Source organism: Bacillus sp. SIMBA_074, assembly GCF_046534555.1.
Taxonomy (GTDB): Bacteria; Bacillota; Bacilli; order Bacillales; family Bacillaceae_G; genus Bacillus_A; species Bacillus_A mycoides.
In genome coordinates, this window is the sequence record NZ_JAWRYM010000006.1 from 115344 (window position 1) to 173014 (window position 57671).

General features: G+C 37.6%; 57 protein-coding genes (2 of these 57 cut by a window edge). 52 read left to right on the forward strand and 5 right to left on the reverse strand.

Annotation, left to right across the window (positions count from 1 at the left end; translation table 11 throughout):
- From ileS2 to pyrE, 14 genes are all read left to right on the forward strand, one after another.
- On the forward strand, positions 1 to 519 hold the final stretch of the coding sequence (gene ileS2 / locus SB773_RS09965; protein WP_410589727.1) for an isoleucine--tRNA ligase. Its footprint begins 2247 nt before the window's first position; only the last 519 of its 2766 coding nucleotides appear in the window; the start codon falls outside the window, past its left edge; the stop codon is at positions 517 to 519.
- Positions 520 to 677: 158 nt separating this feature from the next.
- Complete coding sequence (locus SB773_RS09970; RefSeq protein ID WP_044442869.1) at positions 678 to 1007, forward strand: TraR/DksA C4-type zinc finger protein; 330 nt, start codon at positions 678 to 680, stop codon at positions 1005 to 1007.
- Between the two features lie 124 nt (positions 1008 to 1131).
- Positions 1132 to 1590 (forward strand): lipoprotein signal peptidase LspA, encoded by a 459-nt coding sequence (lspA, locus tag SB773_RS09975; protein WP_002128849.1) that lies wholly within the window; start codon positions 1132 to 1134, stop codon positions 1588 to 1590.
- Between the two features lie 4 nt (positions 1591 to 1594).
- On the forward strand, positions 1595 to 2503 hold the full coding sequence (locus SB773_RS09980) for an RluA family pseudouridine synthase (protein ID WP_410589730.1): 909 nt from the start codon (positions 1595 to 1597) through the stop codon (positions 2501 to 2503).
- Between the two features lie 203 nt (positions 2504 to 2706).
- The gene (gene pyrR / locus SB773_RS09985; protein ID WP_001156489.1) at positions 2707 to 3249 is read left to right on the forward strand and encodes a bifunctional pyrimidine operon transcriptional regulator/uracil phosphoribosyltransferase; all 543 of its coding nucleotides are present in this window, start codon (positions 2707 to 2709) and stop codon (positions 3247 to 3249) included.
- Positions 3250 to 3395: 146 nt separating this feature from the next.
- Positions 3396 to 4688 carry a uracil permease gene (gene uraA, locus SB773_RS09990; protein ID WP_002014712.1) on the forward strand — a complete coding sequence of 431 codons (1293 nt, stop codon included), beginning with the start codon at positions 3396 to 3398 and terminating at the stop codon, positions 4686 to 4688.
- A 147-nt stretch (positions 4689 to 4835) separates the two neighbouring features.
- Positions 4836 to 5750, forward strand: coding sequence for an aspartate carbamoyltransferase (pyrB, locus tag SB773_RS09995; protein WP_002128846.1), 915 nt, complete (start codon positions 4836 to 4838; stop codon positions 5748 to 5750).
- Positions 5734 to 7020, forward strand: a complete 1287-nt coding sequence (gene pyrC / locus SB773_RS10000) for a dihydroorotase (RefSeq protein WP_002165153.1) — start codon at positions 5734 to 5736, stop codon at positions 7018 to 7020. The genes pyrB and pyrC overlap by 17 nt, the downstream gene beginning before the upstream one ends.
- Complete coding sequence (locus tag SB773_RS10005; protein ID WP_002111416.1) at positions 7017 to 8114, forward strand: carbamoyl phosphate synthase small subunit; 1098 nt, start codon at positions 7017 to 7019, stop codon at positions 8112 to 8114. Before pyrC ends, SB773_RS10005 begins: the two co-directional genes overlap by 4 nt.
- Positions 8099 to 11317, forward strand: coding sequence for a carbamoyl-phosphate synthase large subunit (gene carB, locus SB773_RS10010; RefSeq protein WP_410589734.1), 3219 nt, complete (start codon positions 8099 to 8101; stop codon positions 11315 to 11317). Before SB773_RS10005 ends, carB begins: the two co-directional genes overlap by 16 nt.
- Positions 11314 to 12093 (forward strand): dihydroorotate oxidase B electron transfer subunit, encoded by a 780-nt coding sequence (gene pyrK, locus SB773_RS10015; protein ID WP_002088239.1) that lies wholly within the window; start codon positions 11314 to 11316, stop codon positions 12091 to 12093. The genes carB and pyrK overlap by 4 nt, the downstream gene beginning before the upstream one ends.
- On the forward strand, positions 12090 to 13019 hold the full coding sequence (pyrD, locus tag SB773_RS10020) for a dihydroorotate oxidase B catalytic subunit (protein ID WP_410589737.1): 930 nt from the start codon (positions 12090 to 12092) through the stop codon (positions 13017 to 13019). The genes pyrK and pyrD overlap by 4 nt, the downstream gene beginning before the upstream one ends.
- Complete coding sequence (gene pyrF, locus SB773_RS10025) at positions 13004 to 13720, forward strand: orotidine-5'-phosphate decarboxylase (RefSeq protein WP_000083510.1); 717 nt, start codon at positions 13004 to 13006, stop codon at positions 13718 to 13720. The genes pyrD and pyrF overlap by 16 nt, the downstream gene beginning before the upstream one ends.
- Complete coding sequence (pyrE, locus tag SB773_RS10030; protein ID WP_410589739.1) at positions 13717 to 14349, forward strand: orotate phosphoribosyltransferase; 633 nt, start codon at positions 13717 to 13719, stop codon at positions 14347 to 14349. Before pyrF ends, pyrE begins: the two co-directional genes overlap by 4 nt.
- A gap of 116 nt (positions 14350 to 14465) precedes the next feature.
- Here the strand turns inward: pyrE and SB773_RS10035 are convergent, their stop codons facing one another.
- Complete coding sequence (locus SB773_RS10035) at positions 14466 to 14720, reverse strand: YbeF family protein (protein ID WP_002033769.1); 255 nt, start codon at positions 14718 to 14720, stop codon at positions 14466 to 14468.
- 166 nt (positions 14721 to 14886) lie between these two features.
- Entirely contained in the window at positions 14887 to 16272 is a 1386-nt protein-coding gene (locus SB773_RS10040; RefSeq protein WP_410589741.1) for a hypothetical protein, read from the reverse strand.
- Positions 16273 to 16373: 101 nt separating this feature from the next.
- On the opposite strand from SB773_RS10040, the gene SB773_RS10045 reads away from it, so the two are divergent.
- Positions 16374 to 16805, forward strand: coding sequence for a YoqO family protein (locus SB773_RS10045; protein ID WP_410589743.1), 432 nt, complete (start codon positions 16374 to 16376; stop codon positions 16803 to 16805).
- A gap of 15 nt (positions 16806 to 16820) precedes the next feature.
- Entirely contained in the window at positions 16821 to 17189 is a 369-nt protein-coding gene (locus tag SB773_RS10050) for a YoqO family protein (protein WP_410589745.1), read from the forward strand.
- A gap of 164 nt (positions 17190 to 17353) precedes the next feature.
- Here SB773_RS10050 and SB773_RS10055 read toward each other — a convergent pair whose 3' ends face one another.
- Entirely contained in the window at positions 17354 to 18424 is a 1071-nt protein-coding gene (locus SB773_RS10055; protein ID WP_410589747.1) for a M24 family metallopeptidase, read from the reverse strand.
- Between the two features lie 367 nt (positions 18425 to 18791).
- A complete protein-coding gene (locus SB773_RS10060; RefSeq protein WP_410589749.1) occupies positions 18792 to 20501 on the reverse strand; it encodes an Rqc2 family fibronectin-binding protein in 1710 nt (569 codons plus the stop codon).
- A 105-nt stretch (positions 20502 to 20606) separates the two neighbouring features.
- Here SB773_RS10060 and SB773_RS10065 point away from each other — a divergent pair, with 105 nt between their 5' ends.
- From SB773_RS10065 to spoVM, 17 genes are all read left to right on the forward strand, one after another.
- Positions 20607 to 23330, forward strand: a complete 2724-nt coding sequence (locus tag SB773_RS10065) for a calcium-translocating P-type ATPase, SERCA-type (protein ID WP_002033778.1) — start codon at positions 20607 to 20609, stop codon at positions 23328 to 23330.
- A gap of 99 nt (positions 23331 to 23429) precedes the next feature.
- Positions 23430 to 24305, forward strand: coding sequence for a YicC/YloC family endoribonuclease (locus SB773_RS10070; RefSeq protein WP_410589751.1), 876 nt, complete (start codon positions 23430 to 23432; stop codon positions 24303 to 24305).
- A 67-nt stretch (positions 24306 to 24372) separates the two neighbouring features.
- Positions 24373 to 24636: an extracellular matrix/biofilm regulator RemA gene (gene remA / locus SB773_RS10075; RefSeq protein ID WP_001251456.1), complete on the forward strand. Its 264-nt coding sequence runs from the start codon at positions 24373 to 24375 to the stop codon at positions 24634 to 24636.
- 13 nt (positions 24637 to 24649) lie between these two features.
- A complete protein-coding gene (gene gmk / locus SB773_RS10080) occupies positions 24650 to 25267 on the forward strand; it encodes a guanylate kinase (protein WP_002014492.1) in 618 nt (205 codons plus the stop codon).
- Positions 25268 to 25269: 2 nt separating this feature from the next.
- The gene (gene rpoZ / locus SB773_RS10085; protein ID WP_002014493.1) at positions 25270 to 25482 is read left to right on the forward strand and encodes a DNA-directed RNA polymerase subunit omega; all 213 of its coding nucleotides are present in this window, start codon (positions 25270 to 25272) and stop codon (positions 25480 to 25482) included.
- A 197-nt stretch (positions 25483 to 25679) separates the two neighbouring features.
- Positions 25680 to 26885, forward strand: a complete 1206-nt coding sequence (gene coaBC / locus SB773_RS10090; RefSeq protein ID WP_410589755.1) for a bifunctional phosphopantothenoylcysteine decarboxylase/phosphopantothenate--cysteine ligase CoaBC — start codon at positions 25680 to 25682, stop codon at positions 26883 to 26885.
- Entirely contained in the window at positions 26882 to 29287 is a 2406-nt protein-coding gene (gene priA / locus SB773_RS10095; RefSeq protein ID WP_410589757.1) for a primosomal protein N', read from the forward strand. The genes coaBC and priA overlap by 4 nt, the downstream gene beginning before the upstream one ends.
- A gap of 11 nt (positions 29288 to 29298) precedes the next feature.
- Complete coding sequence (def, locus tag SB773_RS10100) at positions 29299 to 29769, forward strand: peptide deformylase (protein WP_002014496.1); 471 nt, start codon at positions 29299 to 29301, stop codon at positions 29767 to 29769.
- A 22-nt stretch (positions 29770 to 29791) separates the two neighbouring features.
- The gene (gene fmt, locus SB773_RS10105) at positions 29792 to 30736 is read left to right on the forward strand and encodes a methionyl-tRNA formyltransferase (RefSeq protein WP_002066779.1); all 945 of its coding nucleotides are present in this window, start codon (positions 29792 to 29794) and stop codon (positions 30734 to 30736) included.
- On the forward strand, positions 30733 to 32067 hold the full coding sequence (rsmB, locus tag SB773_RS10110; RefSeq protein ID WP_002128834.1) for a 16S rRNA (cytosine(967)-C(5))-methyltransferase RsmB: 1335 nt from the start codon (positions 30733 to 30735) through the stop codon (positions 32065 to 32067). The genes fmt and rsmB overlap by 4 nt, the downstream gene beginning before the upstream one ends.
- 4 nt (positions 32068 to 32071) lie before the next feature.
- Positions 32072 to 33160, forward strand: coding sequence for a dual-specificity RNA methyltransferase RlmN (rlmN, locus tag SB773_RS10115; RefSeq protein WP_002014500.1), 1089 nt, complete (start codon positions 32072 to 32074; stop codon positions 33158 to 33160).
- 4 nt (positions 33161 to 33164) lie between these two features.
- Positions 33165 to 33917, forward strand: a complete 753-nt coding sequence (locus SB773_RS10120; RefSeq protein ID WP_002066780.1) for a Stp1/IreP family PP2C-type Ser/Thr phosphatase — start codon at positions 33165 to 33167, stop codon at positions 33915 to 33917.
- Positions 33918 to 33925: 8 nt separating this feature from the next.
- Complete coding sequence (pknB, locus tag SB773_RS10125; RefSeq protein ID WP_044442886.1) at positions 33926 to 35899, forward strand: Stk1 family PASTA domain-containing Ser/Thr kinase; 1974 nt, start codon at positions 33926 to 33928, stop codon at positions 35897 to 35899.
- Between the two features lie 270 nt (positions 35900 to 36169).
- Positions 36170 to 37051, forward strand: coding sequence for a ribosome small subunit-dependent GTPase A (rsgA, locus tag SB773_RS10130; RefSeq protein WP_002014503.1), 882 nt, complete (start codon positions 36170 to 36172; stop codon positions 37049 to 37051).
- A 2-nt stretch (positions 37052 to 37053) separates the two neighbouring features.
- On the forward strand, positions 37054 to 37698 hold the full coding sequence (gene rpe, locus SB773_RS10135; protein WP_002014505.1) for a ribulose-phosphate 3-epimerase: 645 nt from the start codon (positions 37054 to 37056) through the stop codon (positions 37696 to 37698).
- 100 nt (positions 37699 to 37798) lie between these two features.
- Complete coding sequence (locus SB773_RS10140; RefSeq protein WP_410589762.1) at positions 37799 to 38479, forward strand: thiamine diphosphokinase; 681 nt, start codon at positions 37799 to 37801, stop codon at positions 38477 to 38479.
- A 66-nt stretch (positions 38480 to 38545) separates the two neighbouring features.
- Complete coding sequence (spoVM, locus tag SB773_RS10145) at positions 38546 to 38626, forward strand: stage V sporulation protein SpoVM (RefSeq protein WP_001213599.1); 81 nt, start codon at positions 38546 to 38548, stop codon at positions 38624 to 38626.
- A 73-nt stretch (positions 38627 to 38699) separates the two neighbouring features.
- Here the strand turns inward: spoVM and rpmB are convergent, their stop codons facing one another.
- Complete coding sequence (gene rpmB, locus SB773_RS10150; protein WP_000124776.1) at positions 38700 to 38888, reverse strand: 50S ribosomal protein L28; 189 nt, start codon at positions 38886 to 38888, stop codon at positions 38700 to 38702.
- A 378-nt stretch (positions 38889 to 39266) separates the two neighbouring features.
- On the opposite strand from rpmB, the gene SB773_RS10155 reads away from it, so the two are divergent.
- From SB773_RS10155 to lepB, 19 genes are all read left to right on the forward strand, one after another.
- A complete protein-coding gene (locus SB773_RS10155) occupies positions 39267 to 39629 on the forward strand; it encodes an Asp23/Gls24 family envelope stress response protein (protein ID WP_002014507.1) in 363 nt (120 codons plus the stop codon).
- Between the two features lie 22 nt (positions 39630 to 39651).
- On the forward strand, positions 39652 to 41328 hold the full coding sequence (locus SB773_RS10160) for a DAK2 domain-containing protein (protein WP_002066784.1): 1677 nt from the start codon (positions 39652 to 39654) through the stop codon (positions 41326 to 41328).
- Positions 41329 to 41752: 424 nt separating this feature from the next.
- The gene (gene recG, locus SB773_RS10165) at positions 41753 to 43801 is read left to right on the forward strand and encodes an ATP-dependent DNA helicase RecG (protein ID WP_410589765.1); all 2049 of its coding nucleotides are present in this window, start codon (positions 41753 to 41755) and stop codon (positions 43799 to 43801) included.
- Between the two features lie 88 nt (positions 43802 to 43889).
- Entirely contained in the window at positions 43890 to 44483 is a 594-nt protein-coding gene (gene fapR, locus SB773_RS10170; RefSeq protein ID WP_000747354.1) for a transcription factor FapR, read from the forward strand.
- A complete protein-coding gene (gene plsX, locus SB773_RS10175; protein WP_002128828.1) occupies positions 44480 to 45472 on the forward strand; it encodes a phosphate acyltransferase PlsX in 993 nt (330 codons plus the stop codon). Before fapR ends, plsX begins: the two co-directional genes overlap by 4 nt.
- A 14-nt stretch (positions 45473 to 45486) precedes the next feature.
- Entirely contained in the window at positions 45487 to 46431 is a 945-nt protein-coding gene (gene fabD, locus SB773_RS10180) for an ACP S-malonyltransferase (RefSeq protein WP_002128825.1), read from the forward strand.
- A complete protein-coding gene (gene fabG / locus SB773_RS10185; RefSeq protein WP_002014514.1) occupies positions 46431 to 47171 on the forward strand; it encodes a 3-oxoacyl-[acyl-carrier-protein] reductase in 741 nt (246 codons plus the stop codon). The genes fabD and fabG overlap by 1 nt, the downstream gene beginning before the upstream one ends.
- Before the next feature lie 69 nt (positions 47172 to 47240).
- Positions 47241 to 47474: an acyl carrier protein gene (gene acpP / locus SB773_RS10190; protein WP_002014515.1), complete on the forward strand. Its 234-nt coding sequence runs from the start codon at positions 47241 to 47243 to the stop codon at positions 47472 to 47474.
- Positions 47475 to 47532: 58 nt separating this feature from the next.
- Entirely contained in the window at positions 47533 to 48270 is a 738-nt protein-coding gene (gene rncS, locus SB773_RS10195) for a ribonuclease III (protein WP_002033792.1), read from the forward strand.
- A 148-nt stretch (positions 48271 to 48418) separates the two neighbouring features.
- Positions 48419 to 51988 (forward strand): chromosome segregation protein SMC, encoded by a 3570-nt coding sequence (gene smc, locus SB773_RS10200; protein WP_002066789.1) that lies wholly within the window; start codon positions 48419 to 48421, stop codon positions 51986 to 51988.
- 14 nt (positions 51989 to 52002) lie between these two features.
- Positions 52003 to 52992 carry a signal recognition particle-docking protein FtsY gene (gene ftsY, locus SB773_RS10205; protein WP_002088200.1) on the forward strand — a complete coding sequence of 330 codons (990 nt, stop codon included), beginning with the start codon at positions 52003 to 52005 and terminating at the stop codon, positions 52990 to 52992.
- Positions 52993 to 53124: 132 nt separating this feature from the next.
- On the forward strand, positions 53125 to 53457 hold the full coding sequence (locus SB773_RS10210) for a putative DNA-binding protein (RefSeq protein ID WP_000891061.1): 333 nt from the start codon (positions 53125 to 53127) through the stop codon (positions 53455 to 53457).
- A 12-nt stretch (positions 53458 to 53469) separates the two neighbouring features.
- Positions 53470 to 54819 (forward strand): signal recognition particle protein, encoded by a 1350-nt coding sequence (gene ffh / locus SB773_RS10215; RefSeq protein ID WP_002014519.1) that lies wholly within the window; start codon positions 53470 to 53472, stop codon positions 54817 to 54819.
- A 100-nt stretch (positions 54820 to 54919) separates the two neighbouring features.
- Positions 54920 to 55192, forward strand: a complete 273-nt coding sequence (gene rpsP, locus SB773_RS10220; RefSeq protein WP_000268750.1) for a 30S ribosomal protein S16 — start codon at positions 54920 to 54922, stop codon at positions 55190 to 55192.
- 14 nt (positions 55193 to 55206) lie between these two features.
- On the forward strand, positions 55207 to 55434 hold the full coding sequence (locus SB773_RS10225; RefSeq protein WP_002088196.1) for a KH domain-containing protein: 228 nt from the start codon (positions 55207 to 55209) through the stop codon (positions 55432 to 55434).
- 121 nt (positions 55435 to 55555) lie between these two features.
- A complete protein-coding gene (rimM, locus tag SB773_RS10230; RefSeq protein ID WP_002014521.1) occupies positions 55556 to 56071 on the forward strand; it encodes a ribosome maturation factor RimM in 516 nt (171 codons plus the stop codon).
- The gene (trmD, locus tag SB773_RS10235; protein ID WP_002014522.1) at positions 56071 to 56805 is read left to right on the forward strand and encodes a tRNA (guanosine(37)-N1)-methyltransferase TrmD; all 735 of its coding nucleotides are present in this window, start codon (positions 56071 to 56073) and stop codon (positions 56803 to 56805) included. The genes rimM and trmD overlap by 1 nt, the downstream gene beginning before the upstream one ends.
- 146 nt (positions 56806 to 56951) lie before the next feature.
- On the forward strand, positions 56952 to 57296 hold the full coding sequence (gene rplS, locus SB773_RS10240) for a 50S ribosomal protein L19 (protein ID WP_002014524.1): 345 nt from the start codon (positions 56952 to 56954) through the stop codon (positions 57294 to 57296).
- 100 nt (positions 57297 to 57396) lie between these two features.
- A protein-coding gene (gene lepB, locus SB773_RS10245) for a signal peptidase I (RefSeq protein WP_002066791.1) crosses the window boundary here: on the forward strand, positions 57397 to 57671 show its 5' end (the start). 277 nt of this gene lie beyond the right edge of the window; 275 of the gene's 552 nt are visible here — the first part of the coding sequence; it begins with the start codon at positions 57397 to 57399; its stop codon lies beyond the right edge, outside the window.

Genomic DNA, 57671 nt, shown 5'->3' on the forward strand with positions numbered 1-57671 from the left:
TTAACGAAACTTGTAACGCCAATCTTACCTCATACAGCTGATGAAGTATGGCCATATGTTCCTGGTGCAGAAGAAGAAAGCGTACAGTTAACTAATATGCCAGAAGCTACAGAAGTAGAGGGTTCAGAAGCGTTAAGAGCAAAATGGGATGCATTTATGACATTACGTGATGACGTTTTAAAAGCGTTAGAAGTAGCTCGTAATGAGAAAGTAATTGGTAAGTCATTAAATGCGAGCATTACGCTATATCCGACTGCAGAAATGAAGGCTATGTTAGAGTCTATTAGCGAAGACTTAAAGCAATTATTCATCGTCTCTGAGTATAAACTTGGTGGTACAATTGAAGAAGCGCCAACAGAAGCACCAAAGTATGAGCATACAGCTGTAGTTGTAGCACAGGCGACAGGTGAGACGTGTGAACGTTGTTGGGTTGTTTCAGAAACAATTGGTAAAGATGCAGAGCATGAAACATTATGTGAGCGTTGTGCAACGGTTGTTAAAGAAAATTATGTAAAATAATGAAAAAAAGCTGACTGCTCATAATAGCAGTCAGTTTTTTGTTGATGATATATCGAAATAACTTTCACTCTCTTTCCTATGAAGGAAAAATGTGTGTGAGGTAAGCGTGGAAATTTCGGACACACTAATTGTACATTGCAGCTGGGAGGAATGTACACGTGAATGAAATTTATATGGAAATAAAAGAAGAATTGCAATTGATGAGAAAAGAGTTGCAAGATAGATTGGCGAAAGAAGTAATGCACACATACTATATGGAATTTGGGCAAGAACTTGGATACGAAATAAAGGAAGAGACAAAGAAAAAATTGCTATTACATGATATAAAAGAGGATTTAAAAGATGTAGAACGTGCATTGTTTAAAATGGAAATAGATATGTACGGTATTTGTGAAGAAACTGGAAGAGCGATTTCTACAAAACAAATGAAAACAATGCCGACTGCTCGTACTATTCATGAATTTTTCTGTGAAAAGGTAAATGTATGAATACGCACAACGATATTATGTTACCTTTTTTTAATTTATTTTATTCTTCTACAAAGGTTCATTGTGAAAAGGTAGCAGCTATGCTAAAATTTTGAGGTACACTGTCTTTGTGGGGGAAATGAAAATGATATATTATGTAATAGCGTTATTTGTCATTGCCATCGATCAAATATCGAAGTGGCTAATTGTAAAGAACATGGAATTGGGTACGAGCATTCCGATTATCGATAATGTATTATACATAACATCTCATCGAAATAGAGGAGCTGCCTGGGGTATTTTAGAAAATAAAATGTGGTTTTTCTACATTATTACAGTCATTTTCGTAGCATTTATCGTATTTTATATGAAAAAATATGCGAAAACGGACAAGCTTCTAGGTATTTCATTAGGTCTAATTTTAGGCGGAGCAATTGGCAATTTTATTGATCGTGTATTTAGACAAGAAGTAGTGGATTTCATTCACGTGTATATTTTCTCGTACAACTATCCGGTATTCAATATAGCTGACTCAGCATTATGTATTGGAGTTGTATTAATTATTATTCAAACAGTATTAGAAGGAAAGAAAGCGAAGGAGTAATTGAATGAGTGAAGTAGTACAAGTAACAGTTGCAGAAGAACAAAAAAGCGAGCGAATTGATAAATTCGTTGCAGAAATAAACAGTGAATGGTCACGTTCACAAGTGCAGCAATGGATTAAAGATGCTGTTGTGACAGTAAATGGAAAATCAGTTAAAGGGAATTATAAAGTAAAAGGAAATGATGAAATTACAGTAACAATTCCCGAGCCAGAAGAGTTAGATATTCAACCGGAAGATATGAATTTAGAAGTTTATTATGAAGATGCCGATGTACTAGTTGTAAATAAGCCGCGTGGCATGGTAGTACATCCAGCACCAGGGCATACGAAGGGTACGCTTGTAAACGGACTTATGCATCAATGTACAGACCTATCAGGTATTAACGGTGTAATGCGTCCTGGTATAGTACACCGTATTGATAAGGATACATCTGGATTATTAATGGTTGCTAAAAATGATATGGCGCATGAATCACTTGTAAATCAACTTGTAGCAAAAACGGTAACAAGACGTTATAAAGCGATTGTACATGGTGTAATTCCACATGATAAAGGAATAATTGACGCTCCAATTGGTCGTGATAAAAAAGAACGTCAAAGTATGACTGTTGATGAAAATGGTAAGAATGCAGTTACACATTTCCAAGTGTTAGAGCGATTTAAGGATTTCACACTTGTAGAATGCCGCTTAGAAACGGGACGTACACACCAAATTCGTGTTCATATGAAATATATTGGTTATCCACTTGCAGGGGATCCAAAGTATGGTCCGAAGAAAACATTAGATATGAATGGACAAGCACTTCATGCAGGGATTTTAGGTTTCGATCACCCTCGTACTGGTGAATATATTGAGTTTGAGGCACCGATTCCAGAAGTGTTTGAAGAAGCGCTAAATATTTTACGGAAATAGTATTGACAAATCATAAGAAAACTGAGATACTGACAACAGTTAAATAATGATCCTTTAACACAGCCCCGTGAGGTTGAGAAGGTAACGGTTTGAAATACTTAGGGTATGTTGTACCCTTTTTTCAAAAGTCCTCTCGCACACGCTGAGAGGACTTTTTTTATACCATTACTCTCACGCAAGAAAAAAACTTGGAGGTGTAGAGCATGCAAGAGAAAGCTGTCGTTTTAGATGACCAAATGATTCGCCGCGCTTTAACACGAATTAGTCATGAAATCGTGGAACGAAATAAAGGTGTCGATAATTGTGTTCTTGTCGGAATAAAAACACGTGGAATTTTTATTGCACAACGTTTGGCAGAACGAATTGGTCAAATTGAAGGAAAAGAGATGGAAGTAGGAGAGTTAGATATTACGTTGTATCGTGATGATTTAACACTACAATCGAAACATAAAGAACCACTTGTAAAAGGTTCTGATATTCCTGTAGATATTACGAAGAAAAAAGTTATCCTTGTGGATGATGTGTTATATACAGGAAGAACAGTTCGAGCAGCAATGGATGCTCTTATGGATTTAGGTAGACCATCACAAATCCAATTAGCTGTTCTTGTTGATAGAGGTCATCGTGAATTACCAATTCGCGCTGATTATGTAGGAAAGAACATTCCAACATCTAGTGAAGAGCGTATCGAAGTTGATTTGCAAGAGACAGATCAACAAGATCGAGTAAGCATATACGATAAGTAAAGCCCTTTTAAATGTAGTCCTGTGAGGCTGCCAAAGGGTCTTGGCTTTCATATGTCAAATTTGGCATACGAAAGTGTAGGACTCTTTGTGCACAGGCACAAAGAGTTTTTTTATTGCAAAAATCAAAACTGAAGGAGGATGTAACAATGGAGCAAAAGCCAGTGTTAGACATTCATGAAGTACCGAAACCGGGAAAATGGTTATTATTAAGTATACAACATTTGTTCGCGATGTTTGGATCAACAGTGCTTGTTCCGTTTTTAACAGGACTGAATCCATCAGTAGCTTTAATATCAAGTGGATTAGGAACGCTAGCGTTTCTTCTAATAACGAAAGGTCAAGTACCAGCATATTTAGGATCATCATTCGCCTTTATTGCACCAATTATTACAGCAAAAACAGCAGGTGGACCTGGAGCAGCGATGCTTGGAGGAATGCTTGCGGGACTTGTTTACATCTTAATCTCACTCGGAATTAAGAAATCTGGGTCAGAATGGATTATGAAATTACTTCCGCCAATCGTAGTTGGACCAGTCGTAATGGTAATCGGTTTATCTTTAGCACATACAGCAGTGAACATGGCGATGAACGGTGCGGATGGTAAGTATAGCATTACACACTTTTCAGTAGCATTAGTAACATTAGCAATTACAATCATTTGCTCCATATTCGGGAGAGGATTTTTCAGTATCATACCAGTGCTACTTGGAATCATCGGCGGGTATATATTCGCTTACTTCCAAGGGCTAGTAGATTTAAAGCCAGTAGCTGAGGCAAAATGGTTTGTCATACCAGACTTCACAGTACCGTTTGTAACATATACTCCGGAGTTTTCATGGAAAATTGTACTCTTAATGGTGCCAGTTGCACTTGTAACAATTTCAGAACATATCGGACATCAAATTGTACTTGGAAATGTTATTAAAAGAGATTTAATTGAAAAACCAGGTTTACATCGTTCAATCTTCGGTGATGGGATAGCAACATTGATCGCATCACTAATAGGAGGACCACCGAATACAACGTACGGTGAAAACATCGGTGTGCTAGCAATTACGAGAGCATACAGTGTATACTTATTCATCGGTTCAGCAGTGTTCGCAATCATGTTTGGATTTATCGGGAAGATTTCAGCACTGATTCATTCGATTCCAACACCAGTTATGGGTGGTGTATCAATCTTACTCTTCGGTGTAATCGCATCAAGTGGTTTACGTATGATGGTAGACGATAAAACAGACTTAGGTGACAAACGAAACTTAATGATTGCATCAGTTATACTAGTAATCGGTATTGGCGGAGCGGTACTGCACGTAGGTGAATCGTTCCAAGTAGAAGGAATGGCGCTAGCAGCAATTGTAGGTGTACTATTAAATCTACTACTACCAGAGACAAAACAAACAAATAAAACCAAACAATCTAAGCAGATTGCTTCATAAAAATAACCTTTTAATTCAGTCCTGTGAGATAGAAAAGGGTGGCTACTTTAACGCACCCTAGTCTCAAAGACTAGGGTATTTTTATACAGTTATTGTTATATAAATTCAATGGTGTTATCATAAAAAACAGAAAGATGAGGGATGACGATGAGCCATTTGTTAACGATGAGTGAATTATCGGAACAAGAAATTTCAGAAATCCTAAAAGACGCAGAAGATTTCGCGAATGGAAAAGAGAGAAAAACGACAGAGCAAACATTTGTTGCGAACTTGTTCTTTGAGAATAGTACGAGGACGAGATTTAGCTTTGAAGTTGCTGAGAAGAGATTAGGACTTGAAGTATTAGACTTTTCCGCAGATGCATCTAGCGTACAAAAAGGAGAAACTTTATACGATACGATAAGAACACTAGAATCAATCGGAACAAAAGCGGTAGTCATCCGCCATGAGCAAGATCGTTACTTCGATGAATTAAAAGATCAGGTGAATATCCCAATCTTGAACGCTGGAGATGGATGTGGAAATCATCCAACGCAATGTCTACTCGATCTTCTAACAATTAAACAAGAGTTTGGAAGATTTGAAGGTTTGAAGATTGCAATAGTTGGGGATGTTCGTCATAGCCGAGTAGCACGTTCTAATGCAGAAGCATTAACGAAACTGGGCGCGACAATTTACTTTGCAAGCCCAGAAGAGTGGAAAGATGAAGAGAACACATTTGGAACGTACAAGAGTTTAGATGAACTTGTTCCAGAAGTGGATGTGATGATGTTACTTCGTGTACAACATGAGCGTCATGACCATTATGAAACAGACATTATGAAAGAGTATCACGAGCAACATGGGTTAACAGTTGAAAGAGAAAAACGTATGAAAGAAGGAAGCATTATTATGCATCCAGCCCCTGTAAACCGTGATGTTGAAATTGCGAGTGAACTTGTCGAGTGTGAACGCTCACGCATATTCAAGCAAATGGAAAACGGGGTCTACGTAAGAATGGCTGTACTAAAACGCGCATTACCAAATGTATTAGGAGGAATGAAACATGAATTATTTGTTTAAAAATGGTCGTTATATGAATGCAGAAGGAACAATCGTAGCAACAGATCTTCTCGTACAAGACGGTAAAATTGCGAAGGTAGCAGAAAATATTACGGCAGATAATGCTGAAGTAATCGATGTAAATGGAAAGTTAATCGCACCTGGATTAGTAGATGTACACGTTCATCTTCGTGAACCAGGTGGTGAACATAAAGAAACAATTGAAACAGGAACACTTGCAGCAGCAAAAGGTGGATTTACTACAATTTGCGCAATGCCAAACACACGCCCAGTACCAGATTGTAAAGAACATATGGAAGACCTGCAAAAGCGTATTAAAGAAAAAGCACATGTAAATGTATTACCATATGGAGCAATTACAGTACGTCAAGCAGGTTCTGAAATGACCGATTTTGAAACGTTAAAAGAACTTGGAGCGTTTGCTTTCACTGATGATGGCGTAGGCGTGCAAGATGCAAGCATGATGTTAGCTGCAATGAAGCGTGCATCGAAATTAAATATGGCAGTTGTTGCACACTGTGAAGAGAACACACTTATTAATAAAGGATGTGTACATGAAGGGAAGTTTTCTGAGAAACACGGATTAAACGGTATCCCATCAGTATGTGAATCCGTACATATTGCCCGGGACATCTTACTTGCGGAAGCTGCAAATTGTCACTACCACGTATGTCACGTAAGTACAAAAGGATCTGTACGTGTAATCCGTGACGCGAAACGTGCTGGAATTAAGGTGACAGCAGAAGTAACACCGCATCACTTAGTATTATGTGAAGATGATATCCCATCGGCTGATCCTAACTTTAAAATGAATCCACCGCTTCGAGGAAAAGAAGATCATGCAGCGTTAATTGAAGGACTATTAGATGGAACAATTGATATGATCGCAACTGACCATGCACCGCATACTGCAGAAGAGAAAGCGCAAGGGATTGAAAGAGCACCGTTCGGAATTACTGGTTTTGAAACAGCATTCCCGCTTTTATATACAAACCTTGTGAAAAAAGGAATCATTACATTAGAGCAACTGATTCAATTCTTAACAGAAAAACCGGCTGACACATTCGGTTTAGAAGCAGGGCGCCTAACAGAAGGTAGAAAAGCTGATATTACAATTATCGATTTAGAACAAGAAGAAGAAATTGATCCAACAACATTCTTATCAAAAGGAAAAAACACACCATTCGCAGGTTGGAAATGCCAAGGTTGGCCGGTTATGACAATCGTTGGTGGTAAGATCGCATGGCAAAAGGAGAGTGCATTAGTATGAAAAGACAACTTATCTTAGAAGATGGAACAGTATTAATTGGAAAAGGTTTCGGAGGAGAAATAGAAAAGTCAGGTGAGGTTGTATTTACAACTGGGATGACTGGATATCAAGAAACTTTATCTGATCCATCATACTGCGGTCAAATCGTAACATTTACGTATCCATTAATCGGAAACTACGGCATTAACCGTGATGATTTTGAATCAATTCACCCATCTGTAAATGGTTTAATCGTAAACGAAATTTGTGATCACCCATCAAACTTCCGTAATGAAATTTCGCTAAATGATTACTTGAAAGAAAGAAATATCCCAGGATTAGCAGGAATTGATACGAGAAAATTAACAAGAAAAATTCGTCAATATGGAACTTTACGCGGACGTCTTTGCAATATGGATGTGGATGTAGAGGACATCGTTAGCCAATTGAAAGCAACTGTCTTTACAGATCATGTGAAACGCGTATCAACAAAAGATCCATATCCAAGTCCAGGCCGTGGACACCGAGTTGTACTTGTAGACTTCGGAATGAAACATGGTATTTTACGAGAATTAAATAAGCGTGATTGTGATGTAATTGTTGTACCTTACAATACAACAGCAGAAGAAATTCTACGCCTTAGCCCAGATGGAATTATGTTAAGTAATGGACCTGGGGACCCAAAAGATGTACCAGAAGCAATTGAAATGTTAAAAGAAATTATTGGTAAAGTTCCTTTATTCGGGATTTGCCTAGGACATCAATTGTTCGCCCTGGCATCTGGTGCGAATACAAGTAAGTTAAAATTCGGTCACCGTGGTTTAAATCATCCAGTAAAAAATCTTGCAACTGGAAAAGTAGCAATTACATCTCAAAACCATGGTTACGCAGTAGAAGAAGAATCAGTTGGAAATACAGAACTGGAAATTACACATGTTGCTTTAAATGATGGAACAGTAGAAGGTCTTCGTCATACAAAGTTCCCAGCATTTACAGTGCAATACCATCCAGAAGCTTCTGCAGGACCAGAAGATGCAAATGATTTATTCGAAGATTTCTTAGCAATGATTGAAAACTTCAAGAAAGAAGGGGAAGAGTTATGCCAAAACGCCTAGACATTAACACAATTTTAGTAATCGGATCAGGACCAATTGTAATTGGGCAAGCAGCAGAGTTTGATTACTCTGGTACACAAGCTTGTCAATCTCTTAGAGAAGAAGGTTACAAAGTAATCCTTGTTAACTCTAACCCAGCAACAATTATGACAGATACTGCAACAGCAGATAAAGTATATATAGAACCATTAACATTAGAATTCGTAAGCCGTATCATTCGTAAAGAACGTCCAGATGCACTCCTACCAACATTAGGTGGTCAAACAGGCCTAAACATGGCTGTTGAACTTGCGAAATCAGGCATACTTGAAGAGTGCGGAGTTGAAATTTTAGGAACAAAATTATCAGCAATCGAGCAAGCCGAGGATCGTGATTTATTCCGTACATTAATGCAGGAATTAAATGAACCAATTCCATCTAGCACGATTATTCATACGCTGGAAGAAGCACATGAATTTGTAAAAGAAATTGGTTATCCAGTTATTGTTCGCCCAGCATTTACAATGGGGGGAACAGGTGGCGGAATCTGTAATAATGAAGAAGAACTAATTGAAATCGTATCAGGTGGATTAAAACATAGTCCAGTAACACAATGTTTATTAGAAAAGAGTATTGCCGGTTGTAAGGAAATTGAATATGAAGTAATGCGTGATTCGAATGATAACGCGATTGTAGTATGTAACATGGAAAATATCGATCCGGTTGGGGTTCACACAGGTGATTCTATCGTTGTAGCACCGAGCCAAACATTAAGTGACCGTGAGTATCAAATGTTACGAAACACTTCATTAAGAATTATTCGTGCATTAGGAATTGAAGGTGGATGTAACGTTCAGCTTGCACTTGATCCACATAGCTTCCAATACTATGTAATCGAAGTAAACCCGCGTGTGAGTCGTTCGTCTGCACTAGCATCTAAAGCAACTGGATATCCAATTGCGAAGTTAGCGGCGAAAATTGCAGTCGGTTTAACATTAGATGAAATTATAAACCCAGTAACACAAAAAACATATGCTTGCTTCGAGCCAGCATTAGACTATGTTGTTTCAAAAATTCCACGTTGGCCATTTGATAAGTTTGAATCAGCAAACAGAACACTTGGTACACAAATGAAGGCAACTGGTGAAGTTATGTCAATCGGACGTAACTTAGAACAATCATTATTAAAAGCGATTCGTTCTTTAGAGCTTGGCGTTTATCACCTAGAGTTAGACCACTTAAAAGAGCTTGATAAAGCAACGATGAAAAAGCGTATTATAAAAGCTGATGACGAGCGTCTGTTCGTTGTAGCAGAAGCAATCCGTCAAGGTGTAACGAAAGAAGAAATCAACGAATGGTGTGAAATGGACTTCTTCTTCTTACAAAAAATTGAAAATATCGTAAACATGGAACGCGAAGTAAAAGCGAATGTAGGAAATATGGAAGTGTTACAATCTGCTAAAGAAATGGGCTTCAGTGACCATTACATCGCCAATGCTTGGAACAAAACAGAGCGTGAAATTTACGATATGCGTAAAGAAAGCAATATGACTCCTGTTTATAAGATGGTAGATACTTGTGCGGCAGAGTTTGAATCTGCAACACCATACTACTACAGCACATATGGTGACGAGAATGAATCGATTGTAACAGATCGTAAGAGTGTAGTTGTACTAGGATCTGGTCCAATCCGTATTGGTCAAGGTGTTGAGTTTGATTATGCAACAGTTCACTCTGTATGGGCAATAAAAGAAGCTGGATATGAGGCAATCATTGTTAATAACAACCCAGAAACAGTTTCAACAGACTTCAGTATTTCTGACAAATTATACTTTGAACCATTAACAATCGAAGATGTAATGCACATTATCGATTTAGAAAAGCCAGAAGGTGTTATCGTCCAATTCGGTGGACAAACGGCAATTAACTTAGCGGCTAAATTAGAAGCACACGGTGTAAAAATCTTAGGAACATCACTTGAAGATTTAGACCGTGCAGAAGATCGTGATAAGTTTGAAGCAGCTTTAACAAAGCTTGGTATCCCGCAACCAGTTGGTAAAACAGCAACGACTGTAGAGCAAGCAGTAGCGATCGCTGACAAAATTGGTTACCCAGTATTAGTAAGACCATCTTACGTACTAGGTGGACGTGCAATGGAAATCGTATATCGTCAAGAAGAATTACTGCACTACATGAAAAATGCGGTTAAAGTTCACGCAGATCACCCAGTATTAATCGACCGTTATATGGTTGGTAAAGAAATTGAAGTAGATGCAATTTCAGACGGTGAGAATGTATTCATTCCAGGTATTATGGAACATATCGAACGCGCTGGAGTTCACTCTGGGGATTCAATTGGAGTATATCCACCACAGAGCTTATCTGAAAAACTAAAAGAACAAATTATTGAACATACAATTGGGCTTGGAAAAGGTTTAAACATTGTTGGATTACTAAACATTCAGTTTGTAGTATTCAAAGATGAAGTGTATGTAATTGAAGTAAATCCACGTGCGAGCCGTACAGTACCATTCTTAAGTAAAATTACAGGCGTACCGATGGCAAATATCGCAACGAAAGTTATTTTAGGTCAAAACCTTGTAGAACAAGGATATGGAACTGGCTATCACCCAGAAGAGAAGGAAGTGTATGTAAAAGCACCGGTATTCTCATTTGCGAAACTACGCTCAGTTGATACAACATTAGGGCCTGAAATGAAATCAACAGGGGAAGTAATGGGTAAAGATTTAACGCTTGAAAAAGCATTATATAAAGGACTTGTTGCTTCAGGAATTAACATTCCAACGCACGGATCAGTAATCATCACTGTAGCGGATAAAGATAAAGAAGAAGTGCTGGAAATTGCAAAACGCTTCCATGAAATCGGCTATAACTTATTAGCAACAGCAGGAACAGCACAATCGCTAACAGAACAAAACATTCCGGTGCAAGTTGTAAACAAAATTGATTCTGAAGACTACAACTTACTTGATATTATCCGTCAAGGGAAAGCGCAGTTTGTAATCAATACATTAACAAAAGGAAAACAACCAGCGCGTGATGGTTTCCGCATTCGCCGTGAATCAGTAGAAAATGGTGTGGCTTGCTTAACATCACTTGATACAACGAGAGCAATCTTGAGAGTATTAGAATCTATGACATTCTCAGCTCATTCAATGAAAGAAATTACGCAAACGAAGCGTCACGAGGTGGTACATGCATGATGCAAAAGCAAAATATGATCGTCGTTAACCAAAAAGAAATCGCAAAAAACATTTACGAATTAGTGCTTCAAGGGGATTTAGTGCAGCAAATGAACGATCCAGGGCAGTTTGTACACATTAAGGTAGCAGAGGGCATTACGCCCCTTCTGCGCCGCCCAATTAGTATTTGTAATGTCGATCAAGACAAGAACGAATTTACAATGCTATATCGTGCGGAAGGACAAGGGACAAAAACATTAGCGAAAAGAAAACAAGGTGAACTTGTAGATGTGTTAGGACCACTTGGTCATGGATTTCCTGTAGAAGAAGCGGAATCTGGACAAACGGCTCTATTAGTTGGTGGGGGAATTGGTGTACCACCACTATATGAATTGTCACAGCGTCTTGTAGCAAAAGGAGTACGCGTTATTCACATCTTAGGTTTCCAAACGAAAGATGTTGTCTTCTATGAAGAGAAATTCGCAGAACTTGGTGATACGTATGTTGCAACAGTTGATGGTACACATGGTACAAAAGGGTTTGTAACAGATGTAATCGATAGCTATGGAATTGACTTTGACATTCTCTACTCATGTGGACCTTTAGCGATGCTTCGTGCATTAGAAGGACGCTATAAGGAGAGAAAAGCCTACATTTCATTAGAAGAACGTATGGGCTGTGGTATCGGAGCATGTTTCGCATGTGTATGCCATTTGCAAGCAGATCCGAGTGGACATTCTTACAAGAAGGTGTGTAGCGACGGACCAGTATTTCCAATCGGGGAGGTTGTACTATGAACAGATTGCAAGTTGAATTACCAGGGTTATCATTAAAAAATCCAATCATCCCAGCATCTGGTTGCTTCGGATTTGGTCGTGAGTATGCACAGTTCTATGATTTAAGTGTACTTGGATCAATTATGATTAAAGCGACAACAAAACAACCTCGTTATGGAAACCCAACGCCTCGTGTTGCTGAAACACCAGGCGGAATGCTAAATGCAATCGGGCTTCAAAATCCTGGATTAGAAAAGGTAATGAATTCTGAATTACCTTTTCTCGAGCAATTTGATCTTCCGATTATTGCAAACGTTGCGGGTTCACAAGCTGAGGATTACGTAGCGGTTGCGAAGGCGATTTCAAAGGCACCTAATGTTCATGCGCTAGAATTAAATATTTCTTGTCCAAACGTAAAAACGGGTGGTATCGCTTTTGGTACAAATCCTGAAATTGCTGCTGATTTAACGAAGCGAGTAAAAGAGGTTTCTGAAGTACCGGTATATGTGAAATTGTCACCGAACGTGGCAAACATTGTGGAAATTGCAAAAGCAATTGAAAATGCGGGTGCGGACGGTTTAACGATGATTAATACATTGCTTGGTATGCGTCTAGATTTAAAAACTGCAAAACCAATTTTAGCAAACCGTACGGGCGGACTATCAGGGCCTGCGATTAAGCCAGTAGCAATTCGTATGGTACATGAAGTAAGTCAAGCGGTTAACATTCCGATCATCGGAATGGGTGGTATTGAAACAGCGGAAGATGTAATTGAATTCTTCTATGCGGGCGCAAGCGCGGTCGCAGTTGGAACGGCGAACTTTATCGATCCTTTCGTATGTCCAACAATTATTGAAGAATTACCTGCATTACTAGATGAATTAGGATTTGATCATATTTCGGAATGTCAAGGAAGGAGCTGGAAGCAAACATGTCACAGTCGTTAATCGTTGCACTAGATTTTCCAGGGAAACAAGAGGTAGAACAATTCTTACACCACTTTGAAGGGGAAGAGTTATTTGTCAAAGTTGGTATGGAGTTGTTTTACAAAGAAGGTCCTGCAATTATTACGTACTTAAAAGAAAAAGGACATAAAATCTTCCTAGATTTAAAACTTCATGATATTCCGAATACGGTAAAAAGCGCTATGCGTAGCCTAGCTAGTCTAGATGTAGATATGGTAAATGTTCATGCTGCTGGGGGAAGCAGTATGATGAAAGCTGCGATTGAGGGATTAGAGGAAGGTAAGCAAGAAGGAAAAGAGAGACCGATTTGTATTGCAGTTACACAATTAACAAGCACTTCGGAAGCTATGATGAAAAAAGAGATTGGCATTGAGAAAACGTTAGAAGAAGCGGTTGCTCATTATGCAAAATTAACGAAAGAAAGTGGACTTGATGGAGTTGTTTGTTCAACACTTGAAGTACCAAAATTACGTGAAGTATGCGGAAATGAATTTGTAACAGTAACACCGGGGATTCGTCTTGCAAGCGATGATGTAAATGACCAAGTGCGCGTAGCAACACCGAAACGTGCGAGGGAACTTGGTTCAAGCTACATCGTAGTTGGACGTAGTATTACAAAAGCAGAAAATCCGCTTGAAGCGTATAAAACAGTAAAACAACAGTGGGAAGGTGTAACAGTATGAAAAAAGAAATCGCATCGCATTTATTAGAAATTGGAGCAGTATTTTTACAACCGAATGACCCATTTACTTGGTCTTCTGGTATAAAATCACCAATTTATTGTGATAATCGTTTAACTTTATCTTATCCAAAAGTACGCCAAGCGATTGCAGCTGGATTAGAAGAGTTAATTAAAGAGCACTTCTCAACTGTAGAAGTTATTGCAGGAACAGCAACTGCTGGTATTGCGCACGCTGCATGGGTAAGTGATCGTATGGATTTACCAATGTGCTACGTGCGTAGTAAAGCAAAAGGTCACGGTAAAGGGAACCAAATCGAAGGAAAAGCTGAAAAAGGTCAAAAAGTAGTAGTAGTAGAAGACTTAATTTCAACTGGCGGTAGTGCAATTACATGTGTAGAAGTACTTCGCGAAGCTGGCTGTGAAGTATTAGGAATCGTATCAATCTTCACATACGAGCTTGAGTCAGGAAAAGAGAAACTAGAAGCAGCAAACGTAGCATCATATTCTTTAAGTGATTACAGTGCATTAACTGAAGTTGCAGCAGAAAAAGGTATGATCGGACAAGCTGAAACGAAAAAATTACAAGAGTGGCGTAAAAATCCAGCAAATGAAGCTTGGATTACAGCGTAACACGAAAAAAGACGACCGCGGGGGAACGTGGTCGTCTTTTTTATATCATTGCTAAAATTTTATGTAAAGTTCCATCGATATCAAAGAAAATCATAGTACAATCTCCTCACTAATAACTACTTATTGTTTTCTGCAACTTCATATCCTCTCACAAACAATAGAGTCATATAAGAAATAATAAATGAGAAGATACTATACATACCGACCCAAAAGAAAAACTTTGGAGGGAAGGCGATAGCACCTACTATTAAAAAACTAGCAAACGTTACAATTGGCATTACATAGTACGTTCTCGTTCTACGTGTTCCAATAACAGAAACGATAAAGATAAGTAATGGACAAATTAATAAGACAAAAATCAATTCATTCATAGTTATGTCCCCTTTTCTAATTGAAGTAATCTGTTTCTCGTAAACGTTTTGAAATAAATACTCTCCTAATATAACTTCGCTAACATATACATAATCCCTTTTGAAAGTCAGTAATAAATGATTGATTTCACAATGAAAAACGTAAGCAAGAGAATACTCGCTTACGCTATAGAATAAAAATCGCAACGATCGTGGTGACGATTAAGCCAATCACAACTGGTAAAAAGTTTCGGCGCGCAAGTTCAAACGGATCTACTTTGCATATGGCAGCGGCAGGAATAAGCGCCCAAGGAATTAAAGTGCCACCGCCAGTCCAGATTGCTGCAATTTGCCCAAGTGCTGTTAATGTAGCTGTTCCATGCCCAAGTGCTGTTCCGAAAAGATTGGCAATCGAACCAGCAAGTGATATACCGGAAAAGCCAGATCCATCTAAGCCTGTTATGACACCAACGATAGTTAATGTTCCTGCCGATACATATTGGTTTAAAGGAACAATTTGAGATAAGGCGATTCCTAAGTCGTTAATGATTCCATGTGAACCTTTCGGTAAATAGTCCCCGATAATTTTCACAAAGCCGCTATCTCCTAAATAAAAGAGTGCAGCAATTGGGATAACTGGACCAAAGATTTTAAATCCAAATTGGAGCCCTTCTATAAAATAATCGGTCGTTTTATTCAGTCCATTACTTTTGTAGGCGATGAGAGAAATGATGATAATCATAATAACAGTCGTCCCGCCGATAAGTGCAGTTGCATCGCTTCCTTGTAGTTTAAATTGAATCATGCAAAGAATATCTATGGCATATACGATCGGAATACAAATAGCGAGCCATTTTTTTGTCTGAGGAGATAATGAAGTGAGCGTTTTAGAAGACTCAGTTGATGGAATAGATTCTTGTATAGATAAGCCTGTATGAAATTCTTTTCGTAAGAAGAAAAATGCGACGGAAGTTGTCACAATACCCATAACAATAACGAGGGGAACACTGGCTGAAACAACGCTGGAAACAGGAAGACCAGCAGCATCTGCAGTTAATTTCGGTGCACCTTGAATTACGAAGTCACCAGATAGGGCGATGCCGTGTCCGAATAAGTTCATAGCAATGGCAACTCCAATTGGTGGAAGACCGACGCGTACAGCGACAGGTAATAAAATAGCTCCCATTAAGGCGACAGCCGGAGAAGGCCAAAAGAAAAAGGAAATTGTCATCATTAAAAGACCGATAATCCAGTAGGCATGTGCAGGTGTACGAATCATCTTTGTAAATGGTGAAATCATCGTATCATTTATGCCGGTATGAACGAGTAGGTTGCTCATTGATACGATAATGGAGATGATTAATATAGTTGGTAATAGTTCGGTAATGGCGTAAATGAAACTTTGAAAGATACCACTAATGGCAAGAGGGATAGAACTTGTAGCGGTTAATGCTAATAAAAAGATAAAAACGATACAAATGATCGTCGTATCTTTTCTAAAAATAAAAAAGGTAATAATAGTGAGTAAACAAAGAATATAGAGAGCATGTAAAAGCGTTAATTCAACTCCCATAACATTCACATCCTTTAGGCATTCGTGTAGTTCATTGTATGGAAGCTGTGAAAGTATGTGAGTATAGGAAAAAGAAAAAAAGTGAAATTTCATGTACTGTAATGGTAAGAACAATAAATGGATGTTACAATACAATTAATCCTAAAAATGGAATTAAGGGAGGACTTATGCGCAAAGAAATTGGATTTTGGGGATTTATCATATCTTGTAGTCTATTAATCATTTTAAATATGCTTACAAACAATGAATGGATAAGTATCATACCTGTTCTCGGGTTTGTTTTTATACTGTTATATCGTTGGGATGACATGAAACAACATGGTAAGAAAAGTATTAGAATTATGATAGGTATCATTGTTGTTTGTTCATTTGTCGTAGGGGTTATTTTAATAGAGGGCCAAAAGCAAATGGAGAAAATGTCTATTTTTCAAGATTGGATGTCTTCTGCGAAAGGTCTTTATCTTGTAATTGTAGTCGTTATTTTTCTAAGAGTCATGATAAGAATAGCAAGTTACATATTAAAGGAGGAGTAGAATGGGGGAGTACGAATGAGAGAGAAAATAGGGTATTATGGTGTGCTCGGTTGTTTAATATTATCAGTTATTTCGGGGCAATTTCTTAAAAGTGAATGGGTACCAGTAATATTATGTATAGGGGTATTGATTTTTGCTCCTATGTATCGCTGGGATGAATGGAAAGCATATAGTCGAAAAAAGAAAATTGTTTTCAGCATCGAGTTTGTCATTATAATTAGCACGATTCCGTTTTTGTTATTGAAAGGAAATGAGATAATAGATGGAATTGTAATGTTTCAAGGGTGGTTATTTATTGCGAAATTGCTATATTTAATATGCATTTTAATATCGGTAGCGGTAGTCGCTAAAAAAGTATACGAAAAGTTATTCGTTAATGAATAAAAGAAAATGCCACCTTATTCGGTGGCATTTTCTTACTTTACTGAATGAGCTTTTTGCATCTTTTTAATTAAACGAATTTGTCCGCGATGGTTGATCTCATCTTCAAATACGTGAAACCACTTAAAGTAGTTATGAAAAAACTCCTGTTAAAAAGTTCATGATTTTTAACAGGGAATGACAATTAGTTCCCGATTTGCCTTTGTAATAACCTCATAGCCCTCTTTTGTGATGACAATATCATCTTCAATTCTACACCCGCCCCAGTTTGGTATATAAATACCTGGTTCAACTGTAACAACCATACCTTCTTCTAAAGTAGCCTTACTTTCTTGGGATAGACGGAGAGGTTCATGAATTTCTAACCCAAGACCATGACCAGTAGAGTGGCCAAAATATTGACCGTATCCATGTTCTGTAATGTAATCTCTCGTTATATCATCGATACTTTTTGCAGTTTCTCCAGGTTTAATGGCTTTAGTTCCACGCTTTAATGCTTCTAATACAACATTATATATTTTTTTAAATTCTTCTGATGGTTCGCCGATTGCTACAGTACGTGTTAAATCGGAACAATACCCGTTATAAAGTGCACCGAAATCTAATGTAACGATATCGCCATGTTCGATTATTTTATTCGATGCAACCCCATGAGGAAGAGAAGAACGAACGCCAGAAGCTACAATGATTTGAAATGATGAGGATGTAGCTCCTTTTTTTCGCATGAAAAATTCTAATTCATCTCGGACATCGGTCTCACTTATTCCTGGTTTTAAAAATTGAAGAATGTGGTGAAATGCTTCGTCAGCAATATTAGCTGCAATTTTCATTGTTTCTATTTCAGGCGTGTCTTTAATGATACGAATATCTTCAATGATTTCGCACACCTGCACCATTTCCGCATGTATATATTTTTGTAAGTTCTTATATTGTTGCAATGTCATGTTATTTTCTTCAATTCCAAGTTTTTGAATGTTTAATTTTGATACTTGATTTGCGATTTCTTTTTCTAGATTTCCTTTATGCATAATAATTTCAGCTTCTTTTATTTGTGATTTCGCTTGATCTACATAGCGAAAATCCGTTATAAAAACAGCGTTATCCGCAGAGATTAAGACGACGCCAGCACTACCTGTAAAGCCTGTTGCATATTGGCGATTTTCTTTTTTTGTAATAAGTAATCCGTCAATTTCATAGTTTTTTAGTTGATTTTGGATTTTATTAATTCTTAAAGTCATGTTAATTCCCCCTTTTCACAGTATTGAATAAAGCAAGTAGCGTGCCAAAATATATATATTAGGGGAAATCAAAAATTTATCCTGCTATTTGTGGGGGGCGGGCTGCCCGTAAAAGCCTGATTGCTTAAATAATCAGTAGGGAGTGTAAAAAAACTTATACAAATATGAAAATATATTGTCAATTTTTTTTGACAATATATTGTTAAAGAAAGTGACAGATTGCATGGATTAAAGAAAAAGAAAGTAAAGTTAAAGCAATCGCTACTGATGAAAATAATGGAACGATGAGACGTATAGGAGCTTCATACGAAAGATATAAGATAACATAGAAAAATGCGTTGCTTGCTAGCAACGCATTTTTAAGTATTTAAGCTTTTAATTTCATTACGATGTCAGCATCTGGTGTTACATATAATGTTTGTTGATTGTCATATGTAACAAATCCAAGTTTTGCACCGCTCGGTTTTTTGACATGGCGTACCTTTGTGAAATCTACAGGAACAGAACTAGAATCTTTTGCTTTACTGTAATAAGCAGCGATTTTAGCGGCCTCTTGTAAAGTCTCTTCCGTAGGTTCAAGAGAACGAATGACAACGTGGGACCCAGGTATGTCTTTCGTATGTAACCAAATTTCATCACGACGGGAGAATTTCGTTGTTAAATAATCATTTTGCTTATTGTTTTTTCCGACGAAAATTTCTGTGCCATCACTAGCTAAATATTTGTCCAATACTGGTTTTGTCGGTTTTTTCTTTGTGTTTTTCTTCTTACGATTACGTACATAACCTTCTTCGGTCAGTTCTTCACGAATCTCTTCAATATCTTTTGAAGAAGCAACCTCCATTTGTTGAAGTAAGCTATCGAAATAAAGAATTTCTTCATTTGTTTTTACGATTTGTTCTTCTACAATAGCAACTGAATTTTTCGCTTTTTGGTACTTTTGGAAATAGCGTTGTGCATTTTCAGATGGTGTTTTTAAAGGATTTAATGTGATTTTTACAGTCCCACCATTTTCGTCGTAATAGTTAACGACTTCTATCTCTTTATCACCTTTTTTCAAAGCGTACATATTGGCTGTAAGTAGCTCTCCAAATAGTTGATATTTATCTGCTTTTCCGGCATCTTGTAATGTTTTTTCTAGTTTAATTAGCTTCTTTTCGTTTTTTGTTTTTTCATTTTGCATAAAGCGTTCTAAATCGTGAGCTTGTTGTTTTACACGATCGCGCTCTGCTTTACCAAAGAAGAAACGATCTAATAATTCACTAACAGATGAAAATGTTTTTTCGTTTCCTTGTAAGTGAGAAAGAGGGAATAGGTAAAAGAACTCTTTTCCATTTGCTGTTATCATTGCTGGCACGTACTGATGTGTTAGCAAAGGTTTTTGCAAGCTGAAGAAAGCTTCAGATAATGCTTTTTCATTTGCCATACCTGCTTTTTTTACAACTTCTTTTGCAAATAATGGGGAAATTCCCATGAATGCTCCGACAAGTTGTTTGTCCATGTTGCCAGATAAAAAGTCTAGCGGTTTAATAAAATCATCTTCTGTTTCGATAAGAAGCGGATTAACTTTATGTTGTGCCGGTGGGGCAACATATTCAGCTCCAGCATATACAGTACGATGTCGGTTTACCGCTAAAGAAACGTGTTTTAAGCTATCTAAAATAACATTTGTTTTCGTATCTACTAAGATAATATTACTGTGTCGTCCCATTATTTCGATTACTAATGTTTTTACTGATTCGTCACCGATTTCATTGCGACTGCGGACTGTAATTTGAATAATACGTTCTAAGTCAATTTGTTCAATTTTTTCAATAAATCCGCCTTCTAAATGTTTGCGAAGAAGCATACAAAACATCGGCGGTAGCGCTGGTGAATTGTAGTTTTGATTTGTTAAGTGCATACGCGCATATGTAGGGTGAGATGAAAGAATTAGCTTTTGGTTTTTTCCGTTTGCTCGAATATGTAATAAAACTTCATATTTTGAGGGTTGATATATTTTTGAAATTCTTCCTGTTTGAAGAGAATTTGCAATTTCATGTGTAATTGCTCTTGTAAATAATCCATCGAATGCCATGAATGAACACTCCTTTCTAACTAAAAGTTAATTATAGCATTTTTTTGGACGAGGCTGAATAAGCTTTCATTAGAGTATGTCTGGAATCAGGAGGTCGATGGCAGGATGAACTGGTATGAAATGCGAGCACATGAAGTGGAGGAAAGAACGAATACGAATGTGGAGGTAGGTCTTACAGAGCAAGAAGCAGAGGGCCGATTAAAGAAATTTGGTACAAATGAATTGCAAGAAGCAAAGCGGCCTTCTGCGCTTATGGTGTTTTTAGCGCAATTTAAAGATTTTATGGTACTTGTTTTATTTGGTGCTACAATTATTTCAGCTTTTTTAGGAGAGTATATTGATTCGATTGCAATTGTTGCAATTGTTATTATTAATGGTGTCCTCGGTTTCTTCCAAGAGAGGAAAGCTGAAAAATCGTTGGAAGCTTTAAAAGAATTGGCAGCTCCTCAAGTTACTGTACTAAGAAATGGGAAGTGGATAAAAGCGCCATCAAAAGCGCTTGTACTAGGTGATATTATTAAATTTTCTAGTGGTGACCGTATTGGCGCGGATGTTCGCCTTGTGGAATCTTCAAGTTTATATATTGAAGAATCGGCTCTTACAGGAGAGTCATTGCCTGTACAAAAGAAGGTAGATGCGTTACAAGGTCAAGATGTTTCAATTGGTGATCAAAAAAACATGGCATTTATGGGGACGATGATAACGAGAGGTGCTGGAACAGGGGTAGTCGTAGCAACTGGAATGAATACAGCTATGGGGCAAATTGCAAATATGTTGCAAAATGCTGAGCAAATGGAAACGCCATTACAAAGAAGATTAGAACAGCTTGGAAAAATTTTAATTATTGTTGCTCTTATTTTGACGGCTCTTGTTGTACTAGCTGGTGTATATCAAGGGAATGAAGTGTATCACATGTTTTTGGCTGGGGTTTCGCTTGCTGTTGCAGCTATTCCAGAAGGATTGCCAGCTATCGTTACGGTTGCGCTGTCACTTGGCGTACAGCGTATGATTAAAAAGAGGGCAATTGTGCGAAAGTTGCCAGCTGTAGAAACGTTAGGCTGTGCTTCTGTTATTTGCTCAGATAAAACAGGAACAATGACACAAAATAAAATGATGGTAACACATATGTGGTCAGGCGGAGAATTGTGGAAAGTAACAGGTCAAGGCTATGAGCCAACAGGTTCGTTTATGAAAGGTGAAGAAGTAATTGACCCTACTAAGACGAAATCACTGTATCAACTACTTACATTTGGCTGTTTATGTAATAATGCGAATGTTATTCAAAAGAAAAAGACGTATGTGTTAGATGGAGATCCAACAGAGGGAGCTCTCGTTGCTGCTGCAATGAAGGCGGGAATATCACGTGAAGCTCTTAAAGGAAAGTTTGAAGTCATTCGTGAATTTCCTTTTGATTCAACTAGAAAAATGATGAGTGTTATTGTTCGTGATCGTGAAGGTAAAAAATTTGTTATTACAAAAGGAGCACCAGATGTTCTTTTGCAAATGAGTCAAACAATTTTGTGGGGAAATAAGCAGCAGCCTTTAAGTGAAATGTATCGAAAAGAAGTGCAGGCAGCGATTCATAGTTTAGGAAGTCAAGCTTTACGAACGATTGCGGTGGCATTTAAACCGTTAAAAGCTACAGATTCAATTGAACATGAAAGAGAAGTCGAGCAGGATTTTATGCTTGTTGGAATACAAGGAATGATAGATCCGCCAAGACTAGAAGTGGCGCAAGCGGTGAAAGAGTGTAAGGAAGCTGGGATTAGAACCGTAATGATTACGGGAGATCATAAAGTGACGGCAATGGCAATTGCGGAACAGCTAGGGGTTTTACCGGCGGGGGGACGCGTTGTTGAAGGTGTAGAACTTGCGAATATGGATGTAGAGGCATTAGAAGATATTGTAGAAGATACGTATGTATTCGCTCGTGTGTCCCCTGAGCATAAATTGAAAATCGTTAAGGCGCTACAAAATAAGGGACATATAGTAGCTATGACAGGTGATGGAGTGAACGATGCTCCAGCTATTAAAACAGCTGATATAGGGATTGCGATGGGAATTACAGGGACAGATGTTGCAAAAGAAGCTTCGTCACTTGTGTTGTTAGATGATAACTTTGCTACGATTAAATCGGCGATTAAAGAAGGTAGAAACATATATGAAAATATTCGGAAGTTTATTCGGTATTTGTTAGCATCTAACGTTGGTGAAATTTTAGTTATGTTATTTGCGATGTTACTTGCACTGCCATTGCCGATGGTTCCAATTCAAATTTTATGGGTGAACTTAGTTACTGACGGTTTACCAGCAATGGCATTAGGTTTGGATAAGGCTGAAGGAGATGTGATGAAGAGAACACCACGCCATCCGAAAGAAGGGGTGTTCGCTAGAGGGCTTGCGTGGAAAATTATAAGTCGTGGTTTTCTAATCGGGGCAGTGACATTAGTAGCGTTTATTATTGCATTTAACCAGCATCCGAATGAATTGAAGTATGCACAAACGGTAGCCTTCGCAACATTAGTACTGGCTCAGCTTATTCATGTATTTGATTGTCGTAGTGAACATTCTATATTTCACCGCAACCCGTTTGGAAATATATATTTAGTAGGGGCGGTTATTATTTCTTTACTGTTAATGCTTGTAGTTATATATTATCCACCATTACAGCCGATTTTTAGCACAATGCCGATACAAGCACGAGATTGGTTGTTAATTGGAGGATTATCATCTATTCCGACCTTCTTATTAGTAGGATCCTTATTAACAAGAAAAAAGGAGAAAAAGAAAAAGCCGCTGTTATATAAGAAGGGATTAAACTTGAAATAGTCAATGATATGAAAATATGATATAATTTACAGAAGGTAGTAGAGTCGCATCTCTATTGCCTTTTTCATTGAGTTATTTCATGGCTTGGATGTGATAAAGATGATTTGTAGTATGACAGGATTTGGAAGATCGAAGGTAGAAAACGATACTTTTCAAATAACAGTAGAAATGAAGTCGGTGAACCATCGTTTTTTAGAAATGAGTATTCGGCTTCCGAAGCAAATGATGGCGTTTGAAGACAAGATTCGTAAAATAATTGCAAAGCAAGTTCGCCGTGGACGTATTGAAGTGTCTATTAGTATAACAGGTGAAGGGCTTGTTGAAAGAAAATTAACTGTGAATTGGGAACTTCTCAAGCAGTACCGATCCATTATGGAAGATATAAAAGGGAAATTTCAATTACAAGATTCTATTACACTCGGGCAACTAATGGGAATGCCAGAAGTAACGGCAGTTGAAGAAATAGAAAATGTAAATGAACAATTTGAAACCGGTTTATATGAAGCTGTTCGCCAAGCTGCTCATATGTTGAAAACGATGAGAGATGGCGAAGGAGAACGATTACATAAAGATATAGCATATCGTTTGCAAGAGATTCATAATTGTGTAAATGCAATTATTCCACATGCACCAATTGTTACACAAAAATATCGTGAACGATTAGAAAATCGCTTAAAAGAATTACATAATCAAGATTTAGATGAACAACGATTGTTGACAGAAGTAGCAATATTTGCAGAGCGTTCAGATATTCACGAAGAATTAGTTCGATTACAAAGTCATTTAGATCAATTTCGTGAAGCACTGCAAATTACAGAGCCTGTTGGAAGGAAAATGGACTTCATCGTGCAAGAGATGCATAGGGAAGTTAATACGATAGGTTCTAAGGCAAATGACTTAACAATTTCAAAATATGTCGTAGAAATGAAAAATAACCTTGAAAAAATTCGTGAACAAGTACAAAATATTGAGTAGCTTTCAAAAAATATATAAAGTTATACGTGGTGGAGAAATCGGATAGACTTACTAGGAGGCGCAAACTATGGCCATGCGGTTTTTAAATATTGGATACGGAAATATTGTATCTGCTCATCGAATTATTGCTATTGTAAGTCCGGAGTCAGCTCCTATTAAACGGACAGTACAGGAAGCGCGTGAACATAATGCTTTGCTTGATGCTACGTATGGGAGAAAAACAAGGGCGGTTATTGTTATGGATGATGGGCATGTAGTATTAAGTCCAATTCAGCCAGAGACGATTGCACATCGTTTGAATAATAAAGAAGATTTAAGTGAGGAAGGGTAGGTTTTACATATTTATGAGAAGTAGAAGAGGATTGCTCATCGTTCTTTCGGGACCTTCTGGTGTCGGGAAAGGAACGGTTCGAAAAGAGCTGTTTAGCCATGAAGACACACGTTTTCAGTACTCTATTTCAGTAACGACACGTAAACCGCGTGAAGGTGAAGTAGATGGTGTGGATTATTTCTTTAAAGAGAGAGAAGAATTTGAAGAAATGATTCGTAATGAAAAGTTACTTGAATGGGCTGAGTTCGTTGGTAATTATTACGGAACACCGATTGATTATGTTGAAAAAACGTTACAAGAAGGAAAAGATGTGTTCTTAGAAATTGAAGTGCAAGGAGCAATTCAAGTTAAGAAAGCCTTCCCAGCAGGTGTATTTATTTTCTTAGCACCTCCAAGTTTATCTGAACTAAAGAACCGAATTGTCGGCCGTGGTACAGAAACTGAAGATGTTATTGAAAATCGTTTAACTGTAGCGAAAGAAGAAATCGAAATGATGGACGCTTATGACTATGTTGTAGAAAACGATCAAGTTGAATTAGCTTGCGACCGAATTAAAGCAATTGTGGTTGGTGAACATTGCCGCCGCGAAAGAGTGGCAAAATACTATAAAGAAATGACGGAGGGTCTATAATTATGTTAAATCCATCAATTGACTCATTATTAACAAAAATCGATTCTAAATATACACTTGTAACAGTAGCTGCAAAGCGTGCACGTGAAATGCAAATTGCTGACAATTGTGTTATTGAAAAGCCTGTTTCTTATAAATGTGTAGGTAAAGCGTTAGAAGAAATCGATTTAGAAGTATTAAAATATGTACCAAGCGATGACACAATAATTGATTAAGACATTCTTTTCGACAAATTAAAACATAGACTTTATAATTTTCTATGTAACGGTAACAACCTATTTACAAGTAGGTTGTTATTTTTTTACGATAGGGATGAAAAGGAATCGAAAAAGACGGAACGAAATACTGGTACTGACGAGCTGGAAATTCTATTTCAGTAGAATAAGTTTGAAAAAGAAAGAGGACGAGTCATATGCTAAAAGGGAAAAAGATACTTCTATGTGTAACAGGAGGCATTGCAGTTTTTAAAGCGGCTGCGTTAACAAGTAAATTGACACAAGCTGGCGCTCTTGTAAAAGTAATGATGAGTGAGTCGGCAATGAAGTTTGTTACGCCTCTTACATTTCAAGCACTTTCTCGCCATGATGTATATACGGATACGTTTGATGAGAGAGACTCCGCTGTTATTGCTCATATTGATTTAGCGGATTGGGCAGATGTTGTACTTGTTGCACCTGCTACAGCTAATTGCATTGGAAAGTTAGCTGGCGGTATTGCTGATGATATGATTACAACTACTTTGTTAGCTACTACAGCTCCAGTGTGGATTGCACCTGCTATGAATGTGCATATGTATGAAAATAAAATTGTTCAAAAAAACATGATGACGTTAAAAACATTAGGATATACATTTATTGAGCCTGGGGAAGGTTTTTTAGCATGTGGTTATGTAGCAAAAGGAAGACTGGAAGAACCTGAAGCAATTATTGGACGATTAGAAGAGGCTTTCTCGGAACAACAACCATTGCAAGGAAAACGAATATTAATAACAGCTGGACCGACACGTGAAAAGATTGATCCGGTTCGTTTTATGACGAATTTTTCTTCTGGAAAGATGGGGTATGCGATCGCAGAAGTTGCAGCAGGCTTAGGTGCTGATGTCATACTTGTGTCAGGACCGACAGCATTAGAGTCACCATTACATGTCACAACAATACAAGTAGAATCTGCACAAGATATGTTAGAGGCAGTCCTTCTGCATTATCAGAGTGTGGATGTTGTCATCAAAACAGCAGCCGTTGCAGATTACCGTCCGAAATATGTTCATGATAATAAAATGAAAAAGAAAAATGGCGATTCTGTAATTGAATTAGAAAGAACAGTGGATATTTTAAAAACGTTAGGTGAGAAGAAGGACCGACAGTTACTTATCGGTTTCGCAGCTGAAACGACAAACATAGAGGAATACGCAACGAGAAAATTACGTGAGAAAAATGCAAATATGATTGTTGCGAATGACGTGAAAGCGCAAGGAGCTGGGTTTGGTACGGATACAAATATTGTGACAATGTATAGAAAAGATGGAGAAATCATTGAGCTGCCACTTTTAACGAAGAAAGAAGTGGCTCGTGAAATATTAAAGCAAATAGAAATGATGTTAGAAGATGATTATGTATGAAGTTTGCAAGTGTAATTGTTGATGTACCTGCACGTCAAACAGATCGACCGTTTGATTATATTATCCCTAAAAAATGGGAAGATATCGTGCAAACAGGAATGCGTGTAGTAGTCCCATTCGGTCCGAGGAAATTGCAAGGTTTTATTATTGGCATAAAGGATTCGGTTGAACTAGAAAGTAAAAAGTTAAAAGCGTTGTATGAAATATTAGATGTCACTCCGGTTTTAAATGATGAATTATTAAAACTTGGGTATTGGCTTACAAGTGAAACGTTATGTTATATGATTTCAGCTTTTCAGGTGATGCTTCCGACGGCGATTAAAGCAACATATAAAAAGCGTCTGCAACTTCGTAACCAAGAAGAAGTAGCACCAGAAATTCTTTCTTTATTTCAAGGGAAGGAAACGATAGATTGGGAAGTTATCGAAGCACAGCCGCACCTATATCGCACTATTCAACAAGAAATTAAAAATGGTACGACTGAAGTGGTTTATCAAGTAAAGGATAAAGTGCAGAAGAAGAAACAAAGAGTAGTTCAACCGGAGTTGCCGGCAGATAAATTGGAATTAGCAGCATTTGAACTGAAAAGTAAAAAACAACAAGATGTACTCTATTATTTTGTAGAAAACTACAAAAGTGTACCGTTAAAAAATTTAACAGAAGAATTACAAATAACAGATGCTCCAATAAAAGCACTTGTTAAAAAGGGTCTAATCTCAGAAAAGTATGTAGAGGTATACCGGAGTCCATATGACGATGATGATTTTGAACAAACGAAACCATTTCCGCTTACTGAGGAACAAAAACAAGTAATTACACCGATTTTGTCATCAATTACAAATGAAACTTACAATCCATTTTTACTATATGGTGTTACAGGAAGTGGTAAGACTGAAGTGTATTTACAATCTATAGCAGCGGTGCTCGAGAAAGGAAAAGAAGCAATTGTGCTTGTTCCTGAAATTGCGCTAACGCCCCAGATGGTAGATCGCTTTAAAGGTAGGTTCGGTTCGCAAGTTGCAGTTCTTCACAGTGCGCTTTCTGTTGGCGAGAAATATGATGAATGGCGAAAGATATTAAGAAAAGAAGTGAAAGTTGTAGTTGGTGCGCGTTCAGCTATTTTTGCTCCATTCGAAAATTTAGGAATCATTATTATTGATGAAGAGCATGAATCAAGTTATAAGCAAGAGGATAACCCAAAGTATCATGCAAGAGATGTAGCAGTGTGGAGAGGACAATACCATAAGTGTCCAATCGTTCTCGGAAGTGCAACGCCGACACTTGAATCGTTTGCTAGAGCGAAAAAAGGTGTCTATGGGTTGCTTACAATGGAAAAACGTATGAACAAACAAGCTTTGCCGACTGTAGAAATTGTTGATATGCGTGAAGAGCTTCGTGATGGAAATCGCTCAATGTTTTCAAAGGCACTGCATGAAAAAATAGCAGATCGATTAGAAAAGAAAGAACAAATGGTTCTCTTTTTAAATAGAAGGGGTCATTCTACGTTTGTGATGTGTCGTGATTGTGGGTATGTCGTACAATGTCCGCATTGTGATATTTCGTTGACATATCACAAAATGAACCATCGTTTAAAGTGTCATTATTGTAGTCATGAGGAAAATATGCCAACGGAGTGTCCCGCTTGTAATAGTACGTATATTCGTTTCTTTGGTACAGGGACGCAAAAGGTTGAAGAAGAAATCACAAAACTATTCCCTGAGGCGCGGGTCATTCGAATGGATGTGGATACAACAAGCCGTAAAGGAATGCATGAAAAATTATTAAAGGCGTTTGGTGAAGAGAAAGCAGATATATTACTTGGAACACAAATGATTGCAAAAGGGCTTGATTTTCCGAAGGTGACGCTTGTTGGCGTTTTAACGGCGGATACGATGCTTCATCTACCTGATTTTCGGGCGAGTGAAAAGACGTATCAGCTATTGACACAAGTGAGTGGACGTGCAGGAAGACATGAATTGCCAGGTGAAGTTGTAATTCAAACGTATACGCCGGAACATTACAGTGTAGAATTAGCAAAGAATCAACAATATGATGTATTTTATGAGCACGAAATGCAAATGAGGCAAATGAGACAATATCCGCCATATTACTACGTTGTACTTGTAACGGTATCTCATCCGGAGTTATTAAAGGCAGTCCAAGTGACGGAAAAAATTGTCGGTCATTTACGAACGCATTGTTCAAGGCAAACAATGGTGTTAGGGCCGGTTGCTTCAGCAATTCCAAGGATAAAAGATAGATATCGTTACCAATGCATGATAAAATACAAACGGGAACCAAACTTAAAGAACGTGCTCAAAATGGTAAATGAACATTATCAAGCAGAAATGCAAAAAGAGCTACAAATCTCAATTGATTTTAATCCAACAATGTTAATGTAGCGGAGGGAAATATGGCAGTTTTAGAAATTGTAAAGCATCCAAATGAAGTGTTAGAAACACCATGCGAAAGAGTAATTAACTTTGATAAAAAGTTAGTGAAATTGTTAAAAGATATGCATGAAACAATGTTAATTGCAGACGGAGTTGGTCTAGCTGCGCCACAAGTGGGTGTAAGCTTGCAAGTTGCTGTTGTTGATATAGGTGATGATACGGGTAAAATTGAATTAATTAATCCTGTTATTTTAGAAAAACGTGGTGAACAAGTAGGTCCCGAAGGCTGCTTAAGCTTTCCGGGACTTTATGGTGAAGTGGAGCGTGCAGATTACATTAAAGTACGTGCACAAAATCGTCGCGGTAAAATATTTTTATTAGAAGCGGATGACTTCTTAGCGCGTGCAATTCAGCATGAAATCGATCATTTACACGGTGTTTTATTTACATCTAAAGTGAAAAGGTATTATGAAGCAGGCGAATTAGAATAGGTTTAAAAGGAGCGGTTTTTGAATGATGAAAGTAGTATTTATGGGGACACCGGACTTTTCTGTGCCGGTGCTTCGTCGTCTTATCGAGGACGGATATGACGTAGTTGGTGTTGTAACGCAACCTGATCGTCCAGTTGGTAGAAAAAAGGTTTTAACACCTACTCCTGTTAAAGTAGAAGCGGAGAAACATGGTATTCCAGTAGTACAGCCGTTAAAAATTCGTGAAAAAGACGAATATGAAAAAGTATTAGCACTAGAGCCAGACTTAATTGTAACAGCAGCATTTGGACAAATCGTACCGAATGAAATTTTAGAAGCGCCAAAGTATGGATGTATTAATGTCCACGCATCATTACTTCCAGAACTTCGCGGTGGTGCACCAATTCATTATGCGATCATGGAAGGTAAAGAGAAAACAGGTATTACAATTATGTATATGGTAGAAAAATTAGATGCGGGCGATATATTAACGCAAGTAGAAGTAGAAATTGAAGAGCGTGAAACAACAGGTTCATTATTTGATAAGTTAAGCGAAGCAGGAGCACACCTTTTATCTAAAACGGTTCCTTTACTAATTCAGGGTAAACTAGAACCAATTAAACAAAGTGAAGCTGAAGTGACGTTTGCATATAATATAAAACGTGAGCAAGAGATAATTGATTGGACAAAAACAGGTGAAGAAGTATACAATCACATTCGCGGATTGAATCCATGGCCAGTTGCTTATACGACTTTGGCAGGACAAGTTATTAAAGTATGGTGGGGAGAGAAGGTCTCTATTACAGAGAAAGCTGAACCAGGTACAATAGTAGCTCTTGAAGAAGATGGATTTGTTGTTGCAACAGGGAACGAGACAGGCGTTAAAATCACTGAATTGCAACCATCTGGTAAAAAGCGTATGAGTTGTTCACAATTTTCACGTGGAACAAAACCTGAAATTGGTACGAAGTTAGGAGAAAATGCATGAGACAAAATGTTCGTGAATTAGCTCTGGATGGCTTAATTCAAGTAGAAAAAAGTGGTGCATATAGCAACTTACTTTTAAATAATTTGATTGAAAAAAATACAATTGACAGAAAAGATATTGGTTTATTAACTGAAATGGTATATGGAACAATTCAACGTCGTGACACACTAGATTATTATTTACAACCATTTTTAAGAAAAAAGGTTGAAGCGTGGGTAAGAGTGTTGCTTCGCCTATCTCTATATCAAATGCTATATTTAGACCGAGTTCCAGAAAGAGCGGCTATTCATGAAGCAGTTGAGATTGCAAAGCGTCGTGGGCATAAAGGGATTTCAGGCATGGTGAACGGAGTATTGCGTTCAATTCAGCGAGAAGGTGTACCTTCGTTAGAAGAAATCGAAAATCCAGTAGAACGACTTGCGATTGCAACGAGTCATCCAATGTGGCTTGTACAAGAATGGGCATCCGAATATGGTTTAGAGACAGCAGAGAAAATGTGTGAAGTAAATATGTTGCCACCTGTACCAACAGCACGTGTAAATGTTGATAAAGTAACGGTAGAAGAAGCGGTTGCGTTATTAGCTGATGAGGGTATAGAAGCAAAACGTGGTGAATTGTCAGAGGATGCAATTCAAATTGAAAGAGGAAATGTCGCACATACAGAAGCGTTCAAAAAAGGTTTCCTTTCTATTCAAGATGAAAGCTCAATGCTTGTAGCACGTGCTTTAGAACCGAATAAAGGAGATACAGTTCTAGATAGTTGTGCTGCTCCTGGCGGAAAAACAACTCATATTGCAGAGCGTTTGGACGGAACTGGTAAGGTAATGTCGCTTGATTTACACGCACATAAAGTACGTTTAATTGAACAACAGGCGAAGAGACTTGGTTTAGAAAATGTAGAAACGATGGCTTTAGATGCTAGAAAAGTTCAAGAGCATTTTGCAAATGAATCTTTTGACAAAATATTAGTAGATGCACCATGTTCTGGATTTGGTGTTATTAGACGTAAACCTGATATTAAGTTAGGTAAAGATAAGGGCGATAGTGAAAGGTTATCAACGATTCAACTTGCGATACTAGAAAAAATAGCACCATTGTTAAAACAAGGTGGTCGCCTTGTTTATAGTACGTGCACAATTGAAAAAATAGAAAATGAACAAGTAATAAAGCAATTTTTACAAGAGCATCCTGAATTTGAATGGGATACTACGATAAAAGATCGCATGCCAGAAAAGTTAAATCCGTATATTGATGAAGGTCAAGTACGAATTTTACCGCATTATTTTGCAACAGATGGCTTTTATATTGCTTGTTTAAGAAAGAAGGTGTAGCATCATGGAAACGACTGTAAAAAAACAAAAGAAAAATCTAGAAACAAAGAAACCATCAATTTATTCTTTACAACTTCATGAAATGCAAGATTGGTTAAAGGAACAAGGAGAACCTAAGTTCCGTGCAGGACAAATTTTTGATTGGCTATATAAAAAACGTGTAAAAAATTATGAGGATATGTCAAACCTTGCTAAAGGATTGCGCGATAAATTGTCGAATTCCTTTGATATTACTACTTTAAACACTTTAGTAAAACAAACGTCTTCGGATGGAACGATTAAATTCCTATTCCAGTTATACGATGGATACTCTATTGAAACTGTACTAATGCGACATGAATATGGAAATTCCATTTGTGTAACAACACAGGTGGGTTGCCGCATTGGCTGTACGTTCTGTGCTTCTACACTTGGTGGGTTAAAACGAAACTTAGAGGCTGGAGAAATTGTAGCGCAAGTAGTAGAAGTTCAGCGTGCGCTTGATGAAACAGAAGAACGTGTAAGTTCTCTTGTTGTTATGGGAATTGGAGAGCCATTTGATAATTATGATAACTTAATGTCATTCTTACGCATTGTAAATCATGAAAAAGGAATTCACATTGGTGCAAGACATATGACAGTTTCAACAAGTGGAATTGTTCCAAAAATTTATAAGTTCGCTGAAGAAGATATGCAAATTAATTTTGCGATTTCATTGCATGCTGCAAATACAGAGATACGTTCAAAATTAATGCCGATCAACCGTGCTTATAAGCTACCTGATTTAATGGAAGCTGTTAAATACTATGTAAATAGAACAGGGCGTCGTATTACATTTGAATATGGCTTATTTGGAGGAGAAAATGACCAAGTTGAGCACGCTGAAGAACTTGCTGCGCTCTTAAAAGGTGTAAAATGTCATGTAAACTTAATTCCGGTAAACTACGTGCCAGAACGTGATTATGTACGTACGCCACGAGAGCAAATTTTCTTATTTGAAAAGACGCTAAAAGATCGTGGAGTGAATGTAACCATTCGCCGTGAACAAGGTCATGATATTGATGCAGCCTGCGGTCAGTTGCGTGCAAAGGAGCGCAAAGAAGAGACGAGGTGACTAGATGAAAGCCGTGTTTCTATCGGATAAAGGAAAAGTTCGTCAACATAATGAAGATAGTGCAGGAGTTTTTCGCAATTTAGATGGAAATATTTTAGCGGTAGTAGCAGATGGAATGGGAGGTCATCGAGCTGGCGATGTAGCTAGCTCGATGGCTATTCAATTATTCCATGATTATTGGAAGCAAACGCATAATATGAATGAGCCTAAAAAGGTAGAAAAGTGGTTACATACGAACGTTGGAATTATTAATGAGCGCATATATGCTTACTCTCAGCAGCATGCAGAATGTAATGGCATGGGAACAACACTTATAATAGCCATTTGTACATCGAATTTTGTGACGATAGGTCATATAGGAGATAGTCGTTGTTATATGGTATCAGAGGGGAAAATGACGCTTGTAACGGAAGATCATTCGCTTGTAAATGAACTTGTAAGACATGGCGAAATTTCAAAGGAAGATGCAGAATATCACCCGAAAAAGAATGTTTTGTTAAGAGCATTAGGAAATGAAGAAACAGTTGGATTAGATGTTAAAACATTGGTGCTTGAAGAAGATGATCAATTACTTCTTTGCTCGGATGGATTGTCTAACAAAGTTTCTATTGCTGATATGCAACAAATTTTACAATTGAATGAACAGCTCGAGGCGAAGGGAGAGCATCTCATTCAATTAGCAAATGATCGTGGTGGAGAAGATAATATTACCCTCGTTATTATTGATTATACGGATTCGACAAACGAAAGTAGGTGAAGTGCAACGTGCTGATTGGAAAACGCTTAAATGACCGTTATAAGCTGCTGAAAATGATTGGCGGTGGAGGAATGGCCAATGTATATTTAGCTCATGATGATATACTCGGCCGAGATGTAGCGGTAAAAATATTAAGACTCGACTATTCAAATAATGAAGAGTTTATTAAACGTTTCCATCGAGAAGCGCAATCTGTTACAACGTTGTCGCATCCAAATATTGTGAATATGTATGATGTTGGGGAAGAGGATGATATATATTATCTTGTAATGGAATATGTACCTGGACGAACATTGAAGCAATACATAATTGATCGAGGGATGTTACCGATAGGAGAGGCTCTTGATATAATGGAGCAGTTAACGTCCGCTATGGCACACGCCCATCATTTTGAGATTGTACATCGTGATATTAAACCACACAATATTTTGATTCGAGATGACGGAGTGGTCAAAGTAACAGACTTTGGAATTGCGACAGCTACAAGTGCAGCAACAATTACACATACAAATTCGGTGCTCGGTTCGGTGCATTATTTATCACCAGAACAAGCGCGCGGCGGTATAGCGAATAAACAATCAGATATTTATTCACTTGGAATTGTTATGTTTGAATTGTTAACAGGAAGACAACCGTTTTCTGGTGAATCTGCTGTTGCAATTGCGTTAAAACATTTACAAAATGAAATGCCATCTCCAAAAAGATGGAATGACAATATTCCACAAAGTGTTGAAAATATTATATTAAAGGCAACTGCGAAAGATCCGTTCCATCGATATCAATCTGCTAACGCGATGAAACGAGATATTGAAACAGCACTATACCCAGAACGAATAAATGAACAACCATTTTACATACCAGAAGATATGGAAGCAACGAAAGCGATTCCAATTATTCAACAAGAACAACTATTTCAAAATGTAAGTGATGAAACGATTGTATTAAAAGGAAGTAAAGTGGATGAACAAGTAAGAAAAGAAGAGACCAAATCAGGTAAGAAGAAAAAGCGAAATAATAAATGGCTGAAAGTTTTAATTACAACATTTTTACTTTTAGCGATAGGGATAACATTAGCACTTACTGTTATTCCAGGCTTCTTTATTCCGAAAGATGTGAAGGTTCCTGATGTGGCTGGTATGAAATATACGACAGCTGTAAATACATTAGTTGAAAAAGGTTTTGAAGTTACTGAACCTAATCTTGTATATACAGATGATGTTGAAGCCGGAAACGTGATAAAAACAGATCCTATAGCAGGAAGAGTAGTGAAAGAAAACTCTAAAATTACTATCTATCAATCAGGTGGGAAAAAGAAAAGTAAGATGCGTGATTTGACAGGAAAAGATTTCGAGAGTATAAGAGCTGAGTTAGAAGAAAAATATAAACAAGTTACAATAAATTATATTGAAAATGATAAGCCGAAAGGTGAAATTGTAGAGCAAATACCAACGCCTGATCAAATGGTTATAGAGACAGAACAAGAACTGAAAATTTGGGTAAGTAAAGGACCTTATCAAATAAGACCAGGTGATTTTTCAGGATGGACTGAAAATAGTGTAAAAGGTTATTTAAATGAAAGAAAGCTTGTTTCTGATATACAAAGAGAGTATTCAGATAAGGTTGATAAAGGTCTTGTTATTTCACAGTTACCAAAGCCTGGGACACCTTTAAAAGAAGGAGATAAAGTATCGATTGTTATCTCCGATGGTCCGAAGCCTAAAGTGACGAAAACGGTAAAAGTGGATAACATTTCTATCCCATATGAAGCTTCTGCAACAGGTGAGAAAAAGCCGCAAACAATAGAAATTTATAAAGAAGATATGCAGCAAAAAATGGATAAACCAGTTGAAACGAGAACAATTACTGAGTCAGCGATTATTTCTTTAGAATTTGTAATTCAAGAAGGTGCAAAGGGACACTATAAAATTGTCCGAGATGGAGTAACGATTATGGACAAGGAAGTACCATATCCAGCTCAATAATAGTGAATTCCATCGTCCTTATATAGAAGATGGAATTTATTACTCTTGCCTGTTATGCTGTCTACATCGTGGACTGTATAACAGGCAAAAATATATGATTCAAAAAGCTGTAAAAGTGATACTGTTGTAAATAATATTTCAAATTTGATGGTAGATTAAATATATGAACCTGGATATATATTTGGTGGGCTTTGAACTAATTGTTTAAAGAACGCTAGTCTATTCATATTTAATTGCAGTTTCATTTTATACAAAATAAAGGAGAATTATATGCCAGAAGGAAAAATTGTAAAAGCTCTAAGTGGGTTTTATTATGTGCAGAATGAGGAAGGGATTACACAATGTCGTGGGCGTGGTGTATTTAGAAAGAATAAAATTACGCCACTTGTAGGAGACCAAGTTGTTTTTCAAGCGGATAATCCGAATGAAGGTTATGTGTTAGAAGTATTTGATCGGAAAAATGAACTTGTTAGACCTCCTATTGCTAATGTTGATCAAGCTATTCTTGTTTTCTCTGCGGTAGAACCAGATTTTAATCCAGGACTGTTAGATCGATTTTTAGTATTAATTGAATATCATAACATTAAACCAATTATTTGTATTAGTAAGATGGATTTAGTAGATGAAAAAATGAGAGAAACTGTTGAATCTTATGCAAATGATTATCGTGAAATGGGTTATGATGTGTTGTTTACTTCTATAAATACATCGGAAAGTATTGATATTCTGAAACCATTCTTAGAAGGTTGTATTTCCGTCGTTGCAGGCCAATCTGGTGTTGGGAAATCTTCAATGCTAAACGTATTACGTCCAGATTTAGAATTGAAAACTAATGATATTTCTTCACATTTAGGACGTGGAAAGCATACGACAAGACACGTAGAATTAATTACAGTTGGAAGCGGACTTGTTGCGGATACACCTGGTTTTAGTTCGCTTGATTTCATAGATATAGAGGTAGAAGATCTTACATATTGTTTTCCAGAGTTGAAAGAAGCGAGCCAATACTGTAAATTTAGAGGGTGTACACACCTTGCTGAACCGAAATGTGCGGTGAAAGCTGCGGTTGAAGAAGGAAAGATTACCGAATATCGTTATAAGAATTACAAACAATTCGTAGAAGAAATTAGAGAGAGAAAGCCGAGGTATTAGTCATGATTAAAATTGCACCATCGATTTTATCAGCAGATTTTTCAAGATTAGGGGAAGAGATTAAAGATGTAGAAAAAGGCGGAGCTGACTACATTCACGTCGATGTAATGGATGGGCATTTCGTACCAAATATTACGATTGGACCATTAATTGTAGAAGCAATCCGTCCGATTACATCATTACCGTTAGATGTACATTTAATGATTGAAAATCCTGATAACTATATCCCAACTTTCGCAAAAGCGGGAGCGGATATTATTACTGTTCATGTAGAAGCGTGTCCTCATTTACATCGTACAATTCAGTTAATTAAATCTCATGACATTAAAGCAGGGGTTGTATTAAATCCGCATACTCCAGTTTCAACGATTGAGCATGTATTAGAAGATATAGACATGGTATTACTTATGACAGTAAATCCTGGATTTGGCGGGCAGAAGTTTATTCATTCTGTATTACCGAAAATCAAACAAGTTGCAGAAATGGTTAAAGAGCGAAATCTAGAAGTGGAAATTGAAGTTGATGGTGGTGTCAACGCTGAAACGGCAAGACTTTGTATTGAAGCAGGAGCGAATGTTCTTGTAGCGGGATCAGCAGTATACAATCAAAAAGACCGCGGTGAAGCAATTCGTGTAATTCGCGGATAAAGAATGAACGAACCTTTATCCTAGTGAAGCTTCTAGTTCATTAAGACTTCACTATTTATACATGTTAGAGTGGCAAATAAGGAGAAAGGCAATCTACCGAATGGCAGATTGCCTTTTTACAATAGAAGGGGAAGGAAAAATGATTATTCATATTTTAGCGGGAGGACCTGCAGAATACTGCGCAGATTTTTCGCGGTATGAAAATGAAGAAGTAGTTTGGGCGGCCGTTGATAGAGGAGTGTACCGTTTGTTGAAAAGAGGAATCACTCCGGTTGTTGCGTTTGGGGATTATGATTCAGTTACTGATGAGGAATTAGCATGGATGAGGCAGCAAACAAATGAATTACATATCGTCCCGCGAGAAAAAGATCAAACAGATTTAGAAATTGCAATTAGCTGGGCTTTAGAACAGAAACCAAAATTAATTCGTATTTTTGGTGCTACTGGTGGAAGACTTGATCATGGTTTAGCAAATATTCAGATGCTTTTAAAGGGATTAGAAGTAAATATAGAAATGTGTATTGTGGACAATAAAAATGAAATAATGGTGAAAAAGTTTGGTATGTATATAATTGAAGGAAACGAACATTTTCCATACGTATCATTTGTACCAGTTACTGAAAGGGTAGAAGGTATTACACTTCACGGTTTTAAGTATCCCCTTACTAATAAAACAATAGAGTGGGGATCGACACTTTGTATTAGTAATGAACTCGTTGAGGAAAAAGGTACTTTTTCATTCACTTCTGGCATATTAATGATGATAAGAAGCACTGATTGAAGAAACAATTTTGCTCCTTGCATCATATAGTGAACAAGTGGAGTAATGGGGATTAGGAGGGAAACCATGAGATTTTATACAATTAAGTTACCTAAATTTCTTGGTGGAATTGTTCGTGCGATGTTAAATACCTTCAAAAAAGACTAAAAAAAGCACCTATTACCGGTGCTTTTTCCAATGGTATAATAAAAAAAGAGCCTAGCGGCTCTTTTTTTTATTATTAAACACGTTCGATTTTGCCAGATTTTAATGCTCTAGCAGAAACGTAAACACGTTGAACTTTTCCGTCGATGCGTACGCGAACTTTTTGAAGGTTAGCGCCCCATTTACGTTTTGTAGCGTTCATTGCGTGAGAACGAGAGTTACCAGAACGAGCTTTTCTTCCAGTGATAGCACAAACACGAGCCATTTATATTTCCCTCCCTTAACTACCGTAACATACGTAATTTTTCAATATTAGTCTTTTATGCGATGCTAAAAACACTACTATAATTTAACACAACTAAAAAGAGAATGCAACACCGTAGGAAAAAGAAATCAAGAAAAAATACTTGACACTATATGTCAATGAAGAAAAGGTGAAATCAAGAAAAATTGCTTGACATATTATAGTGGTACATGTTGTATAATAACAATGGACTATTTTGCTCATCATAAAAAAATGTAATTTAAAACATAAAATATGAGAGTGAAAAAGAAAGAACGATGGAATTTTCTTTAAAAAGATTATATGATAGTAACTAAAGTAGTCTAGCTCACTTTCACCATTTATGAAGGGGGAAACGAGATGTCAATTGAAATTAAAACGAAGTACGGTCAAATTGATATTAGTACAGATGTAATTGCAACAATTGCTGGAGGTGCCGCAGTAGATTGCTACGGTATCGTAGGTATGGCATCAAAAAATCAGTTAAAAGATGGATTAACAGAAATTTTACGAAAAGAAAACTTCACTAGAGGCGTTATTGTTCGTAAAAATGAAGATGAAGTACATATTGATATGTATATTATTGTGAGCTATGGTACGAAAATTTCAGAAGTAGCACATAACGTGCAGACTAAAGTGAAATATACATTAGATCAAACTGTAGGACTAGCAGTAGATTCTGTAAACATCTACGTACAAGGAGTTAAAGTAATAAACTTGTAATGTGCATTAAGGAGGAAAATCTGTGTCAATTCAAAAAATTGATGGAAAACGTTTATCACAAATGATCATTCAAGGAGCCAATAATTTAACAAATAATGTTCAGCTTGTTGATGCATTAAACGTATTCCCAGTTCCAGATGGCGATACCGGTACAAACATGAACTTATCAATGACTTCAGGCGCACGTGAAGTGAAAGCAAATCCTTCGCAGCATGCTGGTAAAGTCGGTGTAAGTTTAGCCAAAGGATTATTAATGGGAGCTCGTGGTAACTCTGGGGTTATTTTATCTCAGTTATTCCGTGGTTTCTCTAAATCCATTGAACAAAAAGAAGAATTAACGACAGTTGATTTTGCTGCAGCTTTAGAAGCTGGAGTAGAGGCAGCTTACAAAGCGGTTATGAAACCAATTGAAGGAACGATTTTAACGGTTGCAAGAGAAACGGGTAAATATGCAGTGACAGTTGCGAAAAAACAGCGCGACTTTGTTTTGTTTATGGAAGACGTTGTAAAAGAAGCAAACGCATCGTTAAATCGTACGCCAGATTTATTACCTGTATTAAAACAAGTTGGCGTTGTAGATAGCGGTGGTAAAGGTCTTGTTGTTGTATATGAAGGATTTTTAGCTGACTTAAAAGGAGAAACGATTTCTTCTAATATGCCTGCCCAACCATCTATGAATGACATGGTACGTGCAGAACATCACCGTAGTGTACAAAGCCAATTGAGTACAGAAGATATTAAGTATGGATATTGTACGGAGTTCATGGTGAAATTAGAGCCTGGAAAAATGAAGGAACATAATTTCTCTGAACAAAAATTCCGTGAAGATATTAGTGTGTACGGAGATTCACTACTTGTTGTATCGGATGATGAGGTTGTAAAGGTTCATATTCATGCGGAACATCCTGGAGATCCTATGAACTATGGACAACGTTACGGTAGTCTAATTAAGATCAAAGTAGAAAATATGCGTGAACAGCATACTGCTTTATTAGATGAACCTACCATGGTACCTGAACAAACGAATCAGCCAATAGAGAAACAACCGTATGGTATTGTAACTGTAGCTATGGGATCGGGTATTAAAACTCTATTTGAGAGCATTGGTGCAACGAAAGTTATCGAAGGTGGCCAAACGATGAATCCGAGTACGGAGGATATTGTGAAGGCGATTGAAGAGGCGAATGCTGAAAAAATCATCATCTTACCAAATAACGGGAATATCGTGATGGCAGCAGAACAAGCAGCGTCAGTTGTAGAACAAGAAGTTATTGTTATTCGTTCAAAAACAGTTCCTCAAGGTATGGCTGCAATGTTAGCATTTAATCCAGTTGGAACGCTAGAAGAGAATGAAGAAAACATGAAAGAAGCTTTAGCTCATGTGAAAACAGGTCAGATTACGTATGCTGTTCGTGATACGGAAATTGACGGTGTAGCGATTCAAAAAGATGATTTCATGTGTATTGCAGATGGGAAAATTGTATCTACAAATGCTGAGAAAGTAGGAGCTGCAAAGCAATTACTAGAAGCGCTAATTGATGAGGATTCTGAAATCGTAACGATTCTACAAGGTGAAGATGCAACAGATGAAGAAGTGGCTAAATTAGTTGCGTTTGTAGAAGAGAACTTTGAAGATGCAGAAGTAGAAGTACATGCAGGGAACCAACCGGTGTATTCTTTCATCTTCTCTGTAGAATAAGAAAAGATTCGATTTGAAAATAAATGGGTTACTTACTTGCTAATGGATAAGAAATAGTGATATGAAGTTTATTACTAGTTTTTATTCAAAAGGCTAGCATATTGATGATAGAAAAGAGCCTTGCTGCTAATAGTGAGGCTCTTTTCTTACGTATTGTACAACTTTGTTTTATCCCGCTATTTGTGGGCAGTAAAACTTCCACCCCCTATATTCGGCTGGAGCAAAGAAGTTAAGTGGGAGATTAATTGCCCGTAAACGCCCACTGATTATAGTTTCACTTTATATAGAGGGATTAGAGTAGTTTCTCTTAGAATGCCTATGATAGAATATATAAGGTGAAAGAGAGCGATTACAGATGTCAATGATAATAATGGATAATCAATAGAATGAATCAAAGAAAATAATGTGACGGAGCGTGAGAATCTTGAATGAAGTTGTACAAGTTCCTGTTACGGATGTAAAGGGAATCGGAGGAGAAACATCTGAGTTGTTACACGAGATGGGAATTTATACAGTTTCTCATCTATTAGAACATTTTCCGTACCGCTATGAAGACTATGCGATGAAAGATCTTGCTGAAGTAAAGCATGACGAGCGTGTAACGGTTGAGGGGAAAGTTCATAGTGCTCCTTTACTGCAATATTATGGGAAGAAGAAGTCACGTCTTACAGTTCGTGTTCTCGTCGGTCGTTATTTAATTACAGCTGTATGTTTTAATAGACCATACTATAAACAAAAGTTAAATTTAGATGAAACGGTAACGATTACTGGTAAATGGGATCAGCATCGCCAAACAATTGCTGTATCAGAACTGAATTTTGGACCGGTTGTACGACAACAAGAAGTAGAACCTGTATATTCAGTGAAAGGAAAACTGACAGTAAAACAGATGCGCCGGTTTGTTGCACAAGCATTTAAGGAGTATGGAGATTCTATAGTCGAAGTGTTACCAGATGGTTTGTTAAGTCGATATAAATTATTATCACGCTATGAAGCGCTCAGAGGGTTACATTTTCCAGTGGGACAGGAAGACTTAAAGCAAGCGCGTCGCCGTTTTGTATATGAGGAGTTTTTCTTGTTTCAGTTGAAAATGCAAACATTACGGAAAATGGAAAGGGAAAACTCGAAAGGGACGAAAAAGGAAATTTCATTAGTAGAATTGCAAGAGTTTATTGATGCGCTTCCGTTTCCATTAACTGGCGCACAACGCCGGGTTGTAGATGAAATAATGAAAGATATGATATCTCCGTACCGAATGAATCGATTATTGCAAGGGGATGTAGGTTCTGGGAAAACAGTTGTTGCTGCGATTGCTCTTTATGCGGCGAAATTGGCTCATTATCAAGGTGCTTTGATGGTTCCTACAGAAATTTTAGCCGAGCAACATTATCAGTCGCTCGCGGAGACGTTTTCACATTTCGGTATGAAGGTTGAATTGCTAACAAGTTCTGTTAAAGGTGCGAGACGTCGAGAAATTTTGTCGAGATTAGAACAGGGAGAAGTAGACATCCTTGTTGGAACGCACGCTTTAATTCAAGACGAAGTTATATTTCATAGGTTAGGTCTCGTTATTACCGATGAACAGCATCGATTTGGTGTGGCGCAGCGCCGGGTTTTACGTGAGAAAGGTGAAAGTCCAGATGTATTGTTTATGACGGCGACCCCAATCCCGCGTACGTTAGCTATCACCGCATTTGGAGAGATGGACGTTTCTATTATCGACGAAATGCCAGCTGGTAGAAAGGTAATCGAAACGTACTGGGCAAAACATGATATGTTAGATCGTGTCCTCGGCTTTGTGGAGAAAGAGATAAAAAAAGGAAGACAGGCATATGTTATTTGCCCTCTTATTGAAGAGTCTGAGAAGCTTGATGTACAAAATGCTATCGACTTACATAGTATGCTGACTCATCATTATCAAGGGAAATGCCAAGTTGGATTAATGCATGGGAGACTATCATCTCAAGAAAAAGAAGAGATAATGGGACAGTTTAGTGAAAATAAAGTGCAAATTCTTGTGTCGACAACAGTTGTTGAAGTAGGCGTGAATGTACCAAATGCGACTGTTATGGTTATTTATGACGCGGAACGTTTCGGTTTATCACAGCTCCATCAGCTGAGGGGGCGTGTTGGGCGTGGTAGTGAACAATCATATTGTTTATTAATTGCGGACCCGAAATCAGAAACGGGAAAAGAAAGAATGCGCATTATGACTGAAACAAATGATGGATTTGTATTGTCAGAAAAAGATTTAGAGTTACGAGGTCCTGGGGATTTCTTTGGAAGTAAGCAAAGTGGTCTACCAGAATTTAAGGTTGCTGATATGGTACATGATTATCGGGCGTTAGAAACAGCAAGACAAGATGCAGCGATACTAGTTGATTCAGAAGCGTTTTGGCATAATGATCAGTATGCTTCGCTGCGTACTTATCTTGATGGGACAGGTGTGTTCCAGGGAGAGAAGCTCGATTAAAAGTAGTCTGCAAAAGTTTTTGTTGCATTCTACTTTTAATGATTATATACTACTTTTAGTACCTAGTCATAAAAATGGATGGTGCGGTATGAAAAAAAGAAGAAGTAAAAAAGAAAGACAAGAATTATTACAACAAACAATAGAAACGAATCCTTTTATAACGGATGAAGATTTAGCGGAAAAATTTCAAGTGAGCATACAAACTGTTCGTCTTGATCGTATGGAATTATCTATTCCTGAATTAAGAGAACGAATTAAGCATGTGGCTACAAAACAACATGAAGAAGATGTGAAATCTTTACCGTTAGAAGAGGTTGTCGGAGAAATTATTGATATAGAATTAGATAGACATGCGATTTCTATCTTTGAAGTAAAGGTAGAGCATGTATTTAAAAGAAATCAAATTGCTCGTGGGCATCATTTGTTTGCACAAGCAAACTCACTAGCTGTTGCGGTTATTGATGAAGAATTAGCTTTAACTGCAAAGTCCACCATTCGATATATTCGTCCTGTAAAATTAGGAGAGCGTGTTGTTGCAAAAGTACGTGTTGAAGATGTAGAGAATGATAAAGGACGGACGGTTGTCAAAGTGCGTAGTTTTGTTGGAGAAGAACTTGTCTTTACAGGCACTTTTGAAATGTATCGATCTAGTAATTATAGTGAGGAAGGTAACAACTTATGAAAATCGCAATAGATGCAATGGGCGGCGATCATGCACCAAAGGCTGTAGTATTAGGAGCAATGAAAGCTATTAAGGAATACTCAGATTTACATATTACGTTAGTAGGGAAAGAAGAGGGGATTCGTCAATATTTAACGAGTGAAGAGCGGATTACTATACTTCATACGGACGAAAAAATCGAATCGACAGACGAACCAGTAAGAGCGGTTCGTCGAAAAAAACAAGCTTCAATGGTACTAGCGGCGCAGCAAGTAAAAGACGGCGTAGCGGATGCTTGTATATCAGCAGGTAGTACAGGAGCTTTGATGGCAGCTGGATTGTTTGTTGTTGGTCGTATGGAAGGAATTGAACGACCAGCTTTATCACCTACAATGCCAACTGTTGATGGAGAAGGTTTTGTTATGTTAGATGTTGGAGCCAATGTTGATGCAAAACCAATTCATTTATATCAATATGCAGTAATGGGCTCTGTTTACGCAGAGAAGGTAAGAGGAATTAAAAATCCACGCGTTGGACTTTTAAACGTTGGAACAGAGGATGGTAAAGGAAACGAGCTTTCAAAACAAGTCTTTGCTATGCTCAAGGATGCACCAATTAATTTCGTTGGAAACGTTGAATCAAGAGATTTATTGCAAGGTGTAGCAGACGTTGTTGTATGTGATGGTTTTACGGGTAATGTAGCGCTAAAATCATTAGAAGGAACAGCACTTGCGTTATTCTCTATGTTAAAAGAACAATTAATGAGTTCGTTTACGAGCAAATTAGCAGCAGCGGTATTAAAACCAAAACTTATGGTATTGAAAGATAAAATGGATTATTCGGAGTATGGGGGAGCGGCGTTGTTTGGATTGAAAGCTCCTGTCATTAAGGCTCACGGTTCTTCTAATGACCAATCGATATTTAGTGCGATTCGTCAAACGAGAGAAATGGTAGCGAAAGAAGTAATTCCTACAATTTCAAGTGTAATGGAGAAGGAGCCGCTTCAATAAGAGGAGGATTTGAAATGGGAAAAATAGCATTTCTTTTTCCGGGCCAAGGTTCACAGGCAGTTGGAATGGGTAGACAGTTAGCGGAGAATAATAAAGAGGTTGCGAAAGTGTTTGCAAAAGCGGATGAGGTTTTGCATGATTCTCTTTCAGAAGTGATTTTTGAAGGACCGCAAGAAAAGTTAACATTAACAACAAATGCGCAGCCGGCACTATTAACAACGAGCTTTGCAATTTTAACAGCTTTGAAGGAGTATGATATTACACCTGATTTTGTCGCAGGACATAGTTTAGGTGAATATAGCGCTCTTGTAGCTGCTGGTGCATTAACATTCGAAGACGCTGTATATGCTGTAAGGAAACGCGGGGAATATATGGAAGAAGCTGTTCCAGGCGGGGAAGGTGCAATGGCAGCTATTTTAGGTGCGGATCCGGATATGCTGAAACGAGTTACAGAAGAAGTAACAAGTGAAGGATATGCAGTACAAATTGCTAATATGAATAGTACGAAGCAAATTGTTATTTCTGGAACAAAGCAAGGAGTAGAACTTGCTTCTCAAAGAGCGAAAGAAAATGGTGCTAAAAGAGCAATTCCGCTCAAAGTAAGTGGACCGTTTCATTCCTCGCTTATGAAACCAGCTGCTGAGAAATTCCAAAGTGTTTTAAATGAAATTACAATTCAAGACACGAATATTCCTGTTATTGCAAATGTTACGGCAGATGTTATTACGCGTGGTACAGATATTCAAGCAAAGCTAATTGAACAGCTCTATTCGCCTGTATTATGGTACCCATCTATTGAGTATATGGTGAATCAAGGGGTAGATACATTTATTGAAATCGGACCTGGAAAAGTACTTGCTGGTCTTATGAAGTCGATTGATTCTTCAGTGAAAGCATATGCGGTATATGATGAAGAGACATTAAAAGATACCATTTCAAATTTGAGAGGAGAAAGCTGATGTTAAAAGGGAAAGTAGCATTAGTAACTGGTGCTTCACGTGGGATTGGTCGTGCGATTGCTATTGATTTAGCGAAACAAGGGGCAAATGTTGTAGTAAATTATGCTGGTAATGAGCAAAAGGCGAATGAAGTAGTTGATGAAATAAAGAAATTAGGTTCAGATGCCATTGCAGTAAGAGCAGATGTTGCAAATGCTGATGATGTTACTGCAATGGTGAAACAAACTGTAGATACGTTTGGACAAGTTGATATTCTTGTAAATAACGCTGGTGTAACAAAAGATAATTTATTAATGCGTATGAAAGAAGAAGAATGGGATACAGTTATTAATACAAACTTAAAAGGTGTTTTCTTATGTACGAAAGCAGTATCGCGCTATATGATGCGTCAACGTCATGGACGTATTATTAATATCGCTTCTGTTGTTGGTGTAACAGGAAACCCAGGACAAGCAAATTATGTTGCTGCTAAAGCTGGTGTAATTGGATTAACAAAAACATCAGCAAAAGAATTAGCGAGCCGAAATATTACTGTAAATGCAATTGCTCCAGGGTTTATTGCGACTGATATGACGGATGTATTAGATGAAAATATAAAAGCCGAAATGTTAAAATTAATTCCTGCAGCTCAGTTTGGAGAAGCACAAGATATCGCAAATACTGTAACGTTTTTTGCTTCTGATCAAAGTAAATATGTTACAGGTCAAACGTTAAATGTTGATGGCGGTATGGTAATGTAATAAAAGAATCGATTTCACCTAGTTTTTTTGGACAATATTTTATATAATATTTGAGGGGAGGTGAATAGAATGGCAGATGTTTTAGAGCGTGTAACCAAAATTGTCGTTGATCGTTTAGGAGTAGAAGAAACTGAAGTAGTACCAGCTGCAAGCTTCAAAGAAGATTTAGGCGCAGACTCCCTAGATGTAGTAGAACTTGTAATGCAATTAGAAGATGAATTCGAAATGGAAATTTCTGATGAAGATGCTGAAAAGATTGCTACTGTTGGCGATGCTGTGACTTACATAGAGAGTCATCTATAATGCTTAAGTGAAGTCCCGTTTTTTAACGGGGCTTCTCGGCTTATATCTGGAGGGACCTATGCCGTACCGAAAACATAGAGAAAAAAAATACGAAGCAAAATATCGTGAAGCTTTTAAAGTATTTCAAGAAGAGATAGGTATTACGTTTACAGATGAAAAATTATTGATTCAAGCGTTTACGCATTCATCGTATGTGAATGAGCATCGAAAAAAACCGCATGAGGACAATGAGCGTCTTGAGTTTCTTGGCGATGCTGTATTGGAACTCACTGTATCACAGTATCTGTTTCAAAAATATCCGACAATGAGCGAAGGAGAGTTAACAAAACTACGTGCAGCTATTGTATGTGAGCCATCTCTTGTTCGTTTTGCAAACGAAATGTCATTTGGTAGCCTTGTTTTATTAGGGAAAGGTGAGGAAATGACGGGTGGACGTGAACGACCAGCTTTATTAGCGGATGTCTTTGAAGCGTTTATTGGTGCCCTTTATCTTGATCAAGGGCTAGAAACAGTTTGGGGATACTTAAAAGAAGTTGTATATCCAAAAATTAATGAAGGTGCTTTTTCTCATGTGATGGATTATAAGAGTCAATTGCAAGAATTGATTCAGCGTGATGGTAGTGGCAATGTTGAGTATCAAATTTTGCAAGAAAAAGGACCGGCCCACAACCGAGAATTTGTGTCCCGTGTAACTTTAAATAATGAGGCATTAGGTCTTGGAAGTGGTAAGTCAAAAAAAGAGGCAGAGCAACAAGCTGCTGCAGAAGCATTGAAAAAATTAAAAGAACAATCATGAGGAATCCCCCTTTGAATGAGGGGGATTCCTTATGCATAGAATGAAACTTTCCTTTTATTTATAAATAAAAGGAGTGGGAAATCCGTATAGTAGTTTGTTTTCGTATAGACAACGTTTACAACAACGGAGAATAGGAGGAAGGCCTTTCGTGTTTTTAAAAAGATTAGAAATAGCAGGATTTAAGTCTTTTGCTGAGCGTGTATCTGTCGATTTTGTTCCAGGTGTAACTTCTGTAGTAGGACCTAACGGGAGCGGGAAAAGTAATATTACTGATGCAATTCGCTGGGTACTTGGTGAACAATCTGCAAAGTCATTACGCGGTGCAAAGATGGAGGATATTATTTTTGCCGGCAGTGATACGAGAAGAGCGGTTAATGTTGCTGAAGTTACATTAACTTTAAATAATGAAGACCAACGCTTACCGATTGAGTATAACGAGGTGTGTGTAACGCGTCGTGTATCTCGTTCGGGTGATAGTGATTTTTATATTAATAAACAATCTTGTAGATTAAAAGATATTATTGATTTATTTATGGACTCTGGTATGGGAAGGGAAGCTTTTTCGATTATTAGCCAGGGGAAAGTCGAAGAGATTTTGAGTAGTAAATCAGAAGAACGTCGTGGTGTATTTGAAGAAGCTGCGGGTGTGCTGAAATATAAACTTCGTAAAAAGAAAGCTGAAGGGAAATTGGCGGAAACACAAGAAAACTTAAATCGTGTACAAGATATTATTCACGAATTAAGTAGTCAAGTAGAACCACTAGAAAGACAAGCTTCTATTGCGAAAGATTATCTTGAGAAAAAAGAAGAATTAGAGAAAGTAGAAGCTGCGCTTATTGTACATGAAATTGAAGAATTACATGAAAAGTGGGAAGCGCTTCGAAATCAATTTGGGCATAATAAAGATGAAGAAGCTAAAATGTCGGCGAACTTACAAAAAAGTGAAGAAGAGCTTGAGGAATTACGCGGGCAATTACAAGCCGTTGATGAATCTGTAAATTCCTTACAAGAAGTTCTACTTCTGTCTAGTAAAGAACTAGAAAAACTAGAAGGGCAACGCGAGCTGTTAAAGGAAAGAAAGCAAAATGCAACGACACATTGTGCGCAGCTTGAAAAGCTAATTGTTGAGTTAACAGAGAAAACTACAAGTTATGATGGCGAAATTGAAACAAGTACAGAAGCTTTAATGCAATTTGTGAATCAAGTAAAAGAATTGGAGAAGAAATTGCATGATAACGAGCAATTACTTGCGACTTTTGCTGAGAATTTAGAGGAACAAATTGAGAATTTAAAAGGTGACTATATTGAACTTTTAAATCAACAAGCAAGTCTTCGTAATGAATTATCTATGATTGAAGAACAATCAAAACAGCAAAACTCTAAAAACGAACGACTTGATGAAGAAAATGAAAAGTATGTACAGATGCGTGTGGAAATTACAGCGAAAAAGGCGAAACTTGTAGACAGTTATGAGCAAGCGAGAGAGAAAATAGCTGGCATTATTTCTAACATACAGAAGACAGAAACGGCACTTGGGAAATGTAAGTCACAGTATAGTGAAAATGAAACGAAACTGTATCAAGCGTATCAATTTGTGCAACAGGCGCGCTCTCGGAAAGAAATGTTAGAAGAGATGCAAGAGGACTACTCTGGCTTCTATCAAGGGGTACGTGAAGTATTAAAGGCTAGAGAAAATAGACTACAAGGTATTGAGGGAGCTGTTGCAGAACTTCTGACTGTGCCGAAAGAATATGAAATCGCAATGGAAATCGCCCTTGGGGCAGCGATGCAACATATCGTAGTACAAACAGAAGAGCATGCTCGTAATGCAATTGCATTTTTAAAGCAAAATAAACATGGCCGTGCAACGTTTTTACCTCAAGCTGTTATTAAAAGCCGATCGCTATCATTTGATCAATTACGCATTGTGAATCAGCATCCATCGTTTGTCGGTGTAGCGGCAGAACTTGTGCAGTACAATAATAAATATGAGAATGTAGTTTCAAGTTTATTAGGTACAGTTGTTGTTGCGAAAGATTTACGCGGAGCAAATGAGTTAGCGAAACAACTGCAATACCGCTATCGTATTGTAACACTCGAAGGTGACGTAGTGAACCCGGGTGGTTCTATGACGGGTGGAGCTGTAAAACAGGCGAAATCCTCTTTATTGGGACGTCAACGTGAACTTGAAGAGTGGACTAAAAAACTAACTGACATGGAAGAAAAAACAACAAAGCTAGAAAACTTTGTTAAAGCAGTAAAGCAAGAGATTCAAGAAAAAGAAGTACAAATACGAGAGCTACGCCAAGGTGTAGAGACCGAACGTGTAGATGAACAGAAGCTAAGAGAAGAAATTAATCGTTTAGAATTAGATGAACATCGTATTAATGATCGTTTATCGATTTACGATTTAGAGATTGAAGGATTTTTACAAGATCAAGTAAAAATGCAAGGGCGCAAAGAAGAGTTAGAAAAGATTTTAGCGACTCTTCAAGCTGAGATTGGGGAATTAGATAGTAAAATCGTCATTTTAACGAAACAAAAAAGTGAACAATATTCTTCAAAAGAAAAAGTTCAGAAGGAAATGACGGAGCTAAAAGTACAAGCTGCTGAACAACAACAACGATTGTCTAATCAAAAAGAAAAAGTCGAACGATTGACGAAGGAAAAAGAAGAGACTGATGCGACGCTTGTAAAAACGAAAGAAGATTTAGCGTTCTTAAAGCAAGAGATGACATCTAATTCAAGTGGCGAAGAACAAATTACGAATATGATTGAGAAGAAAGCGTATGATCGTAATCAAACTTCGGAGTTAATTCGTTCTCGTCGTGAACAACGCGTATCATTGCAAGAAAGAGTCGAGCATTTAGAGCGCGGTGTGAAAGAAACAATAGGTAAACATAAATATATTCTTGAGATGCTGAAAGATCAAGAAGTGAAAATTAACCGACTTGATGTAGAGCTGGAAAATAGATTGCAACATTTACGTGAAACATATACTATTTCATTTGAAGCAGCAAAACTTAAGTATACAATGATGATGCCTGCAGAAGATGCACGTAAAAAGGTGAAACTAATTAAACTATCCATTGAAGAGTTAGGCGCAGTAAATTTAGGGGCAATTGATGAGTATGAACGTGTAGCAGAGCGCCATACATTCTTATTAGAGCAAAGAGATGACCTAGAAGAAGCGAAATCGACATTGCATCAACTTATTACGGAAATGGATGAAGAGATGAAAAAACGCTTTTCTACTACGTTCGAAGGGATTCGAACAGAGTTTCAATCTGTATTCTCTGAATTATTCGGAGGTGGAAGAGCGGATTTAGTAATGACAAACCCAGAAGATTTACTAAATACGGGTATTGATATTGTAGCGCAACCACCAGGGAAGAAACTACAAAATTTAGGTTTACTTTCAGGGGGAGAGCGTGCTTTAACGGCAATTGCGCTCTTATTTGGTATTTTAAAAGTACGCCCAGTTCCATTCTGTGTTCTAGATGAAGTGGAAGCAGCTCTTGATGAGGCAAACGTTGCTCGTTTTGCGCAGTATTTAAAGAAATTTAGTGATGAAACGCAGTTTATTGTAATTACACACCGAAAAGGTACAATGGAAGAGTCTGATGTATTGTACGGTGTAACAATGCAAGAATCAGGGGTGTCGAAGCTTGTTTCTGTTCGTTTAGATGATGGCGAAGAACTTGTTGCAAGTAGATAGGAAGGATGGGAAGTATGAGCTTTTTAAAAAAATTAAAAGAAAAAATTTCAAAACAAACGGATACGGTAACAGAGAAGTTTAAACAAGGATTAGAAAAAACGAGAAATTCATTTGCTGATAAAGTAAATGACTTAGTGTACCGTTACCGCAAAATAGACGAAGATTTCTTTGAAGAATTAGAAGAAATTTTAATTAGTGCGGATGTCGGAGTTTCGACAGTGATGGAATTAATTGATCAGTTGAAAGAAGAAGTGCAACGTCGTAACATTCAAGATCCGAAAGAAGTACAGGCTGTTATTTCTGAAAAGCTAGTGGGCATTTACAAAGGTGACAGCGATTTTAGTAATGAAGTTAATATACAAGAGGATCAATTAACAGTAGTTTTATTTGTTGGTGTGAATGGTGTGGGGAAAACGACGACGATTGGTAAGCTTGCACATAAATTTAAATCAGAAGGTAAGTCTGTCCTATTGGCGGCAGGAGATACATTCCGTGCTGGGGCGATTGAGCAATTAGAAGTATGGGGCGATCGTGTTGGTGTAGAAGTAATTAAACAAGGGTCAGGATCTGATCCAGCGGCTGTTATGTATGATGCTGTACAAGCGGCAAAGGCCCGTAAAGTGGATGTATTGCTATGTGATACAGCGGGACGCTTACAAAATAAAGTAAACTTAATGAATGAGTTAGAGAAAGTGAAGCGCGTAATTGAGCGTGAAGTACCAGGGGCTCCTCATGAAGTATTACTTGTTATTGATGCAACAACAGGGCAAAATGGTTTAAGTCAAGCGAAAACATTCCGTGAAGCCACGAATGTTACTGGTATTGTTTTAACGAAGTTAGATGGAACTGCTAAAGGTGGTATCGTCTTAGCGATTCGTAACGAAATGGATGTTCCGGTGAAATTTGTTGGGCTAGGAGAGCAAATGGATGATCTGCAACAGTTTGATCCAGAACAATATGTTTATGGTTTGTTTGCGAACGTAGTAGAAACAGAAGAAGTGTAAGTGAAAGAAGTGGTATTTCCGCTTCTTTTTTTATAAAAATATGTGATGTTAAGAAAAAAACTTGACACTCTTTTATACTCCATGTAAACTAAGTCATGTAAAGGGAAATCACTTAACAAAGGATGATCCAACATGCTCGAGAAAACAACGAGAATGAACTATTTATTTGATTTTTATCAATCGTTGTTAACGCAAAAACAAAGAAGTTATATGTCGCTTTATTATCTAGATGATTTATCTCTTGGTGAAATTGCGGAAGAATTTGATGTAAGTCGCCAAGCCGTGTATGATAACATTAAACGGACTGAAGCGATGCTTGAAGAATATGAAGATAAATTAGTATTACTTCAAAAGTTTCAAGAGCGACAGCGACTTGTTGCAAAGCTAAAACAGCTAATCAGCGAAGAAGAGCATGTAAATGAAGAAATGAAACAAGTTGTTGAAGCTATCGAAAAATTAGATTAGGAGGGCGGCAATATGGCATTTGAAGGATTAGCCGACCGACTTCAACAGACAATGCAAAAAATCCGCGGCAAAGGAAAAGTTTCTGAAGCCGATGTAAAAGAAATGATGAGAGAAGTTCGTCTAGCTCTTTTAGAAGCGGATGTTAACTTTAAAGTAGTAAAAGATTTTATAAAGCGTGTGTCTGAGCGTGCTGTCGGACAAGATGTAATGAAAAGTTTGACACCTGGACAACAAGTAATTAAAATCGTACAGGAAGAACTTACAGAACTTATGGGCGGAGAGCAAAGCAAAATTGCTGTTGCTAATAAGCCACCTACTGTTATAATGATGGTTGGTCTGCAAGGTGCGGGTAAAACAACGACGACAGGTAAGCTTGCAAATTTGCTTCGTAAAAAGCATAATCGTAAACCGATGCTTGTTGCAGCGGATATTTACCGTCCAGCAGCGATTAAACAGCTTGAAACATTAGGGAAGCAATTGGACATGCCTGTTTTCTCCTTAGGAGATCAAGTAAGTCCGGTTGAAATTGCGAAACAAGCGATTGCGAAAGCAAAAGAAGATCATCACGATTACGTTTTAATCGATACAGCGGGTCGCCTGCATATTGATGAAGAACTAATGGGTGAATTAGCGAAAGTCAAAGAAGTTGCGAAACCGGATGAAATTTTCCTTGTTGTCGATGCGATGACAGGACAAGACGCGGTAAATGTAGCACAAAGTTTCCATGAACAGTTAGGATTAACAGGTGTTGTATTAACGAAATTAGATGGTGATACGCGCGGTGGTGCGGCATTATCTATTAAGGCTGTAACAAATACACCAATTAAATTTGCTGGTATGGGTGAAAAACTAGATGCAATTGAAGCGTTCCATCCAGAACGTATGGCATCCCGTATTTTAGGGATGGGCGACGTCTTAACATTAATTGAAAAAGCGCAAGCTACAGTTGATGAAGAGAAAGCAAAAGAACTTGAGCAAAAAATGCGTACGCTTTCGTTTACGCTTGACGATTTCCTAGAACAACTTGGACAAGTGCGTCAACTTGGACCGCTTGACGAATTGTTAGGAATGCTTCCTGGTGCAAATAAAATTAAAGGGCTGAAAAATGCACAAGTTGATGAAAAACAAATTGGGCATATTGAGGCAATTATTCGTTCTATGACTAAAGTAGAACGAGAACAACCGGAAATAATCAATGCTAGTCGTAAAAAGCGCATTGCCAAAGGTAGCGGTACAACGGTACAAGAAATCAATCGTCTAATCAAGCAATTTGATGATATGAAAAAAATGATGAAGACGATGACGGGAATGCAAAAAGGTAAGAAAAAAGGACTAGGTGGATTGAAGTTTCCATTCATGTAAGGAAAAAAGATGGCTCTGTTAAGAAAAAATACTTTACAAAGCAATAGTCTTTTTGCTAATATAATTATCTGTGTGAAATAAATTCGGAGGTGCTTTATAAATGGCAGTTAAAATTCGTTTAAAACGTATGGGAGCTAAAAAAACTCCTTTCTATCGTGTAGTTGTTGCAGATTCTCGTTCTCCTCGTGACGGACGTTTCATTGAGGAAATCGGTACTTACAATCCGGTTGCTCAACCAGCGGAAGTTAAGATCAACGAAGAAGCAGCATTAAAATGGTTAGGAAATGGTGCTAAACCATCTGATACAGTTCGTAACCTTTTCTCTAACCAAGGTATCATGGAGAAATTTCACTTATCTAAACAAGGTAAGTAATTGAGGCAATGACAATGAAAATGTTAGTCGAGACAATTGTTAAACCTCTTGTGGATCATCCTGGAGATGTAAAAGTTACACAGGAACTTTGCAACGGAGAAATAAAGTATCGATTAACTGTACATCCTGAGGATGTTGGAAAAGTCATTGGAAAGCAAGGGAAAGTTGCGAAAGCGATTAGAATGCTCTTGTATTCAGTGGGACATCATAATGATGAGAACGTCACACTGGAAATTCAATAAACGTAAAAAGGGCGAGGAGTTATTTCCTCTCCCTTTTTTAACATTTAAAGAGAAATTGCATGTTCCATATATAAAATGGAAATGCTTAATTTATATAGAAACCAGGGGTGACATACTATTTATGACAAAATGGTTTAATGTAGGGAAAATTGTAAATACTCATGGCGTAAAAGGAGAAATTCGTGTTATTTCTCGTACTGATTTTCCAGAAGAGCGATATAAAGTAGGGAACACGTTATACATATGGGATGAGAAAGGTACAGACTATCTTACAGTGAAGGTAACTTCTCATCGTCAACATAAGACATTTGATTTATTAACACTTGAAGGATACAACAATGTAGATGAAGTAGAGAAGTTAAAAGGTTCTTTAATAAAAGTACCAGAAGAGCAGTTAGGCGAACTAGCTGAAGGTGAATACTACTACCATGAAATTATTGGTTGCAACGTTGTAACGGAAGAAGGAGAAGCGTTAGGGACAATCAAAGAGATTCTATCTCCTGGTGCGAATGACGTTTGGGTGATTAAACGTCCAAAGGGTCAAGATTTGTTAATTCCTTATATTGATGACGTTGTACTTCAAGTTAACATTGAAAATAAATTAGTAACCATTCATGTAATGGAAGGGCTACTATAATGAAAATTGACATTTTAACATTGTTTCCAGATATGTTTACGGGTGTATTTGGTTCTTCAATTTTAAAGAAAGCACAAGAAAAAGAAGCGGTAGAGCTTCGTGTTGTCAATTTTCGTGAGTATACAACTAGTAAGCATAATAGTGTAGATGATTATCCGTATGGTGGGGGCGCTGGTATGGTATTAACCCCACAGCCTATCTTTGACGCAGTAGAAGAGTTAACGAAGGAAACAGACCGTAAGCCGAGAATCGTCTTAATGTGTCCACAAGGAGAGCGTTTCACGCAGAAGAAGGCAGAAGAGCTTGCTGGAGAAGAGCATGTTATTTTTGTATGTGGCCATTATGAAGGATATGATGAACGAATTCGTGAGCATCTTGTAACAGATGAGATTTCTATTGGGGATTACGTATTAACGGGTGGAGAATTGGCTTCTATGGTAGTCACTGACAGTGTTGTACGTCTTTTGCCAGGAGTGCTTGGGAATCAAACGTCACAAGTGGAAGACTCTTTTAGCACAGGTTTGTTAGAACACCCACATTATACACGTCCTGCTGATTTTCGTGGTATGAAGGTACCGGATGTACTAATGTCAGGAAATCATAAAAACATTGATGAATGGCGCCATAAAGAGTCACTACGTCGTACGTACACACGTAGACCGGATTTACTGGAAGAACGAGAATTATCTAAGCAAGAAGAGAAATGGCTGGAACAGATTAAAGAAGACCGATAAGGGCTTGATATATTTTCTATTGCAACAGTCCTAGCAATATGCTATTATAACATTTGTGCTACTGAAATCAGTAGCCGTATTAACGATGTTCCGCTGTAATTTAATAAGACTTTATAAGAGCATCTGTTTAAAGGAGAGAATTTAATATGCAACAATTAATCACAGAAATCACAAAAGGCCAATTGAAAACTGACCTTCCTTCATTCCGTCCTGGAGACACTTTACGTGTACACGTAAAAGTAGTTGAGGGAACTCGTGAAAGAATTCAGCTTTTCGAAGGTGTTGTAATTAAACGTCGTGGTGGCGGAATCAGTGAAACATTCACAGTTCGTAAGATTTCTTACGGTGTAGGTGTTGAGCGTACATTCCCAGTTCACACGCCAAGAATCGCGAACATCGAAGTACTTCGCCGTGGTAAAGTACGTCGTGCTAAGTTATACTACTTACGTAACCTTCGCGGTAAAAAAGCACGTATTAAAGAAATTCGATAAGACATGTATGGGAGCTTGTAAATACACAAGCTCCCTTTTTCCAATCTATATGAAATTTTGGTATAATACGAGCAGCTTACATAACAGTGGAGGGGAAAGCATGAAGAAAGAGAAGAGCTCACTTTGGGAATGGATCAAAGCAATTTTGATTGCTGTTGTATTAGCGGGCGTAATTAGACAGTTTTTCTTTGCCCCAATTCTCGTAGACGGTGTATCGATGTCGCCGACTTTACATGACCGTGATCGAATGATTGTTAATAAAATTGGCTATCACATAGGTGATCCGAAACGCTTTGATATTATTGTATTCCGAGCGACGGAAGAAAAAGATTATATTAAGCGTATTATTGGCCTGCCAGGCGACGAAATCGAATA

Bases quoted from the DNA above. Each gene is read 5' to 3' on its own strand.
- rncS (WP_002033792.1), top strand. From the start codon at position 47,533: ATGCCGTACCGAAAACATAGAGAAAAAAAATACGAAGCAAAATATCGT.
- carB (WP_410589734.1), top strand. From the start codon at position 8,099: ATGCCAAAACGCCTAGACATTAACACAATTTTAGTAATCGGATCAGGA.
- rsgA (WP_002014503.1), top strand. From the start codon at position 36,170: ATGCCAGAAGGAAAAATTGTAAAAGCTCTAAGTGGGTTTTATTATGTG.
- SB773_RS10225 (WP_002088196.1), top strand. From the start codon at position 55,207: ATGAAAATGTTAGTCGAGACAATTGTTAAACCTCTTGTGGATCATCCT.
- spoVM (WP_001213599.1), top strand. From the start codon at position 38,546: ATGAGATTTTATACAATTAAGTTACCTAAATTTCTTGGTGGAATTGTT.
- SB773_RS10060 (WP_410589749.1), bottom strand. From the start codon at position 20,501: ATGGCATTCGATGGATTATTTACAAGAGCAATTACACATGAAATTGCA.
- rpoZ (WP_002014493.1), top strand. From the start codon at position 25,270: ATGTTAAATCCATCAATTGACTCATTATTAACAAAAATCGATTCTAAA.
- pyrF (WP_000083510.1), top strand. From the start codon at position 13,004: ATGTCACAGTCGTTAATCGTTGCACTAGATTTTCCAGGGAAACAAGAG.
- rpe (WP_002014505.1), top strand. From the start codon at position 37,054: ATGATTAAAATTGCACCATCGATTTTATCAGCAGATTTTTCAAGATTA.
- pyrB (WP_002128846.1), top strand. From the start codon at position 4,836: ATGAGCCATTTGTTAACGATGAGTGAATTATCGGAACAAGAAATTTCA.
- acpP (WP_002014515.1), top strand. From the start codon at position 47,241: ATGGCAGATGTTTTAGAGCGTGTAACCAAAATTGTCGTTGATCGTTTA.
- gmk (WP_002014492.1), top strand. From the start codon at position 24,650: ATGAGAAGTAGAAGAGGATTGCTCATCGTTCTTTCGGGACCTTCTGGT.
- SB773_RS10045 (WP_410589743.1), top strand. From the start codon at position 16,374: ATGGTAAGAACAATAAATGGATGTTACAATACAATTAATCCTAAAAAT.
- pyrC (WP_002165153.1), top strand. From the start codon at position 5,734: ATGAATTATTTGTTTAAAAATGGTCGTTATATGAATGCAGAAGGAACA.
- fapR (WP_000747354.1), top strand. From the start codon at position 43,890: ATGAAAAAAAGAAGAAGTAAAAAAGAAAGACAAGAATTATTACAACAA.
- pyrD (WP_410589737.1), top strand. From the start codon at position 12,090: ATGAACAGATTGCAAGTTGAATTACCAGGGTTATCATTAAAAAATCCA.
- SB773_RS10120 (WP_002066780.1), top strand. From the start codon at position 33,165: ATGAAAGCCGTGTTTCTATCGGATAAAGGAAAAGTTCGTCAACATAAT.
- SB773_RS10055 (WP_410589747.1), bottom strand. From the start codon at position 18,424: ATGACTTTAAGAATTAATAAAATCCAAAATCAACTAAAAAACTATGAA.
- SB773_RS10155 (WP_002014507.1), top strand. From the start codon at position 39,267: ATGTCAATTGAAATTAAAACGAAGTACGGTCAAATTGATATTAGTACA.
- SB773_RS09980 (WP_410589730.1), top strand. From the start codon at position 1,595: ATGAGTGAAGTAGTACAAGTAACAGTTGCAGAAGAACAAAAAAGCGAG.
- SB773_RS10040 (WP_410589741.1), bottom strand. From the start codon at position 16,272: ATGGGAGTTGAATTAACGCTTTTACATGCTCTCTATATTCTTTGTTTA.
- lspA (WP_002128849.1), top strand. From the start codon at position 1,132: ATGATATATTATGTAATAGCGTTATTTGTCATTGCCATCGATCAAATA.
- rplS (WP_002014524.1), top strand. From the start codon at position 56,952: ATGCAACAATTAATCACAGAAATCACAAAAGGCCAATTGAAAACTGAC.
- fabD (WP_002128825.1), top strand. From the start codon at position 45,487: ATGGGAAAAATAGCATTTCTTTTTCCGGGCCAAGGTTCACAGGCAGTT.
- uraA (WP_002014712.1), top strand. From the start codon at position 3,396: ATGGAGCAAAAGCCAGTGTTAGACATTCATGAAGTACCGAAACCGGGA.
- fmt (WP_002066779.1), top strand. From the start codon at position 29,792: ATGATGAAAGTAGTATTTATGGGGACACCGGACTTTTCTGTGCCGGTG.
- trmD (WP_002014522.1), top strand. From the start codon at position 56,071: ATGAAAATTGACATTTTAACATTGTTTCCAGATATGTTTACGGGTGTA.
- ffh (WP_002014519.1), top strand. From the start codon at position 53,470: ATGGCATTTGAAGGATTAGCCGACCGACTTCAACAGACAATGCAAAAA.
- SB773_RS10210 (WP_000891061.1), top strand. From the start codon at position 53,125: ATGCTCGAGAAAACAACGAGAATGAACTATTTATTTGATTTTTATCAA.
- fabG (WP_002014514.1), top strand. From the start codon at position 46,431: ATGTTAAAAGGGAAAGTAGCATTAGTAACTGGTGCTTCACGTGGGATT.
- rimM (WP_002014521.1), top strand. From the start codon at position 55,556: ATGACAAAATGGTTTAATGTAGGGAAAATTGTAAATACTCATGGCGTA.
- SB773_RS10140 (WP_410589762.1), top strand. From the start codon at position 37,799: ATGGCAGATTGCCTTTTTACAATAGAAGGGGAAGGAAAAATGATTATT.
- coaBC (WP_410589755.1), top strand. From the start codon at position 25,680: ATGCTAAAAGGGAAAAAGATACTTCTATGTGTAACAGGAGGCATTGCA.
- plsX (WP_002128828.1), top strand. From the start codon at position 44,480: ATGAAAATCGCAATAGATGCAATGGGCGGCGATCATGCACCAAAGGCT.
- priA (WP_410589757.1), top strand. From the start codon at position 26,882: ATGAAGTTTGCAAGTGTAATTGTTGATGTACCTGCACGTCAAACAGAT.
- pyrK (WP_002088239.1), top strand. From the start codon at position 11,314: ATGATGCAAAAGCAAAATATGATCGTCGTTAACCAAAAAGAAATCGCA.
- pyrE (WP_410589739.1), top strand. From the start codon at position 13,717: ATGAAAAAAGAAATCGCATCGCATTTATTAGAAATTGGAGCAGTATTT.
- SB773_RS10070 (WP_410589751.1), top strand. From the start codon at position 23,430: ATGATTTGTAGTATGACAGGATTTGGAAGATCGAAGGTAGAAAACGAT.
- SB773_RS10065 (WP_002033778.1), top strand. From the start codon at position 20,607: ATGAACTGGTATGAAATGCGAGCACATGAAGTGGAGGAAAGAACGAAT.
- ftsY (WP_002088200.1), top strand. From the start codon at position 52,003: ATGAGCTTTTTAAAAAAATTAAAAGAAAAAATTTCAAAACAAACGGAT.
- pyrR (WP_001156489.1), top strand. From the start codon at position 2,707: ATGCAAGAGAAAGCTGTCGTTTTAGATGACCAAATGATTCGCCGCGCT.
- SB773_RS10050 (WP_410589745.1), top strand. From the start codon at position 16,821: ATGAGAGAGAAAATAGGGTATTATGGTGTGCTCGGTTGTTTAATATTA.
- SB773_RS10035 (WP_002033769.1), bottom strand. From the start codon at position 14,720: ATGAATGAATTGATTTTTGTCTTATTAATTTGTCCATTACTTATCTTT.
- rsmB (WP_002128834.1), top strand. From the start codon at position 30,733: ATGAGACAAAATGTTCGTGAATTAGCTCTGGATGGCTTAATTCAAGTA.
- rpsP (WP_000268750.1), top strand. From the start codon at position 54,920: ATGGCAGTTAAAATTCGTTTAAAACGTATGGGAGCTAAAAAAACTCCT.
- rpmB (WP_000124776.1), bottom strand. From the start codon at position 38,888: ATGGCTCGTGTTTGTGCTATCACTGGAAGAAAAGCTCGTTCTGGTAAC.
- def (WP_002014496.1), top strand. From the start codon at position 29,299: ATGGCAGTTTTAGAAATTGTAAAGCATCCAAATGAAGTGTTAGAAACA.
- SB773_RS10005 (WP_002111416.1), top strand. From the start codon at position 7,017: ATGAAAAGACAACTTATCTTAGAAGATGGAACAGTATTAATTGGAAAA.
- remA (WP_001251456.1), top strand. From the start codon at position 24,373: ATGGCCATGCGGTTTTTAAATATTGGATACGGAAATATTGTATCTGCT.
- rlmN (WP_002014500.1), top strand. From the start codon at position 32,072: ATGGAAACGACTGTAAAAAAACAAAAGAAAAATCTAGAAACAAAGAAA.